Source organism: Paraburkholderia hiiakae, assembly GCF_904848665.1.
GTDB lineage: Bacteria > Pseudomonadota > Gammaproteobacteria > Burkholderiales > Burkholderiaceae > Paraburkholderia > Paraburkholderia hiiakae.
Window position 1 is genome coordinate 114,583 of record NZ_CAJHCQ010000018.1, and the last position, 57,342, is coordinate 171,924.

Annotated in this window: 49 protein-coding genes and 1 pseudogene (2 of these 50 cut by a window edge); 21 read left to right on the forward strand and 29 right to left on the reverse strand. The window is 63.9% G+C overall.

What is annotated here, in order from left to right; translation table 11 throughout:
* Positions 1-1,182: the 5' portion of an RNA polymerase factor sigma-54 gene (locus JMY28_RS28615; protein WP_201699271.1), read on the reverse strand. 360 nt of this gene lie to the left of the window's left edge; only the first 1,182 of its 1,542 coding nucleotides appear in the window; its start codon is at positions 1,180-1,182; its stop codon lies beyond the left edge, outside the window.
* 337 nt (positions 1,183-1,519) lie between these two features.
* Between JMY28_RS28615 and JMY28_RS28620 the strand changes: the two genes are divergently transcribed.
* Complete coding sequence (locus tag JMY28_RS28620) at positions 1,520-1,867, forward strand: BON domain-containing protein (protein WP_201699272.1); 348 nt, start codon at positions 1,520-1,522, stop codon at positions 1,865-1,867.
* Between the two features lie 104 nt (positions 1,868-1,971).
* On the opposite strand, the gene JMY28_RS28625 is transcribed toward JMY28_RS28620, so the two are convergent.
* Positions 1,972-3,021 (reverse strand): aldo/keto reductase, encoded by a 1,050-nt coding sequence (locus JMY28_RS28625; protein WP_201699273.1) that lies wholly within the window; start codon positions 3,019-3,021, stop codon positions 1,972-1,974.
* Positions 3,022-3,194: 173 nt separating this feature from the next.
* Here JMY28_RS28625 and JMY28_RS28630 point away from each other — a divergent pair, with 173 nt between their 5' ends.
* Positions 3,195-7,799, forward strand: coding sequence for a DEAD/DEAH box helicase (locus tag JMY28_RS28630; RefSeq protein WP_201699274.1), 4,605 nt, complete (start codon positions 3,195-3,197; stop codon positions 7,797-7,799).
* Positions 7,800-7,833: 34 nt separating this feature from the next.
* On the opposite strand, the gene JMY28_RS28635 is transcribed toward JMY28_RS28630, so the two are convergent.
* Complete coding sequence (locus JMY28_RS28635; protein WP_201699275.1) at positions 7,834-10,383, reverse strand: heavy metal translocating P-type ATPase; 2,550 nt, start codon at positions 10,381-10,383, stop codon at positions 7,834-7,836.
* A gap of 82 nt (positions 10,384-10,465) precedes the next feature.
* On the opposite strand from JMY28_RS28635, the gene JMY28_RS28640 reads away from it, so the two are divergent.
* The gene (locus tag JMY28_RS28640) at positions 10,466-10,951 is read left to right on the forward strand and encodes a Cd(II)/Pb(II)-responsive transcriptional regulator (protein WP_201699276.1); all 486 of its coding nucleotides are present in this window, start codon (positions 10,466-10,468) and stop codon (positions 10,949-10,951) included.
* 4 nt (positions 10,952-10,955) lie between these two features.
* On the opposite strand, the gene JMY28_RS28645 is transcribed toward JMY28_RS28640, so the two are convergent.
* Positions 10,956-12,416, reverse strand: coding sequence for a M20 family metallopeptidase (locus JMY28_RS28645; RefSeq protein WP_201699277.1), 1,461 nt, complete (start codon positions 12,414-12,416; stop codon positions 10,956-10,958).
* Between the two features lie 172 nt (positions 12,417-12,588).
* On the opposite strand from JMY28_RS28645, the gene JMY28_RS28650 reads away from it, so the two are divergent.
* Both JMY28_RS28650 and JMY28_RS28655 read left to right on the forward strand, forming a co-directional pair.
* A complete protein-coding gene (locus JMY28_RS28650) occupies positions 12,589-12,909 on the forward strand; it encodes a superinfection immunity protein (protein ID WP_201699278.1) in 321 nt (106 codons plus the stop codon).
* A 173-nt stretch (positions 12,910-13,082) separates the two neighbouring features.
* Complete coding sequence (locus tag JMY28_RS28655) at positions 13,083-13,715, forward strand: LysE family translocator (RefSeq protein WP_201699279.1); 633 nt, start codon at positions 13,083-13,085, stop codon at positions 13,713-13,715.
* A 99-nt stretch (positions 13,716-13,814) separates the two neighbouring features.
* Here JMY28_RS28655 and JMY28_RS28660 read toward each other — a convergent pair whose 3' ends face one another.
* From JMY28_RS28660 to JMY28_RS28695, 8 genes are all read right to left on the reverse strand, one after another.
* The gene (locus JMY28_RS28660) at positions 13,815-14,102 is read right to left on the reverse strand and encodes a YodC family protein (RefSeq protein ID WP_201699280.1); all 288 of its coding nucleotides are present in this window, start codon (positions 14,100-14,102) and stop codon (positions 13,815-13,817) included.
* Positions 14,103-14,722: 620 nt separating this feature from the next.
* Positions 14,723-15,289, reverse strand: a complete 567-nt coding sequence (locus JMY28_RS28665; protein WP_201699281.1) for a carboxymuconolactone decarboxylase family protein — start codon at positions 15,287-15,289, stop codon at positions 14,723-14,725.
* 130 nt (positions 15,290-15,419) lie between these two features.
* Entirely contained in the window at positions 15,420-16,766 is a 1,347-nt protein-coding gene (locus JMY28_RS28670; protein ID WP_201699282.1) for an aspartate aminotransferase family protein, read from the reverse strand.
* A gap of 27 nt (positions 16,767-16,793) precedes the next feature.
* A complete protein-coding gene (locus JMY28_RS28675) occupies positions 16,794-17,858 on the reverse strand; it encodes a C45 family autoproteolytic acyltransferase/hydolase (RefSeq protein ID WP_201699283.1) in 1,065 nt (354 codons plus the stop codon).
* 199 nt (positions 17,859-18,057) lie between these two features.
* On the reverse strand, positions 18,058-18,918 hold the full coding sequence (locus JMY28_RS28680; protein ID WP_201699284.1) for a MurR/RpiR family transcriptional regulator: 861 nt from the start codon (positions 18,916-18,918) through the stop codon (positions 18,058-18,060).
* Between the two features lie 114 nt (positions 18,919-19,032).
* Complete coding sequence (locus JMY28_RS28685) at positions 19,033-19,548, reverse strand: gamma-glutamylcyclotransferase family protein (RefSeq protein WP_201699285.1); 516 nt, start codon at positions 19,546-19,548, stop codon at positions 19,033-19,035.
* An 871-nt stretch (positions 19,549-20,419) separates the two neighbouring features.
* Positions 20,420-21,061, reverse strand: a complete 642-nt coding sequence (locus tag JMY28_RS28690) for a DUF429 domain-containing protein (RefSeq protein WP_201699286.1) — start codon at positions 21,059-21,061, stop codon at positions 20,420-20,422.
* Between the two features lie 71 nt (positions 21,062-21,132).
* Positions 21,133-21,897: an H-NS family nucleoid-associated regulatory protein gene (locus tag JMY28_RS28695; protein ID WP_201699287.1), complete on the reverse strand. Its 765-nt coding sequence runs from the start codon at positions 21,895-21,897 to the stop codon at positions 21,133-21,135.
* A 191-nt stretch (positions 21,898-22,088) separates the two neighbouring features.
* Here JMY28_RS28695 and JMY28_RS39090 point away from each other — a divergent pair, with 191 nt between their 5' ends.
* From JMY28_RS39090 to JMY28_RS28705, 3 genes are all read left to right on the forward strand, one after another.
* Positions 22,089-22,307 (forward strand): hypothetical protein, encoded by a 219-nt coding sequence (locus JMY28_RS39090; RefSeq protein ID WP_236597090.1) that lies wholly within the window; start codon positions 22,089-22,091, stop codon positions 22,305-22,307.
* 474 nt (positions 22,308-22,781) lie between these two features.
* Entirely contained in the window at positions 22,782-23,942 is a 1,161-nt protein-coding gene (gene dinB, locus JMY28_RS28700) for a DNA polymerase IV (protein ID WP_268960674.1), read from the forward strand.
* 121 nt (positions 23,943-24,063) lie between these two features.
* A complete protein-coding gene (locus tag JMY28_RS28705) occupies positions 24,064-25,083 on the forward strand; it encodes an AraC family transcriptional regulator (protein WP_201699289.1) in 1,020 nt (339 codons plus the stop codon).
* Positions 25,084-25,109: 26 nt separating this feature from the next.
* On the opposite strand, the gene JMY28_RS28710 is transcribed toward JMY28_RS28705, so the two are convergent.
* The 4 genes from JMY28_RS28710 to JMY28_RS28725 form a co-directional block, all read right to left on the reverse strand.
* On the reverse strand, positions 25,110-26,417 hold the full coding sequence (locus JMY28_RS28710) for an MFS transporter (RefSeq protein ID WP_201699290.1): 1,308 nt from the start codon (positions 26,415-26,417) through the stop codon (positions 25,110-25,112).
* A gap of 103 nt (positions 26,418-26,520) precedes the next feature.
* Positions 26,521-27,324, reverse strand: coding sequence for a methylmalonyl-CoA decarboxylase (gene scpB / locus JMY28_RS28715; RefSeq protein WP_201699291.1), 804 nt, complete (start codon positions 27,322-27,324; stop codon positions 26,521-26,523).
* A gap of 4 nt (positions 27,325-27,328) precedes the next feature.
* Complete coding sequence (locus JMY28_RS28720) at positions 27,329-28,582, reverse strand: CaiB/BaiF CoA transferase family protein (RefSeq protein WP_201699292.1); 1,254 nt, start codon at positions 28,580-28,582, stop codon at positions 27,329-27,331.
* A gap of 39 nt (positions 28,583-28,621) precedes the next feature.
* On the reverse strand, positions 28,622-29,941 hold the full coding sequence (locus JMY28_RS28725; RefSeq protein WP_201699293.1) for an MFS transporter: 1,320 nt from the start codon (positions 29,939-29,941) through the stop codon (positions 28,622-28,624).
* Between the two features lie 153 nt (positions 29,942-30,094).
* Between JMY28_RS28725 and JMY28_RS28730 the strand changes: the two genes are divergently transcribed.
* The 6 genes from JMY28_RS28730 to JMY28_RS28755 all read left to right on the forward strand — a co-directional run bounded on the left by JMY28_RS28730 (position 30,095) and on the right by JMY28_RS28755 (position 34,678).
* Complete coding sequence (locus tag JMY28_RS28730; RefSeq protein ID WP_201699294.1) at positions 30,095-31,057, forward strand: LysR substrate-binding domain-containing protein; 963 nt, start codon at positions 30,095-30,097, stop codon at positions 31,055-31,057.
* 215 nt (positions 31,058-31,272) lie between these two features.
* Entirely contained in the window at positions 31,273-32,394 is a 1,122-nt protein-coding gene (locus JMY28_RS28735; protein ID WP_201699329.1) for a branched-chain amino acid ABC transporter substrate-binding protein, read from the forward strand.
* A 20-nt stretch (positions 32,395-32,414) separates the two neighbouring features.
* A complete protein-coding gene (gene lhpH, locus JMY28_RS28740; protein WP_201699295.1) occupies positions 32,415-33,422 on the forward strand; it encodes a trans-3-hydroxy-L-proline dehydratase in 1,008 nt (335 codons plus the stop codon).
* 198 nt (positions 33,423-33,620) lie between these two features.
* Positions 33,621-33,923 (forward strand): hypothetical protein, encoded by a 303-nt coding sequence (locus tag JMY28_RS28745; RefSeq protein ID WP_201699296.1) that lies wholly within the window; start codon positions 33,621-33,623, stop codon positions 33,921-33,923.
* A 38-nt stretch (positions 33,924-33,961) separates the two neighbouring features.
* Entirely contained in the window at positions 33,962-34,213 is a 252-nt protein-coding gene (locus tag JMY28_RS28750) for a hypothetical protein (RefSeq protein WP_201699297.1), read from the forward strand.
* Positions 34,214-34,336: 123 nt separating this feature from the next.
* Positions 34,337-34,678: an H-NS family nucleoid-associated regulatory protein gene (locus JMY28_RS28755; protein ID WP_201699330.1), complete on the forward strand. Its 342-nt coding sequence runs from the start codon at positions 34,337-34,339 to the stop codon at positions 34,676-34,678.
* 6 nt (positions 34,679-34,684) lie between these two features.
* Here JMY28_RS28755 and JMY28_RS28760 read toward each other — a convergent pair whose 3' ends face one another.
* The 4 genes from JMY28_RS28760 to JMY28_RS39095 form a co-directional block, all read right to left on the reverse strand.
* Positions 34,685-35,335, reverse strand: coding sequence for an NUDIX hydrolase (locus JMY28_RS28760; protein WP_236597084.1), 651 nt, complete (start codon positions 35,333-35,335; stop codon positions 34,685-34,687).
* Between the two features lie 27 nt (positions 35,336-35,362).
* On the reverse strand, positions 35,363-36,088 hold the full coding sequence (locus tag JMY28_RS28765; RefSeq protein ID WP_201699298.1) for a haloacid dehalogenase type II: 726 nt from the start codon (positions 36,086-36,088) through the stop codon (positions 35,363-35,365).
* Between the two features lie 203 nt (positions 36,089-36,291).
* Positions 36,292-37,488 carry an MFS transporter gene (locus JMY28_RS28770; RefSeq protein ID WP_201699299.1) on the reverse strand — a complete coding sequence of 399 codons (1,197 nt, stop codon included), beginning with the start codon at positions 37,486-37,488 and terminating at the stop codon, positions 36,292-36,294.
* Positions 37,485-37,691, reverse strand: coding sequence for a hypothetical protein (locus JMY28_RS39095; protein ID WP_236597093.1), 207 nt, complete (start codon positions 37,689-37,691; stop codon positions 37,485-37,487). Before JMY28_RS39095 ends, JMY28_RS28770 begins: the two co-directional genes overlap by 4 nt.
* On the opposite strand from JMY28_RS39095, the pseudogene JMY28_RS28775 reads away from it, so the two are divergent.
* Positions 37,632-38,491 (forward strand): annotated as a pseudogene (locus JMY28_RS28775) (LysR family transcriptional regulator). The gene JMY28_RS39095 and the pseudogene JMY28_RS28775 overlap by 60 nt on opposite strands.
* Before the next feature lie 12 nt (positions 38,492-38,503).
* Here JMY28_RS28775 and JMY28_RS28780 read toward each other — a convergent pair.
* From JMY28_RS28780 to JMY28_RS28795, 4 genes are all read right to left on the reverse strand, one after another.
* Positions 38,504-39,724, reverse strand: coding sequence for an aminotransferase-like domain-containing protein (locus JMY28_RS28780; protein WP_201699332.1), 1,221 nt, complete (start codon positions 39,722-39,724; stop codon positions 38,504-38,506).
* Between the two features lie 182 nt (positions 39,725-39,906).
* On the reverse strand, positions 39,907-41,079 hold the full coding sequence (locus JMY28_RS28785; RefSeq protein WP_201699300.1) for an NAD(P)/FAD-dependent oxidoreductase: 1,173 nt from the start codon (positions 41,077-41,079) through the stop codon (positions 39,907-39,909).
* Positions 41,080-41,194: 115 nt separating this feature from the next.
* Positions 41,195-42,694 (reverse strand): L-piperidine-6-carboxylate dehydrogenase, encoded by a 1,500-nt coding sequence (amaB, locus tag JMY28_RS28790; RefSeq protein ID WP_201699301.1) that lies wholly within the window; start codon positions 42,692-42,694, stop codon positions 41,195-41,197.
* A gap of 251 nt (positions 42,695-42,945) precedes the next feature.
* Positions 42,946-44,097 carry a branched-chain amino acid ABC transporter substrate-binding protein gene (locus JMY28_RS28795; RefSeq protein ID WP_201699302.1) on the reverse strand — a complete coding sequence of 384 codons (1,152 nt, stop codon included), beginning with the start codon at positions 44,095-44,097 and terminating at the stop codon, positions 42,946-42,948.
* Positions 44,098-44,579: 482 nt separating this feature from the next.
* Between JMY28_RS28795 and JMY28_RS28800 the strand changes: the two genes are divergently transcribed.
* Complete coding sequence (locus JMY28_RS28800; protein ID WP_201699303.1) at positions 44,580-45,203, forward strand: helix-turn-helix domain-containing protein; 624 nt, start codon at positions 44,580-44,582, stop codon at positions 45,201-45,203.
* Positions 45,204-45,213: 10 nt separating this feature from the next.
* Here the strand turns inward: JMY28_RS28800 and JMY28_RS28805 are convergent, their stop codons facing one another.
* Positions 45,214-46,239, reverse strand: coding sequence for a DUF1338 domain-containing protein (locus JMY28_RS28805; RefSeq protein WP_201699304.1), 1,026 nt, complete (start codon positions 46,237-46,239; stop codon positions 45,214-45,216).
* Positions 46,240-46,394: 155 nt separating this feature from the next.
* On the opposite strand from JMY28_RS28805, the gene JMY28_RS28810 reads away from it, so the two are divergent.
* The 4 genes from JMY28_RS28810 (at position 46,395) to JMY28_RS28825 (ending at position 50,791) form a co-directional block, all read left to right on the forward strand.
* Positions 46,395-47,306, forward strand: coding sequence for a LysR family transcriptional regulator (locus tag JMY28_RS28810; RefSeq protein WP_201699305.1), 912 nt, complete (start codon positions 46,395-46,397; stop codon positions 47,304-47,306).
* A gap of 102 nt (positions 47,307-47,408) precedes the next feature.
* Positions 47,409-48,650 carry an NAD(P)/FAD-dependent oxidoreductase gene (locus JMY28_RS28815; protein ID WP_201699306.1) on the forward strand — a complete coding sequence of 414 codons (1,242 nt, stop codon included), beginning with the start codon at positions 47,409-47,411 and terminating at the stop codon, positions 48,648-48,650.
* A gap of 60 nt (positions 48,651-48,710) precedes the next feature.
* On the forward strand, positions 48,711-49,619 hold the full coding sequence (lhpI, locus tag JMY28_RS28820) for a bifunctional Delta(1)-pyrroline-2-carboxylate/Delta(1)-piperideine-2-carboxylate reductase (protein WP_201699307.1): 909 nt from the start codon (positions 48,711-48,713) through the stop codon (positions 49,617-49,619).
* An 80-nt stretch (positions 49,620-49,699) separates the two neighbouring features.
* A complete protein-coding gene (locus JMY28_RS28825; RefSeq protein WP_201699308.1) occupies positions 49,700-50,791 on the forward strand; it encodes an asparaginase in 1,092 nt (363 codons plus the stop codon).
* Between the two features lie 56 nt (positions 50,792-50,847).
* On the opposite strand, the gene JMY28_RS28830 is transcribed toward JMY28_RS28825, so the two are convergent.
* Both JMY28_RS28830 and gltA read right to left on the reverse strand, forming a co-directional pair.
* Complete coding sequence (locus JMY28_RS28830; protein WP_201699309.1) at positions 50,848-53,118, reverse strand: amylo-alpha-1,6-glucosidase; 2,271 nt, start codon at positions 53,116-53,118, stop codon at positions 50,848-50,850.
* Between the two features lie 237 nt (positions 53,119-53,355).
* Positions 53,356-54,657, reverse strand: a complete 1,302-nt coding sequence (gene gltA / locus JMY28_RS28835; protein ID WP_201699310.1) for a citrate synthase — start codon at positions 54,655-54,657, stop codon at positions 53,356-53,358.
* A gap of 361 nt (positions 54,658-55,018) precedes the next feature.
* Here gltA and JMY28_RS28840 point away from each other — a divergent pair, with 361 nt between their 5' ends.
* A complete protein-coding gene (locus JMY28_RS28840; RefSeq protein WP_201699311.1) occupies positions 55,019-55,420 on the forward strand; it encodes a hypothetical protein in 402 nt (133 codons plus the stop codon).
* An 87-nt stretch (positions 55,421-55,507) separates the two neighbouring features.
* Here JMY28_RS28840 and JMY28_RS28845 read toward each other — a convergent pair whose 3' ends face one another.
* Together JMY28_RS28845 and mreB are read right to left on the reverse strand one after the other, a co-directional pair.
* The gene (locus JMY28_RS28845) at positions 55,508-56,293 is read right to left on the reverse strand and encodes an alpha/beta fold hydrolase (protein WP_201699333.1); all 786 of its coding nucleotides are present in this window, start codon (positions 56,291-56,293) and stop codon (positions 55,508-55,510) included.
* A gap of 229 nt (positions 56,294-56,522) precedes the next feature.
* Positions 56,523-57,342, reverse strand: partial view of a rod shape-determining protein gene (gene mreB, locus JMY28_RS28850; protein ID WP_201699312.1) — the 3' portion only. It continues 236 nt past the right edge of the window; 820 of the gene's 1,056 nt are visible here — the last part of the coding sequence; its start codon lies beyond the right edge, outside the window — the gene reads right to left on this strand; it ends in the stop codon at positions 56,523-56,525.

A 57,342-nucleotide genomic window follows, 5' to 3' on the forward strand; every position in this document is an offset into this window, starting at 1 on the left:
GTACTGGAAGAACGCCTTCTGGCGCGCGACGATGCACTCGCCCACGCGCAGGATCGTCTCGCAGCGCTTATGCGCGTTGCGGATCAGCCAGCGCGCTTCCTGCAGCTGTTGCGCGAGTGGCGAGCGGCTCGTCTGGTCCGAGCGCGCGAACATCTCCGCATAGAGTTTGTGGATGCGCGCGCGCGGCTCGATGGCCGGGTTCACGCTCACCACCCACTTGCCGCGCACCTGGCGCACGATCACGTCGGGAACGACATAACCGCCGTCCGCGCGACCATAGTGGTTGCCCGGTTTCGGATCGAGGCGGCGCACCAGTGCGCTCGCGGCCTGCAGCGAAGCGGCGTCGCAGCCGAGCTGGCGCTGCAGCTCGCCGTGTTCGCGGCGCGCAAGGCGTTCGAGATGCTGCGTGACGATCCGCAGCGCAAGTTCGCGATGCGGCGTGTCGTCAGGCATTGCATCGAGCTGCAGCGCGAGGCATTCGGAGAGCGAACGCGCGCCGATGCCGGGTCGATCGAGCGTCTGCACCACGCGCAACGCCACGCGCAGACGGTCCTCGTCGAGCGTGTCGGCCCCCCCCTCTACATCGGCGAGTTCGGCGAGTTCCTGGCGTAGATAGCCGTCGTCGTCGAGCGCCTCGATCACGACCTGCGCTGCGATGCGGTCGAGGTCGTCGAGCGGCGAAAGGCGCAACGCCTCATGCAACTGCTCGCGCAGCGTAATCGGCACGCGCACCCAGTCGGAGGCCTCGGAATCGCCGTCCTCGCCACCGCGATAGCTCGACGTGCGCAAGGCGCCCGACGTAGGCATTTCGGCGGTGTAGCCCGAGCCTTCGTCGCTGTAGCCGCTCTCGGAGTACGACGTCTCGCCGTACGACGTCTCACCGTAAGGCGATGCGTCCTGCCCCATGCCCGCCTCGAGGCCGGATTCGCCCGCGCCTTCTGCCGCCATAGCGGGGCCTTCGGCGGCGGGAGACGCCGCGGAGCCGATGCCCGCTGCGCCATTGGCCGCTTCGGCGGCCTCGCCGGTCTCCGACGCTACGTATTCGAGGAACGGATTGGTGTCGAGGGCTTCGCGCAGTTCCTGCTGGAATTCGAGCGACGACAGTTGCAGCAGCCTCACCGCCTGCTGAAGACGCGGCGTGAGCGCCAGATGCTGGCGCGCGTGTAACGCGATGGAAGGCATGGCAATCCCGTTTTGTTGAATTGAGTGGTAGCACCTCTCATGCAACAGCCATGCCAGCTTTTACAACACCCTGTTTTGAAACGGGATCGACGCTTGTAAGAGCGGCTTTGCGCGTCTCTTTTCCGACTCCGCCGTGGAGATTTTTACAAAGATGCGGAAAAATTGTTGCGCGGGCCGGTGGGGAAAACCGCGGCGGCGCGAATCGGCCGCGATCCTGCATAGCGGGCGTCTCCGGCCGCTTCCGGGAGGCTTTCAACGGCGCGCTGCGCGAGGATGGACGCGGCGAGGCACGCACCTTGCGAGGGAAGCCGTGACCACAACCAGAAAGGGAGTAGCCATGAAGCGCATCCTGATGCTCAAGACCGCGGCCAGCGCCGCCTGCATGACGTTCGCACTGATGGCCGGTGCGCAGACCACGACGAACAGCACTGCGCCTTCGGGCAGTTCGGAATCCGTTGGCCAGCACGTTGACGACACAACCATCACGACCAAGGTCAAGGCCGAACTTCTCGGCGCAAAGAATGTGAAGTCCGAGCACATCCACGTTAAGACCCGTAAGGGCGTGGTTTCGCTCACCGGCACTGTGCCGAGCGCCGAAGACCGCGACAACGCCAAGGAGGTCGTGGAAGGCGTCTCGGGTGTGACCTCGGTGAAGAACCACCTGAAGGTCTCGGCGGCGGGCTAGTCGCCCTGATAAGCCCTGATAGACAGTAATATCGAGGTCGTTTCAAGCTAGATCGCGCCGGCGGCCTCCACCGCCGGCGCTTCTCATTCCGGCTTCTGCCTGCTTCACTCTTCCTGGCGCGATTGCCTGAGCTGCGCGCGCCGTTGCTCGCCCTGGCGCGCGAGCATCCATCCCGGATACTCCGCGGCCAATCCGCTCGCCTCGCCAAGCACCCCTAGCTCTTCGACACTGAGCTTCACTTTCGTCGCGGCGATGTTGTCGTCGAGCTGATCGACGCGTTTCGCGCCGATGATCACCGATGTCACCGCCCTCTGATGCAGCAGCCACGCGAGCGCGATCTGCGCGACTGAGACGCCCTTGGCCTGCGCAATCGGCCGCATCGCGTCCACGCAGTCCCATGCGCGCTCGCGGTTCACGGGCGGAAAATCGAAAGTCGTGCGCCGGCTACCCGCCTCTCCTTGCTGGTCGCGCCCGTACTTGCCGCTCAAGAGTCCGCCCGCGAGCGGACTCCAGACCATCAGCCCGAGGCCCTCGCTTTCGAGCATTGGCACGAGTTCGCGTTCGAGATCGCGCCCCGCAATCGTGTAGTAGGCCTGCAGCGACTCGAAGCGCGCGAGCCCTTCGCGCTGCGCAATCCCGAGCGCCTTCACGATTTGCCAGGCCGCCCAGTTCGAGACGCCGGCGTAGCGCACGTGCCCCTGCTGCACGAGCGCATCGAGCGCGCGCACCGTCTCCTCGATAGGCGTCACGGGATCGAAGGCATGAATCTGGTAGAGGTCGATGTGGTCGAGCTGCAGGCGCTTCAGACTCGCTTTCACGCCATTCATGATGTGGTAGCGCGTGGCGCCGCGCTCGTTCGGCGACGAGCCCATTTCGCCGAACACTTTGGTCGCGATCACCACCTGCTCGCGCGCAACCTTGAGGTTCTTGAGCGCCTGACCGGTGATCTCCTCGGAGACGCCCTGCGAGTAGACGTCGGCGGTATCGATGAAATTGACGCCTGCGTCTAGCGCGCGGCCAACGAGACGTTCGGCGTCGGACTGCTGAAGATCGCCGATCTGGTTCCAGATGCCGGCGCCCCCGCCGAAGGTCATCGTGCCGAGGCAGAGCTCTGAAACGAACAGGCCGGTGCGGCCCAGTGTGTTGTAACGCATGAAGTGACTCCGTCGTGGGTCGAGGGAAAGTCCAACGCGGCGAGGATACTGCGTTCGCGCTACGCTTGCCGAACGTCGGCCCGGACCCTCCCCGCCTCTCTCCCGCCAGGCAGGCACGCACGAAAGCTGCGAGACTGGCGGACGTGCAATGCTGCCATCCTGCCGCCATCCGCATGACAACATCTTCGCCCGCATCCGATCCGCACGCGCTTGAAGCTGCCGCCAATCAGCACGACGAAGGCGACGGCGACGTGCTTGCGCGCTTTCATCCGGCGGTGGCCGGCTGGTTTCGGCGCAGTTTCGACGCGCCGACCGCCGCGCAACGCGCCGCATGGCCGCTCATCGCGAACCGGCGCGCGACGCTGGTGGCGGCCCCAACGGGCTCGGGCAAAACGCTCACCGCCTTTCTCGCGGCACTCGACGAGCTCGTGCGTGAAGGCCTCGCCAACGGCGGCGCGCTGCCCGACACGACGCTCGTCGTCTACGTTTCGCCGCTCAAGGCGCTCTCCAACGACATCCGGCTCAATCTCGAACGGCCGCTCGAAGGTATCGCAACGGAACTCGCGCGCCTCGGCTTGCCGCCGGTCGAAATCCGCACCGCGGTGCGCACCGGCGACACGCCTCAGCCCGAGCGCGCGGCGCTCAGAAAACGCGCGCCACATATTCTCGTGACGACGCCCGAATCGCTTTATGTGCTGCTCGGCTCCGAGTCGGGCCGCCGCATGCTGGCGAGCGCGCGCAGTGTGATCGTCGACGAAATTCACGCGCTCGCGGGCAACAAGCGTGGCTGCCATCTCGCGCTGAGTCTCGAGCGGCTCGACGCGTTGTGCGGCTCGCGCCTGCTGCGCATCGGGCTTTCGGCCACGCAAAAGCCGATCGACACCGTCGCGCGCTTTCTGGTGGGGATGGGCGAGGCGGCGCAAGATCCGAACGCCAACCCGCCCGCCTGCGAGATCGTCGACGTGGGCCATACGCGCAAGCGCGACCTCGCGATAGAAATCCCCCCCGTGCCGCTCGAAGCCGTGATGGCGAACGACGTGTGGGAGCGCGTGTACGACCGCATGGCCGAACTCGTCGCCATGCACCGCACCACGCTCGTGTTCGTCAACACGCGCCGCATGGCCGAACGCGTGGCGCGCCATCTCACCGACCGTCTGGGCGCCGAAGCCGTAGCCGCGCACCACGGCAGCCTCGCGCGCGAGCATCGTTTTCTCGCTGAGCAGCGGCTAAAGAGCGGCGACCTGCGCGTGCTCGTCGCAACGGCGTCGCTCGAACTGGGCATCGATATCGGCGACGTCGATCTCGTGTGCCAGATCGGCTCGCCGCGCTCGATCGCGGCCTTCCTCCAGCGCGTGGGGCGCTCAGGGCACCAGGTTGGCGGCGTGCCGAAGGGGCGGCTCTTTCCCACTTCGCGCGACGACTTGATCGAATGTGCGGCGCTGCTGGACAGCGTGCGGCGCGGCGAACTCGATCGCCTCGCGCTGCCGCATGCGCCGCTCGACGTGCTCGCGCAGCAGATCGTCGCCGAAGTGGCCTGCGAAGCATGGGAAGAAGACGCGCTCTACGCGCTCGTACGGCGCGCGACGCCGTGGGCCGCGCTCGAACGCACGCAGTTCGACGCCGTGCTGCGCATGCTCGCCGAGGGCTACACGAGCCGTCACGGGCCGCGCGCCGCTTATCTGCATCGCGACGTGGTGAGCCACACGCTGCGCGCACGGCGCGGCGCGCGGCTCGTCGCGCTCACGTCGGGCGGCACGATTCCCGACAACGCCGACTACTCCGTGCTGCTGGAGCCGCAGGGCGTGCAGATTGGCACCGTCAACGAGGACTTCGCCGTCGAAAGCCTTGCGGGCGACGTGTTCCAGCTCGGCAACGCCTCGTACCGGATCCTGCGCATCGAAGCGGGCCGCGTGCGTGTGGAAGACGCCCAAGGTCAGCCGCCCAACATCCCGTTCTGGCTGGGCGAGGCGCCGGGCCGCAGCGACGAGCTTTCGTTCGCGATTTCGCGGCTGCGCAAGCAGGTGGAAGCGGCGCTGATCGATGCGAGTGCAAACGCCAGCGCGAATGCGGCAGACGATGCCGCGTCGCCCGCCATAGTCGATCGCGCCACGGCTGCGCTCGCCGCGTCGCTCGGAATCGACGACGCCGCGGCGCGCCAGATCGTCGAATATCTCGCGCGCGCCCGGGCGGCGCTCACGGTACTGCCCACGCAGGACACGCTCGTCATGGAGCGCTTTTTCGACGAGGCGGGCGGCACACAGCTCGTGATCCACACGCCGTTCGGCAGCCGCCTCAATCGCGCGTGGGGCCTCGCACTGCGCAAGCGTTTTTGCCGCCAGTTCAACTTCGAACTGCAGGCCGCCGCGACCGAGGACGCCATCATCCTTTCGCTCACCGGCGCGCACAGCTTCGCCCTGGACGAGGTGTGGCGCTACCTCCATTCGAATTCCGCGGAGCATCTGCTCGTGCAGGCGCTGCTCGACGCGCCACTCTTCGGCGTGCGCTGGCGCTGGAACGCGACGACGTCACTCGCGCTACCGCGCCAGACCAGCGGCCGCAAGACGCCGCCGCAGATCCAGCGCATGCGCAGCGAGGACCTGCTCGCAGCCGTGTTCCCCGACCAGGTGGCGTGCGTCGAGAACATCGCGGGCGAGCGCGAAGTGCCGCGTCATCCGCTAGTCGACCAGACGCTCGACGACTGCCTGCACGATGCTATGGATACCGAAGCATGGATCGCCCTGCTGCGCCGCATCGAGGCGAGCGAGGTGAAGCTCGTCGTGCGCGAGTTGCCCGCGCCCTCGCCGCTCGCTGCCGAGATCCTCACCGCGCGCCCCTATGCCTTCCTCGACGACGCCCCGATCGAGGAACGCCGCACGCAGGCCGTGCTGTCGCGCCGCTGGAGCGACCCCGAATCCACCGACGATCTTGGCGCGCTGGACCCCGAAGCCATTGCGAGCGTGCGCGAAGAAGCGTGGCCCCAAGTGCGCGACGCCGACGAAATGCACGACGCACTCACGAGCCTCGGCGCGCTGGCCGAAAGCGAAGCCCAGCAGGAGCCGCAGTGGCACGCATGGCTCGCCGATCTGGCAGCGGCGGGCCGCGCCACGCGGCTGCCGGTCGCGGAATGCGACGCGCTGTGGGTGGGCATCGAGCGGCTCGCGTGCGTGCAGGCCATTTACCCACAGGCAAAGTGCGAACCGCAACTCACGCCGCCGCCTGAATACGCGGATGCGTGGACCGAGGACGCGGCGCTCGTCGAAATCGTGCGCGCGCGCCTGTCGGGCTTCGGGCCGCTCACGGTCGCGCAGGTGGCGCGGCCGCTCGCGCTGGAGGCGAGCGTGGCGGCGCTCGCGCTCACGCGCCTCGAAGCCGAAGGCACCGCGATGCGCGGACGCTTCACGCAGCAAGCGATGAGCGGCGGCCACGAGGAATGGTGCGAGCGCCATCTGCTCGCGCGCATCCATCGCTACACGGTGCGCAAGCTCCGGCGCGAAATCGAGCCGGTCGAGCGTCACGACTTCATGCGCTTTCTGTTCGAATGGCAACGCGTTGCGCCCGGCACGCGCGGCTCGGGCCGCGACGCGCTAGCCGCCGTGCTCGACCAGCTCGAAGGCTGGGAAGCCTCGGCGCTCGCGTGGGAAGACGAAATCCTGCCGGCGCGCATCGACGACTACACGCCCATGCTGCTCGACGAGCTGTGCCGCTCGGGGCGTCTCGCCTGGGCCAGGCTGCCCGCGCGCGCGGCGTCCGCAACGACCGTGCGCAGCACGCCGGTCGTGCTGCTCGCGCGCCGCGAACTCACGCGCTGGATGGCGCTCGTCGAAACGCCCGACACTGCGGGACTGTCGGCGCGCGCGCAGCGTGTGTACGAGGCTCTGCTGCGGCACGGCGCGATGTTCTTCGACGAACTCGCCGCCGACGCGCATCTGCTCGGCGTCGAGCTGGAAAACGCGCTTGGCGAACTGGTGGCGGCTGGCCTCGTGAATGCGGACAGCTTTGCGGGACTGCGCGCGCTCGTGAAACCGGCGGCGCAGCGCAGCGCGCATCACGGCAGACGCCGGCCGCGCGGCTTCGGGCCGCTCGCGGGCGGCATGGCCGACGCGGGGCGCTGGGCGACGCTGCGGCGCGTACAGTTGGCCAATGCAGCCGATGCGCCGGCTGATCCGCGTGTGGATACGGACGATGCGCAGGCGCTCGCCACGGCGGAGTCGACTACGTTGGATGCGCGTGTTGTGGCAGGTACGCGAGCGCAGGCGCTTGTACGCGCAAGGCACACGAGCGCCAGCACGTCGCGCCGCCCACCCGCCGACCCGCAACTGCTGGAGCACGTCTCCAATGTGCTACTGCGCCGTTACGGCGTGGTCAGCTGGCATCTGCTCGGACGCGAGGCGGCGTGGCTACCGCCCTGGCGCGATCTGCTGCGCGTGTTGCATCGCATGGAAGCGCGCGGCGAGGTGCGCGGCGGCCGCTTTGTCACCGGGATTTCGGGCGAGCAGTTCGCGCTGCCCGAAGCCGTGGCGCTGCTGCGCGACGTGCGGCGGCGCGGATCGACACAAGGAGAAGGCGGCGCGCTCGTCTGCGTGAGCGCCGCCGATCCGCTCAATCTCCTCGGCACGCTGCTGCCCGGCGAGAAAGTGCCGGCGCTCGCCGGCAACCGCATCGTGTTCCGCGACGGCGTGCCGGCCGCGACCCTGATTGCCGGCCGCTTTGGCTTTCTCGGCGAGTTCGACGAGAGCACGCGCGCCGAACTACGCGCGCGCCTCGCCAAGCCGTGGTGAGGCGCGCCTGGTATGCGCCGGGCGGGCTTGGCTGTTAGTTGCGTTGCGCCGTCAACGCAGAAGGCTTCGTCATGTTGCGCGTGGCGTCGAAATGCCGACGCACGCGCAGGCCGTTCGCGACGACGAGCAGGCTCGCGCCCACGTCGGCGAACACGGCCATCCAGAGCGTGGCCTCGCCGGCCATCGCGAGCACGAGAAACACAGCCTTGATGCCGAGCGCAAGCGCGATGTTCTGCGTGAGCACGGCCGCGGTTTTGCGCGACAGGCCAATGAACGCCGCGATCTTGCGCGGATCGTCGTCCATGATCGCGACATCGGCGGTCTCGAGCGCAGTCGCGGTGCCAGCCGCGCCCATCGCGAAGCCGATGTCGGCGCGCGCGAGCGCGGGCGCGTCGTTCACGCCGTCGCCGACCATCGCCGCCATGCCGTACTGCTGTGAGAGCGCGGCGATCGCATCCTGCTTGTCCTGCGGCATCAGATTGCCGCGTGCGTCGTCAATGCCGAGTTGATCGGCAATCGCGCGTGCGGTCGACACGTTGTCGCCGGTCAGCATGACGGGCGTCACGCCGAGCGCGCGCAAGGCCTGCACGGCCGGGGCGCTTTCTGCGCGCAGTGCGTCGGCCACGGCGAACACGGCAACCGCCTCCTGCGGCGCGCACAGCACGATCGCCGTCTTGCCCGCGTGCTCCAGCGTCGCCAGTTGCGCTTCGAGTTCGGGCGAGCACAAACCAAGCTCCTCCACCAGACGATGATTGCCGAGGCTCCAGAGCGCGCCGTCGATGCGGCCTTGCACGCCGCGACCGTTTAGCACCGCGAACTGATCGACCGCGAGCAGGCGCGCATCCGGCGCACGCGCCCGCCAGCCTTCGACTACCGCACGCGCGACGGGGTGCGTGCTCGCATCGTCCAGGCTCGCCGCGATGCGCAGTGCTTCTTCGGTAGAAAGCCGAGCTTCGCCGGACGCCTCTGCGGTGACCAGCGCCCGAACCGGCGCCGCGAGCGCATCGGTCAGGACAGGCTCGCCACGCGTGAGGGTGCCGGTCTTGTCGAGCGCGACCGCCTTCAGCAGCCGGCCGCGTTCGAGCCACACGCCGCCCTTCACGAGCATGCCGTGGCGCGCGGCGGCGGCGAGGCCGCTCACGATCGTTACCGGCGTCGAGACAACGAGCGCGCACGGGCAGGCAATCACGAGCAGGACGAGCGCCTTGTAGAGCCACGCGCTCCACGCGCCGCCGAACACGAGCGGCCCGGCAAGCGCGATGACCACGGCGAGCACGACCACGGCCGGCGTGTAGTAGCGCGCGAACTGGTCGACGAAACGCTGCGTGGGCGCGCGTTGTGCCTGCGCTTCCTGCACCGCCGCGGCGATGCGCGCGAGCGTGCTGTCCTGCGCGGCCGCGCTGACGACCGCCTCGACCACACCATCGACGACGATGCTGCCCGCGTAGAGCGCCGCGCCCGTCTCCTTGTCGACCGGCAGGCTTTCGCCCGTGATCGGCGCCTGATCGAGCGCGGCACGGCCGGCGACCATGCGTGCGTCGAGCGGCACGCGCTGGCCGGTCCGCACGCGAATGCGGCTGCCGACAGCCACTTCGCCCACCGCGTACTCGCGCCATTCGCCCCGCTCAGGTACGCCATCGCCGGCTTGCCAGACCTCGGCGGTTTCGGGCGCGAGCGCGGTGAGCGCGCGGATCGCCTGACGGGCGCGTTCGAGCGAAAGCGCTTCGATTTCCTCCGCGAGGGCGAACAGGAAGACCACCATCGCCGCTTCGGGCCACTTGCCGATCGCAACGGCGCCGATCAACGCGAGCGACATCAGGAAGTAGATGTTGATCGTGAAATTGCGCAGCGCGATCCAGCCCTTGCGCAGCGTGGGCAAACCCGCGCACAGGATGGAGATGACCGCGCAAGCGAGTACGAGCAGGCTGGTTTCCTTGCCGGTGCTCCAGGCGAGCACCTCAGCGCCCGCGGCTGCCACGCCGCTCACCGCCAGCAGCAGCTTCTGGCGCAGCGCCAGGCCGATAGACGCAGGCGGTGCGGCTTGCGCGGACGCGTTATCGTCGAGTTCGCGCGGCGCCATGTCGAGTGCACGCAGCGCGGCTACGACAGGCTGCGTATCGTCGAGCTGATGATGCACGGTCAGTTCTCGCGCGAGCAGGTCGAAGTCGAGGCGCACGACGCCCGGCATGGGCTCGAGCCGGTTGCGGATGAGGCGCTCCTCGGTCGGGCAATCCATGTTTTCGATACGCCAGCGCGCGCGGCGCGTGCCTTCGGGCGCCGGGGCTGCGCGGCGCGCGCTTCGCGGCGGCACGCCGTCGTGACAGCAGGCTTGCCCATGCGTGTGCCCCTTCGGCCCGGCGCCGGATTGGGACTCGGCTGCGTGCGCGCTACCGCAGGACTGACCGTGGTCGTGTTGATGCGCCTGGCTGTGGTCGTGCTCATGCTCGTGGTCGTGCTTGTGCTCGTGGCCGCCGCACGCGCCAACCGCGCCGCCAGACCCGTGAGCGCCGCACACGGCCCCTTCCTCATCACGCGCGCGCAGGCGCTGCGCAATGCCGAGCCGCGACAGGTAGCTCTGGTTCATAGCCGGTTTCTCGCAAAAGTGACACAATCATTGAACAGCCTGTAGCCACTACAGGGTCAAGTCATTTGGGAGAGCCGCGACCATGCGAATCGGTGAACTGGCGCGTTTTGCGCACTGCGATGTCGAGACAGTGCGCTTTTACGAGCGCGAGGGCCTGCTGGACGAGCCCGCGCGCGAAACCAACGGATACCGCAGCTACACGGCCGTGCACGCCGCGCAACTCAACTTCATCCGCCATTGCCGGTCACTGGGCATCGGGCTCACGGACATCCGCATGCTGCGTCGCTTCCAGGCCGACCCGAGCCAGCCCTGCGACGAAGTCAACGAGTTGATCGACAGCCAGATCGAGCGCATTCATCAGCAAATCGAATCGATGCGCGTACTCGAGCAGCAATTGCGCACGCTGCGCGAGAGCTGCCATGCCCACCAGAGCAGCAGCGCCGAGTGCGGGATCATGAAGAGTCTCGAACAGCCCATGGACGACGAGAACTGCTCATGCCATGGCGACGGGCACGTTACGGAAGACGCACCGCCTGCCAACGGCGCGCCCGCCGTTCACCGCCACTGAAAACTCAAGGTGCTGCGGCGATCACTTCAGCCACCGTGGCCGTGAGTTTCTTCGCATAGGGCACATGCAGGAACTCGTTCGGCCCGTGCGCGTTGGACTTCGGGCCGAGTACGCCGCACACCATGAATTGCGACTTGGGAAACCCTGCCTGCAGCACGTTCATGAGCGGAATCGTGCCGCCCTGGCCGAGATACGCGCAATCCGCGCCGAAATGAGTGCGCGATGCGGCGTTGAGCGCTTCGGTAAGCCACGGGGCGAGTTCCGGCGCACTCCAGCCGTTGGCCGCGCCCGCGTCCGGCTTGAAGGTGACCTTGGCGTTATACGGCGGATCGAGTTCGAGCAACGCCTTCAGTTCGGCCACGGCCTTCGAAGCCTCGACTAGCGGAGGCAAACGCAGCGAGAGCTTGAACGCCGTGCGCGGCCGCAGCACGTTGCCGGCGTCGGCGAGTGCGGGCAGGCCTGCCGCGCCCGTGACCGAAAGCGACGGCCGCCACGTGGAATCGAGCAGCGCCTGCTGCGGGTCCGTGGTGGTAGGCAGCACGCGCCGGCCGTCCTGGCCGCATGCCCAAGGCATGCTCTTCCAGACGTTTTCGCCAAGGATCTTCGCCGTGGCCTCGGCTTCGCTCAAGCGCTGCGAGGGAATCGCGCAATGGAATCCCTTGGGCAGCAGCGTGCCGCTCGCGGCATCTTCCAGACGCTCGAAGAGTTGCCGCATCACGCGGAAGCTCGAAGGCGCAATTCCACCGTAAGAGCCCGAGTGAATACCCTCCTCGAGCACTTCGACTTCCAGGTCGCCCGCCACGAGCCCGCGCAGTGACGTGGTGAGCCATAGCTGATCGTAGTTGCCCGCGCCCGAATCGAGACAAACAACGAGACCGACGTTGCCGAGCCGCTCGCGCAGCGCATCGACATAAGGCAGCAAGTCATAGCTGCCCGACTCCTCGCACGTTTCGATGAGGCCCACGCAGCGCGGCCGCTCGATGCCTTGCGCGTCGAGCGCGGCGAGCGCCGTGACGCTCGCGTAGATCGCGTAGCCGTCGTCAGCACCGCCGCGGCCATAGAGGCGGCCGTCTTCTAGCTTCGGCGTCCAGGGGCCGAGGTCGTTGCGCCAGCCGGCGAATTCCGGCTGTTTGTCGAGGTGGCCGTAGAGCACGACCGTCTCGCTGCTGCCCGAACGCGTGGCGGGCGCCTCGAAGAAAATCACCGGCGTGCGGCCCGGCAGGCGCACGATCTCCAGCTTCAGGCCACGCACCGGCTGCTGCTCCGCCCATTTCGCGGCCTCCTGCACGACGCGCTCGAGATAGCCGTGCTGTGCCCACTGCGGGTCGAACGCCGGACTCTTGGCGGGCACCGCGATGTAGTCGGTCAACGCGGGCACGATCTCGTCATGCCATTTACGTTCTACGAAGACACGCAATGCGTCGTGGTCGAGTTGGCGGGTTGCCTCGGACGGGTCGGAGATCATGGTGTCGGTTCCCTGCGATGAAAAACCCGATGATAGACCCGAACCCCCGCCCGCCGACACCCCCTCGTACCCAGCGTTGGCCATTCGGTCAAGGCATGGCGTGCGCTCAGGTCCAATCCGCGCGACAATGATGAATCAGGCATATTCCGCCCTTTTTTCTGGAGAATGAAATATGGTGAGCCGTTCCGTCTTCGAGATCGTCGTTCTCGCAGCGGTGGTCGCGCTCTACTTTCTCCCCGCGCTGATCGCCGACAGGCGCCAGCGTCACGACCTGCTGGTCATCGCGGTCTTCAACGCCGTGCTCGGCTGGACGTTGCTCGGCTGGCTGCTGGCGCTCTTCTGGGCGCTTCAACCGAATCCGCCGAAGGATCTCGGCGGGCAGACCAAGGTTCGCAGCCGCCGGCTGGGCATGCTGCTCTTCTCGCGCCGGCTCGACGATCGGGTCCACGCACGCAAATCGGGCACCGCTGACCAAAAGCGCTCCCCGCATTGAGGTTTATCCGTTTGGCCAACGTTGCAGGCCATGGCGAGCACACGCCGCCCTCGCATGGAATAATCACCAGGAATCAAGCTGCTTTGGCCGCGCCGTTTTGAGCGCGCACAGGCCAGTACCCGCTGCTCACGTCACCCTGACACCCAGCCCTACACCCAACACGGAGCCCCGTCATGCCACACGCCGCCCCGCTGCTCGCCTTTGCCGCCGTCGCGCTCGGCATGGCGCTCACGCCCGGACCCAACATGATCTATCTGATCTCGCGCTCGATCTGCCAGGGCCGCAAGGCAGGCCTGATCTCACTGGGCGGGGTCGCGCTCGGTTTCGTGTTCTACATGGTGTGCGCCGCATTCGGCATTACCGCGTTGCTGATGGCCGTGCCATTCGCCTACGACGCGCTGCGCCTGGGCGGCGCGCTCTATCTGTTCTGGCTCGCATGGCAGGCGCTCAAACCGGGCGGCCGCTCGCCGTTCCAGGTGCGCGAACTGCCCGCCGACCGCCCACGCAAGCTCTTTCTGATGGGGTTCGTCACGAATCTGCTGAACCCGAAAATTGCCATTCTGTATTTGTCGCTGCTGCCGCAATTCATCGACCCGCATCACGGCAGCGTGCTCGCACAGTCCATCGTGCTCGGCAGCGTGCAGATCGCGCTTTCGATCAGCGTGAACGCAGTTGTTGCGATGACGGCGGGTACGATTGCAACGTTTCTCGGCGACCGGCCGGGCTGGCTCAAGCTTCAGCGCTGGCTCATGGGCACGGTGCTGGCCGGGCTCGCCGTGCGTATCGCCGCCGAGGGCCAGCGATAAAGCAAACGGCCGGGCACATTTGGCCCGGCCGCATTTTCATACGTGTTTGGCACGTCTGCGGCGCGCTTGCGCGCCCACAGGTCTGTCTGGGTCTGCGCTTCAGATCCCGCCGATGGCCCTTCCGCCAGCCGGACTGCGCATTTTCACAAATGCCGCGGGAATCGAGCGGGGTTCGATTTGCACCATGTCCTGGGCGAACATGTCCTGGCGCAGTTCGCCGTGCTCGTCGAACCACTGGCAGATCAGCCAGTGACCGCTGGCAAAGCCAACCGGGCCGGCGTACATGACGGTCATGCGCGGACCGCCAGATTTCAGGGTGACAACGTCGCCAATTCCGGCCATGGCAGCGAGCGGCTTTTCGGCTACGTCGATGGTCGTATCAAGCATGATGTTCCCCGTTAAAAAGTCGCACAGAGAAAAAAACCGGTGGATTAGCACCCCGGCTCCCCACCGCCCTTTCGATAATGAGAATGAGGCGGTCATTAATAAGTTTTGCAAGACTAGCAACTCGAATTAACGCGTGCAAGCGATTTTCATAACACCTGCTGGAAACCCTGTTATTCGACGCATGGCGAAACCACCGTTTAATCCTGCCCTGCACAATTTACGGGGAAAGTCGTGCACGCCTGGCAAAAGCTACCGGACAAGGTTCCCCCACCAAACAGTCATATTATTTCACGCTCGCCAATGGAAAATGACGCGCTGCAGCTGCAATAAATATGGCAAGGCAGCAACCGTATTAACCATTAGGGCCGTAAAACGGCAGCCCTGGTGGCGCGAGTGGAAACGTTTTCTGTATCAATAAACCGCTCGTTCGATTAATTCCTCTACGCCAGACGCGAACTTCGCGGCCGCGAGCGAATCCTCACGCTTTAGCTGTGGGATTTCAAAGATTATGCGGTTGAAATACGGTTGTCACTTAAATGGAATTGCAGTGCAGTGCAAAAAAAACCCATCCGGCAAAACCGGATGGGGCGGTGCGTGTCCAGGGCACGGTCAGGCCGCGCTTATTCCGCGAACGGCAGCGTCGTCTGGCCCTCAGCGCGCATGCCGAAGACGTTGAGTGTCATCGCGACGAGCGCGTAGTAGCCAAGCAGCCCCACCAGGTTGATCGTGGTTTCGTGACCAAAGCGCTCGACGGCACGCGCGTAAGTCGCATCGGAAACGCGCTTCGCGTCGTACAGCTCAGTCGTGAATGCGTAGATCAGCGCGTCATCGGGCTCGTCGAACTGCGGCGTGGCGCCCGTGCGGATTTGCTCGGCCAGCGCCTCGGGCACGCCCGCCTTCAGCGCGATGGGATAGTGGATGTACCACTCGGCCTGCGCCTGCCAGCGCGCGGCCGTGACGAGAATCGCCAGTTCCGAGTGGTGTAGTGACAGGCCAGTCTGGTAGCGGCAGAACGCGCCCAGGCGCTGCGCATGCTGCGCCAGTTCCGGGCTGTGGATCCAGCCGAGGAAGGGCCCGTTGAGGTTGCCCCGAGGACCGGAAAGGATCTCGTCGAGCACGGCCTTCTGCTCTGGCAACGCCTGTGCAGCGTCGAACGCGGGAAGCCGTGAGAGTGGGGTTTGCGTCATCGTTGGACTCCGTTGGAGGTCATGGCCGTTCGCGCGCGACCGTTTGCAGCCGCCGCGGCTGCGGTCGCCGCGATCGCGGTCGGTGTGAGCGGCGGACAGTTAGTTGCACATCGATCACTGACGGCGAAGCTTACGCCGGGCGCGCCACACCCGTCGCGTCGAGCGCACCGTCGAGCGCGGCGGTAAGCCGCTCTACGATGGCGTCGATGTTCTGCTCGGTGCAAATGAACGGCGGCGCAAGCAGCACATGATCGCCGTTGCGGCCGTCCACGGTGCCGCCCATCGGGTAGACCATCAGGCCGCGCGCGAACGCTTCGCGCTTGATCGCCGCGTGCAGCTTGAGCGCCGGGTCGAAGCTCGCTTTCGTGGTGCGGTCCTTCACCAGCTCGACACCCACGAACAAGCCGCGGCCGCGCACGTCGCCCACGTACGGATGGTCCGCATAACGCTCGCGCAGACGCGCGCGCAGTTGCTCGCCGCGGGCGAGCACGTTGTCGAGCAGCTTTTCCTCGGCGATCACGCGCTGCACTTCGAGCGCCGCCGCGCACGCCGTGGCGTGGCCGAGATAGGTGTGGCCGTGCTGGAAGTAGCCGCTGCCGCCCACGATCGTCTCGTAGATCCGCTGGCTCACGAGCGTCGCGCCGATCGGCTGGTAGCCCGCGCCCAGGCCCTTCGCGATCGTCAGCAGGTCCGGCGAAACGCCGTCTTCTTCGCAGGCAAACAGATATCCGGTGCGACCCATGCCCGACATGATCTCGTCGAGGATCAGCAGCACGCCGAAGCGGTCGCACACCGCGCGGATCTTGCGGAAGTACTCGCGCACGGGCGGCACTGCGCCGGCCGTTGCGCCGACCACAGTCTCCGCGACGAAGGCCGCGACCGTGTCCGGACCGAGTTCGAGAATCTTCTGTTCGAGTTCGTCGGCGAGGCGCTGCGCGTAGGCCTCGTCGGTTTCGCCCTCGTGGCGTTCGCGGTATGCGTAGCACGGGCTCACATGATGCGATTCGATCAGGATCGGCAGGAACGGCTCGCGGCGCCAAGCATTGCCGCCTATCGCGAGCGCGCCGAGTGTGTTGCCGTGGTAGCTCTGGCGGCGCGCGATGAAGTGGCGGCGCGCAAGCTCCCCCTTCTCCACGAAGTACTGGCGCGCGAGCTTGAGCGCGGCCTCGATCGCCTCCGAACCGCCCGACACGAAGTACACATGGTCTAGCCCCTTGGGCGCGGCGGCGATGAGGTGATCGGCCAGCTGCTCCGATGCCTCGGTCGTGAAAAACGAGGTGTGCGCGTACGGCAGTTGCTGCGCCTGGCGCTTGATCGCCTCGATCACGCGCGGGTTGCTGTGGCCGAGGCACGAGACGGCGGCACCGCCGCTCGCGTCGATGTAGCGCTTGCCAGTGGAATCGATGATCTCGATGCCTTCGCCCGCCACCGCGACGGGTAAGGTTTGCTTCGGCATCCGATGAAACACCTTGGTCATATGTGTCCTCGATGAGTCCGTGAATGATTAACGGGTCGCGCCGCCGGCATGGCGCGCGTTCGAATCGATAAAGAGGTCGAGCACGCGCTCGCCGCCCTGCCAGACGTCGAACGCCACGCCGTGCGGTTCGACGCGCATGCAGGCAGTGGCGAGCGTGTTTTCGTCGTCCGGGTCGTGCGGGTCGTCGCGGAAAATCGGCAGGCCAGCGCCCGCGCGATCCTGCAGTACCTGCACGAAGGCCGCGCCGTCGGGCTGCGCGCCAAGCGCGGGCAACAGTTCGGCGAGGCGGAGCTGGCGATCGCGCGACGATTCGGTGACGATCTGCGACTCACGCTCGCAGCCCGTGTGAATGAGGTGATTCGCGTGGCCCGAGGGCGTGCTCACTTCGCGCGCCGAAGCGCGCTGCGCGGTCGCTTCGACGCTATACACACGCACCTCGCCCGCTTCGTCCGTGCCGCCGATCGTGTGGTGAAAGCCGCTCGCTCGCGGCGTGTCACGCAGCAGCGCGAGCGCGTCTCCCAGCGTCACGCAATCGAGCACAGCGCGCGCGAGAATCATGCGCGGCACGCCCACGTGCGGCTCGCGAATGCGCACGTTGTTGATCGCTTGCGCAAGTCCCGCGCGCGTGGCCGCGAAGGTATGCCCCGGCAGCGAGCCCGGGTAGTAAAAGCTCACGAAACCGGGCTTTCCTTCGGGTTCGACCTCGACCACACTGCATCGGCCATGCAGCCAGGGGTCGCCGTCTTCGTTGTGCGCAATGAGGCCCGCGGCAGGCGTGCGCGCCGCAAGCGTCGTGCAGCCGTCCGGCGCGCTATGGATCAGCTCGCCGCGGCAATTCCAGAGGAACAGGTCGTCTGCGGACCAGTCCAGCGCCTGCGCCATGGCGTCGATTTCCGCGACATAGGCCGGGAAATGCTGTGCGGCTGCGGCGCGCAACTGCTGCGCGAACACACTGCCGCGCCAGCGGCTCACCGCCTGCCAGGCGCCGCTTTGCGCCATGTAGTCGGCAAAGATTGGCTTCACGTGTGCGCCGAGTTGCCGCCCGACCGCCTCGGGCGAGCCGGCCACGCGGAAAGTCTTCAGTTCCTGCATCGGTTTTCTCACTTCGCTACCGCGATGGGGCTTCGTATAGTGCTTTTTATACGCCTCAGCAACATATGTTGTCAATGTAAATATATACCGCAACAAATGAGATAAAGACGGATAAAACAAAGCCGGATGCCGCTTTGCAACAGCATCTTCCAGCGGGAGAACAAGCGTGAAATGTCTCGGAAATGCCGAGGCGGCGCGCTCAGGGCACGTAAGCGCCGCGTGCGTTCAGCGAACGCTCGGCCTGTTCGAGTTGCGCGATCGCGCCCGAGCCTTCGAGCGCCAGCAGATGAGCGACGAGCGACTCGGCCAGCGCCGTCGCCGCCACGAGCGAAGGGAAAAACGACGGGCTTTCGTGCGTGAAGATCAGCGCCTTGTCGGCGTTCAGCGCGATGGGCGAGACGGCACTGTCGGTAATCGCGATCAGGCGGCCGCCCTTGGCAAGCGCGGCCTCCGCCACACGCACCGCCTCGACCGAGTACGGTGCGAAGCTGACAACAATCGTTGCACTGTCGCGCTCGATGCCGAGCAACTGCATCTCCAGCGTGCCCGCCTCACCGCCCAGCAGGGAAACGGAAGGCCGGAACAGGCGGTAACCGTAGACGAGCCCGAACGCCACCGCATAGCACGAGCGGAAGCCCGCCACGTGCACATGTTTCGCGCGGCGCAATACACGCGCCGCCTCGACCATCGAGCGTGTGTTGTGCGCCGCGCTCGCCTCCAGATTGTGCTGTTGCGCCACGAGCAAGTCGCGCGCAAGGCCGTCCTTCGCGTTGCCCGCCACGAGAGAGCGAGCCCGCGAGGAAAGCGGCTCCGGCCGTGTGCGCACCCGCGCGACGAACAGGTCCCGCAGCTCATTCCAGCCCGGAAAGCCCAGTTGCTGGGACAGTCGCACGAGCGAGGCGGGCTGCACGTTGGCGCGCTCGGCCACCTTCCGCATGGACGAGACGGCCACTTCGTCGGGATGGTCGAGCAGAAAGGCAGCGCCGGTCTGGAACTGCGGGCTCAAGTCGGAGAAACGCGCGCGGATCAGCGCGGCGAGTTGGTCGAAACTGTCTGGCATGCGTCGCTCGGGCAGTGGGTGACAACAAATGTTACCACTCGTGTTGCCAGATGTTGCAAGTCGGGACAGATTGGTGGGTGGCAAAGGAATTTTGTCGAGTCGGCCGCGGCCTGATCAAGTAGCCGAGTAAGCCCGAAGCTCCGTCTCAGTTCGAGCCGGATCAGGGTCGTCGATTGAGACAACCGCTTCGATCGCTCGCACATAGTCTCCAGGCAAGTTCGCCTCTCTTGCACCCACCAATACATGCTGCTTGTACCAGTGGTATGGCAGAAGACCCGGTTGCTTTTTCGTGGCGACGTAGGTCAGCGCATATACGCCGCCAATCGCGGTATCAACCCGGACACTCAAAGGCTCGTAGCCCTTACCCGCTCCCTCGAATGTGTCGAGCGTCTCCCGTTCGCTATGCACCACCGAAAAAATGACGCCGTAGACTCTGTCACCAACGTTTCCGGTGTGCTCACAATCGCATTTACCGGAGCCGTCCTTTTTGCTCAATTTATCGAACGCGAGTTTGTAGCCTGTCACGAACCCCGTGGTGACCACCCTCGCTGACGGCAGCCTCGCGGCGAGGCGACGTACCGACATGTTGGAGCCGTAAGCGAAATAGGAAAATTCGTTGCTCGAGTTCATTGCTGTTATTGCCCTTGTGACAACTGCAGCTCAACAGGAAGACACGCGCGCCCCATCGCGAGTCACAAAAATATTCGGAAGCGCTACCAAGCGTACTCTCTCCATCAATTGATGGATGTGAAGTTCACCTGGCTCCAATATAGTTGACTGACATAACCCCTCATCTCGTCTCGGGAGTCGGCAAGCCCCTTCTCCGGTTCCGAACAAGTTTCCTTTGTTTCTAGTCCATCGGCAAAGCCATGTCACTCCGTTTCCTCTTCATCGCTCTCGTGGCGACCTGGGCTGCAGGTTGCTCGCGCGCACCGTGGACCGGTCCAGAGACTCCGACGATCACATGGTCCATCGTCGACCATACGACAGGAAAGTCGAAGAACTATGACTCAGTAGATTCGTGGGCTACGATTGATGGCGCTGACTCATTCGACGTAAACATGCTTGTCACCGATTCCGGAGGCGCCGGGATCGTCAGTGTCACGGCCTACATTCTGAATGTGCAGTGCGGGTACATCCTTCCAGTGGGACATAACGCGAGGCAGGTCACCTACACCACCGTCCCACAGGGCGGCACGGTCTACGCGTCAATAGCTGGAACGTCCAATAACGTCGAGGGGCAAACCCAGACAGGGCTCATCATGTCATTCAATAGCTCGGAAGGAGGCGCCACACAGCTTTGCCCCACAACTTACCCAAACGTCGCAGCAGCGGGGCAAGTGTTGTCAGGGCAGGTTCAGGTAGTAGGGACTGCTGCCGACTACCGCCAGCCTTCCTTGTGGACCACCAGCACGGTGTCCATCAATTTCAATCCGGTCCGTTCAGCTCCGAAATGAGTTGGCACTAGGGTGCGAGGATGCACACGCCGCATTCATCGGAGTCACGTGGTTAAGGGGAGCGGAATCGGGACATGGATGTAGCCACCTTCCACGTCACCGTACGCATAAGTCTGTCCTTCGATCAGGTATCTCGCGGTCAGCGCACACAGAGCGGCATCGAAGTCGTCGATCGATTCCAATCCTGAGGTGTCGATCTTCGCGCTTTCTAGTACCTTGGGGCGTTGCCAGCGCTTCTCCTTCGCAGACGTTCCATCCCTGTCCCGGAGCGCACAGGTCACGGCATGGGGAAACGTTTCAAAGCTCACGCGCCCGCCATGGAAATAGCGGGATGTCAGCAACGGCCAGGCGGAAGAAAAGACCTGGTAAATCTCCTCTCCGTTGAACATCCACCGGTAGAAGCCACTCGGGTTCTCATCTGCCCGCTTTCGAGTTGGCGTGGCAAAGGAAAAGATGCGTTGACGCGCGAGTTCCCTTTCCGCAAGTCGCCCTACGCCTTCAACGCCCCATCGGCAAGGAGCGTCTATCCCAACGGCCTGAACGCCGTACTCAAGGCACGCTTGCAGCATCTGCTGCGGCGTTTTCGTATCCGGAGGCCGGAAAGCTCGACTGCCTTCCAGAATGACTAGATGGCAGCCCTTCTTGTCCGCGCCCACATCAATGCCAGCAACCGTGCATGTGTTCAAGCGGTCCCCGCCACGACCAGGAAGCGCTAAACCGGGCTGGAAGCACGCTTGCGCAGCCCGGCGTGTGTCACTTAAGCTGCGGCGGCCGTGCCCGCAACTTCTGTAGCCACCTGAGGCGCGGCAACTTCGACAGGCGCCGCCGACTTCACCGCGGGCTTCGGCGCACGGACTTTTCGCACGACAGGTGACTTCGGTGCCGCGCCGTTCTTCGGAGCAGCTTTGCGTGCCGGCGCCGCCGCCTTCGCAGATACCTTCCTGGCACCCGCCTTCCTGGTTGCCGTGTTCTTTTTTGCAGGGGCCTTGTTCGCTGCCGGCGCCTTGGCCGGCTTCGCCGCAGGCTCAGCCTTTTCAATCAAAAACTTCGACCGGTCCTTCGCGCCTGCGAGCCATGCCGGTGCGGTACCACGACCGGACCACGTCGCGCCGGTTTTCGGGTCACGATATTTCGGCGGCTGCGGTCCACGCACGTAGTTACCTGCCTTAGGCGTTTTCACAGCAGCAACCGATTTCGGTGCCCCGCCTGCAATCAGGAACTTGCTTCGGTCCTTTGCTTTTGCAATCCACGCGGGAGCACGACCATGGCCGGTCCAGGTCGCGCCAGTTTTGGGATCGAGATACTTCGCAGCCGACGAGCCCTCTTTCGCCGCAACGGTCGTTCCCGGTTTGCGTCCGCGCCGCTTGCCGACGAACGATTCAATATCGGCGAGAGTCACGGCATGCTTGTCCATCAAGCCGCGAATCTTGTCGAGTACCGCCGTTGACTTCGTTGTCGCCAACGATTCTGCTTGAGCCTGTAGCTTTGCGATTCGTGCCTGAATTGATTGGAGCGTAGCCATTCGTGTTTTTTCCTTTGATAAGATAGTTTTTCCCACTATGCCACATCGGACGACGAATACAACGTTTGGTGTCGAATTACTTTGCGCTCGGCTGTGAGAAACATTACTGTCTATTTCTGACCAGCTCGCAACGCAGCGTCCGAATCAGGCTGGTGAGTAAATTGGGTACAGCATCCGCGTTTGGACAATATATGGAAAGAGAGATATACAAGGGATACGTTTTGTGGGGCCACGCTATCGCGCAGCAGGCGGAGATCCTTACGCCTGAACGCTATGCCGGGAGCGGCACCGTGACCCGCGACAACAAACTCATCGACGCTTCAGGCGTTCTGGATTTGTTTAATTCTGAGGACGCTGCGCAGGAGGCAGGACTTGCTTGGGCACGCGCGTGGGTAGACAGCAACGGATAGCGCCGCAGCAAACGACCTTGGGAATTTCGCTGTCCATAGCGCAAATCCGGTTGGACGGGAGACTAATCGCGAACTGCTTTCTCGCTATCTAGTCTTTTGAACTGAAGCCGCGCCGATAGCTGCGCAACAATAAAAGACACACTCGTGCTTAGCGCTCTTCTCCCCTCCACTTCAATCCATCCCGTTCTTACGCGTTATGCGAAATTTGTTGCGCGCGCGAATTGATCATAGAAATCCCCCCGTTGGCACGACACAACTACGATCTTTTCCCAGTGAAAGAAGTTCGCGGCACGGCCAGGAGCATGCGGTAGAATACTGTGCAAACATACAGTACTTTGAGCGATGTCAGTACATGGCTTGACGAGCTTCCAACCGTGAACCTCGACTGGAAAAAACAGATGAACATTCGTGCAGGCACTGCGTTCCGGCGCAAACGCTCAAGGGCCGCCCGGGCAATTCCACAGTAGTTTTAACGTGACAAACCACCGGCCACGCCGCATTGCGCATCTCGACATGGACGCTTTTTACGCGTCTGTCGAACTGCTGCGCTACCCCGAATTGCGCGGCAAACCCGTCGTGATCGGCGGCGGACGCAATGCGGCACCAGAAGTCCTACCCGACGGCACGCGCCGCTTTGCCCGACTCCGCGACTATGTGGGCCGCGGTGTGGTCACGACTTCGACCTACGAAGCACGCGCCCTCGGCGTTTTCTCCGCGATGGGCATGATGAAGGCCGCACAGCTTGCACCCGATGCCATTCTCCTGCCCACGGACTTTGATTCGTACCGGCGCTATTCGCGCCAATTCAAGGACGCGGTGCGCTCGTTCACGGACCAGATCGAAGACCGGGGCATCGACGAGATCTACATCGACCTCACGGACATTGACGGCGAATCGAGCGAACTCGGAAACCGAATCAAGACGGCAGTGCACGAGGCGACCAGCCTCACTTGCTCTATCGCCATCGCACCGAACAAACTGCTCGCAAAAATCGGCTCGGAGCTGGACAAACCGAACGGTCTCACGATACTCACGATGGACGACCTCGAGTCGCGCATCTGGCCGCTCCCGGCAAAGAAAGTGAATGGAATCGGCCCGCGTGCAAGCGACCGCCTGGCGAGCATCGGGATCGGAACGGTCGGTGAGCTGGCCTCGGCGGACCTCGGGCTATTGCAGGAGCACTTCGGGGGTACGTACGCCGCCTGGCTGGCCAGAATCGCGCGAGGCCTCGACGATCGCGCCGTCGTGGTTTCCTCCGAGCCAAAGTCCATGAGCCGGGAAACGACGTTCGAGCGTGATATGCATGTGGTTCGCGATCGCGCGATCCTGACGCCGGCGCTGACCCGTCTTTGCGAACGGGTCACCGAGGATCTTCAGCGCAAAGGCTACCGTGGCCGAACCGTAGGCCTGAAAATCAAGTTCGCCGACTTCAAGATCGTCACTCGCGACCTCTCGCTCCCGGAACCGGTGGCGGATGCGGTGGCTATCCGGCGAGCCGTCGGCGAATGCCTGAAGCGCGTGTCGCTGGATCGGAGGATCCGCCTCATAGGCGTACGCATTGGCTCTCTCGAACTCGCCACGGTTACAGCATCTGCCACGGTGCCGACGCAAGGCGAGTTGCCTTTCGACCGCTGACGTTCAATCGATCCGAAACAGGCCTTTTTCGAAAAATTCACTACGGGCAGATTTTAGGTTAGATTCTCGAAGCGTCTATTCCAGAAGACTTTCAGGCACATTTCAGCAAAGACTTCTTCGCATGAGCTCCCGCGCACCCACGGTCGACGTCTTCCGTCCGCTTGAACACGGCATTGCCCACAATCATTTCAGCGTGCGGGGCGAATCGCCAGAACGTCGCTTGCTCGCCTGGCGGGATCGGGTGGGTCATATTATTGACGTGCTGCCCTCGCGATCCGACCTGGAGAAGCCGTTTCAGGCCTCAATTGACCGCTATCAGGTCGGCGACCTTGTATTTACGGATTGCCGGTCGGACCTGCTTGTGCTCGAGCGCTCGCAGGCGCGGATTTCGACAGACCGGGTACGCGACTTCGTCTTTCATGTGTTTCTGGAGGGCGCGGTTGAGAACGTCGCCGCGCGCGCCTCGCAGCGCGACAGCGTGCCCTCGCCCGCCCGCATCCTTGCACTCGATATGAACCAACCCATTCGAATGCAACGCCAGGCATGCAGGGTGATCACGTTTTTCCTGCCGGGCGAGTTAGTGCAAGCAGTCTTTCCTGATCCGGAGGCTATCCACGGCCGTATGCTTCACGCGTCGATGCCACTTGTGCCAGTGATCATCGAACACGTTGCGACGCTCAGTGGGAGAATCGCAAGCATGAGTGCCGTGGAGGCGGACGGCGCCATACGCGCTGCGGCGGAGCTACTTGTCGCAGCGTTTGGACGACAAGCGGGCCTGAGCGGCGACACTCGCGCGGCAGCCCGGGCGGCGATGTTCGCTCAGGTACGGCGCTATATTCAGGCGCACCTGACTGAAAGCGACCTCTCCCCCGAACGTGTGCTCAATGCGCTTGAACTCCCTCGCCCAACCCTATATCGCCTGTTTCAGCACGAAGGCGGCCTTGGTGCTTATATCCGAAACCTGAGACTACGCCGCGCGGCCGACGAACTGATTCGGTATTCGCACGTCACGGTGATCGAGATTGCCTACGGACTCGGCTTCAAAAGCGCGTCTGACTTCACGCGCGCCTTCCGGCGTGCGTACGACATGGCGCCACAGGATTTTCGGGCTCTAGCTAGCAGGAGGCTTCTGTCGCGGTGACGGCTGTCAACGCCTGTTCGGCGAGTTCATGGTTCGATGTGCCGTTCCTTGAAAAGCATCAGCGCGCAAAAGCTCACGCCACACGCGGGCGCGACATACCAGGCCGCAGACAGCGGATCGCCGGTCCATTTGATCAAACCGGTCACGATGAACTGAGCGGTGCTGCCGAACAATGCGACGGTCAACGCGTGCGAAACGGCCATGCCGCTCGCGCGCACCCGAGCGGGCAGCGCTTCGAGCACAAGCAGGGTGACCGCTACGGCGCTGAATGCCACCATGATGCTGAAGAGCGCGACGCCGAACAGGATTGGCGCCACACTCGTCGCACGGGAGAACATCAGAAAGACTGGATAGATCAGCAGCGCCGAGCATCCTGAGGCCACGAGGGCCAACGGCTTGCGGCGACGCAGACGGTCCATGAGACGGCCGGCCATCGGTGGAATGACGACCAGTAGCAGAGCAGATAACGCGGAAGCCATAAATCCGGTCGCGGCGGGCATGTGCATCACACGCGTCGCATAGCTCGGCATGAAGTAGACAATCGCGTAGACCGGTATGGTTTGCCCCATTATCATCAGCATCGCCAGCAGGATCGTCGTCCCATGTTCGCGACACAGTTCGGTGAGCGGTGTGCCAGCATGTCTGGCGGTGTTGATGGAAACCGGATCATCGCGAAGCCGGAGGCGAACATAGAGGCCGACTGGCGCAATCAAGAGACCGATCAGGAACGGGATTCGCCAGCCCCACGAAGCAAGCGCTGCCGGCGGCATCGTGCTGGTGATTAGCAGCCCCAGGGATGCGCCCAGCAACGCGGCCGCACCCTGGCTAGCGAACTGCCAGCTGACCAGATAGCCACGGCGCGACACGGGCCCAGCCTCCAGCACGAAGGCAGCGGCAACGCCGATGTCGCCGCCAACGGCAAAGCCCTGCAACGATCGACCGGCAATGATAATGAGCGGCGCAATCACGCCTATGCTGGCAAACGACGGGCACAAGGCGAGCGCGGCGGTTCCCAGCGCCATCATCCAGCTGGTTCTCGCCATCGCTGCGCGGCGTCCCACACGGTCGGCGTAAGTGCCAATGACCATCGCGCCAACAGGCCGCATGAAAAAGCCGACGCCGAATGTACCGACCGCCCACAGCAACGACGTCATTGGATCGTTCGCCGGGAAGAACCGGTCTCCGATCATCACCGCGAAGAACCCGAATACGGTGAAATCGAACATTTCGAGGCCGGTCACAAGCGACGCTGCGACGACGGCCTTGAGAAGGTTACGGGGATGTTCCTGATTGCCGGCAGGCAGGTCGCACGTCGAGAAGTGAGGCGTGAACATTCTTTTTGCGGGATGGTCAGTAGTGGCGCATGAATTTCACGTTAAAAATGCATTCTCGTTACGTGACGCATCGCACGATACCACGCGTGAGCCCACACTGGATTCATCGACCGCGAAACTCTGGTGAGCGTCGCTGCGCGAATGCCGCCAACCCTTCCCTCATATCGTCGCCAGCGCACGCTATCCTGCGAAGCTCCGCGATTCTTTCCATCGCGTCGACAGGCACCGGCACGACGTCTTCGAGAATGCGCAATTGCTCTTTGACCGCGGAGATGGCCAACGGCGCTTTGGTCGCAATACCCTTGGCCATCTGCAGCGCAACGGCCTCGACGTCGGCTGGCTGAACCAGGCGATTGAGCACGCCGTGACGCTCGGCCTCCTGGGCCTCGAGCGGTCGTGCGCAAAAAAACATCTCCTTCAGGATATGGATCGGCAAGCTGTTGATGAATCGGAGCAGACCGCTCGTGCTGTATGGAAGACCGATATTCGCGGGCGTCATGGCAAAACGGACCGTTGTGTCGGCCACGACGAGGTCGCAGCTCATCACGAGGTCGACCGCCCCACCCCATACGGAGCCCGACACCATTGCGATTACGACGCCGGGATAGGCGCGCACCTGCCGTAGAACGCGCTCCAGTGGCTTACCCCAGGCGATCGGATCGTGATCGGCCTCGAGTTCACCGAGGTCGTGGCCTGCGCTCCAGACCTTCTCGCCCACACCGCTCGTCAAAATCACAACCGGCACGCCATTCGATGCATGGATCGTCAGTTGATCCTCCAATGCGCCCAGCAATTCCGCATTCAAGGCATGGTGCCTGGAAGCGTTGCGAAAGACCACCTTTGCAATGCGATCTTCAATGATTTCCGTGGTGACCTTCACACATTCTTCCGGTGCAATTGCACTCATTTCGTTACTCCACATGTTGTGCCAGTCCACGCTCGGCCCCCGGCACGCGGGGAATCTGATAAAGCACTCCCGCGCAGAGTAGCTCATAGAGCTCCGATTCGGTAAAGCCGGTCTCGCGCAAGACCTCGACTGAGTGCTCACCCAGCGCAGGTGGCGCATGGCGTGTCGCCTCACGAGCAGCCGGCTTTCCCTCCTTCGATGCACTGAACACAGGGGTCGGGACCTGGCGCACTCGCCCGAGAATTCGATGAGGCACCTCCTCGACGAGGCCGCAATGCTCAACCTGTGAATCGGCAAACACTTCCTCGAGCGTGTTGATAGGTCCGGCAGGTAGTCCCGCATCGACGAACAACGCCGTCCACTCGCGTTTGCCTCGGGTCTTCAGCCGGCTTTCGATTATCTCTTTCAACTCGCCACGATTGGCCACGCGGGATTCATTGGTCGCAAAACGCGGATCGCCCGGCAGTTGCGGAAGGTCGAGGAGTTGACACAGCCGACGCCACATCTCCGTCGTGATCGGCGCAATATTGAGCGGGCCGTCCGCGGTCTCGAACACGCCGTACGGCGCAATGACCGAGTGTGCATTGCCTGTACGGACAGGCACGTTCCCGAGGCTCAGATAGCGCTGCGCGTGTACGCTCAGAAGGCCGATCAGACTCGCGAGCAACGAGGTACTGACATGCTGGCCCTGCCCGGTCCGCTCGCGCTCGAAAAGCGCGGAAATCACCGCTATAGTGAGCCAAAGGCCGGAACTCAGGTCGCCAATGGCCGTGCCCGTGCGCGTCGGCTCGCCTTCCGGGAATCCTGTGAGACTCATGAGACCCGAGTAGCCTTGAGCAATCTGGTCAAAGCCTGGCCAATCCTTGAGCGGGCCAGAGTCGCCGAATCCGCTGATGCTCGCCATCACGAGGCCCGGATTGCTCTCACGCAAAATGTCGTACCCCAAGCCCATTTTCTCCATGGTGCCAGGCTTGAAGTTCTCGAGCACCACGTCGGCGCTTTCGATGAGCCGCTTTACCGCGTCCAGTCCACGCGGATCGCGCATATCGATGCATAGCGCTCGCTTGTTTCGATTACACGACAAGTAGTACGTACTAACGCCGCGATCGAATGGCCCCCACGTGCGGCTCATGTCGCCGTCAGGACCGGCCTCAACCTTGATGACGTCAGCACCAAGGTCAGCCAGCACCATTGCGCAAAACGGGCCCGAGAGCGCGCGCGTCAGGTCGACGACCCTGATTTTCTCCAACGATTTCATACGGTGTCTCCAGTTGCAACTTTCGTGTTTCAGCCAGGGTTACTCCGGCAGGCGCGTGTGGCGTGTCTCGGTAGCAAAGGGCAAGATGAGCATTCCCAAACCAAAGGCTGCCGCAGTCCAGGCGACCGGCGTACCCAGCGAACCTTGCCAATTGATCGCGGCAGCGAGGACAAAATTGACCCCGGCGCCAATGAATCGGCCAACGGATGCATTGAACGCAAATGCTGTAGCGCGTATGCGCGTCGGGTACTGTTCCGGCAGCCACAGCGAGAAAATCGCGAAGTTTCCGCCGAAAAAACCCAGCAAAGCGAGCGACGCCATGAATAGACGAAGCCCGTCGGGCAGATAGAAAGCCCATCCGAACGCCAGCACGATAGCGCCTGCCATTCCTGCGAAATACAGACCGAGGGCAGTTCTGCGTCCGAATTTCTCCGCAATATATGGCGCAACCAGGCAGCCGATAATCGTGCCAATAGACAGAATGGCCGCGCCCACTGACGCAAGGTGAATCGCGTCGACTTTACTCAGTCCCGCACGAGTCGCAAGGCTCACGACGGCACTCGCCTCATAGACAGAACCGGCCCACAGCCCGACGATCGCCACACCGACGAGCGCGGCGCTGGTGATGGTGCGCCGCCGAAACTCAGGAGCGAATATCAGCCGCAGTGGCGACACGGCGTGTTGAGCGGTCGCCGAGCGGCGTGCAGATGCCCGGTCCCACTTCCCCGGTTCCTTCACCTTGAATACGGTGAAGATAGCGAGGGCTGCCGGCGCCAGGCCGCAAAGGAACATTGCGCGCCAGCCGTATTGAGCACCGACGGTGTAGTTGAGCCAGGCGGCAATGAAGAACCCCAGGTAGTAGCCAGTTTGCAGGTAGCCCGCGCCCATCTTTCGACGGTCCTCGGGCCAACTCTCTGCGATGTAAGTGCCTGCGAGCGCCCATTCACCGCCAACGCCGATGCCTGCGAGCAGACGGAACACCCCAAGTTCCCACACGTTGTGCGCGAAGGCCGCGGCGCCGGTGAAGATTGAATAAATCAGAATACTGGCCGCCAGGGTTCGAACACGCCCGTAACGGTCGGCGAGTGGTCCCCAGATGAACGACATGCCCCAGCCGATCAGGAACAAGGCGAACAAAATCGAGCCGTACATCCCGAGATTGCCAGGCGTTGGCTCGATCCCAGAGAGTGGAAGCAATTCAGTGAGTGCGGGAACAAGTACCAGCGCGTAGATGACGGAGTCCACGCCATCGAGAACCCAACCGAGGTAAACCGCCCAGAAACCGCCTATCTGCTCCCGCGAAAGCGGCGTGCGCCGCGACCTCGCTTCATTCGAGGCTGTCACAAGGGTTTTCTGCATGCTCGTCTCCGTTTGTATCCACCGTCCGGGCATAGAAGTTTGTCGTTCGGCGGTGGTTATGGAAGACGAGTATAAGAAGTGGCGCGATCGATGAAAAATATGATATTCCTCTCGCGCAAGAACAAAATCTTATGGCGAGACAGGAGAGCCGGCGTGGATCTGAAACAATTGCGGTACTTCGTGAAGGCCGTGGAATACGGCAATGTGACACGCGCCAGCGAGGCGCTTCATGTTGCCCAGCCCGCCGTCAGCCAGCAGATACGCAATCTGGAAAGCGAACTCGGCACCCTGTTGCTCGAGCGAAGCACCCAGGGCGTTGCGCCAACGGCATCCGGAAGAACGCTGCATCGCCATGCATTGGAACTGCTGCGGCAGGCCGACCGCACTGGCGAGCTCTTGCGGCAAGACGCCGAATCTCCTGAGGGCAAAGTTTCGGTCGGGCTGCCTTCGAGCACATCCCGGGTGCTCGCCATCCCGCTCGCGCAGGCTGTGCGAGAGCGCTATCCGGGGATCGTGATCGAACTCATCGAGGCGCCCACCGCCGATTTGCACAACCTGATCGCAGGTGGACGCGTAGACCTGGCAATCGTCGCGGATGCCGTCGAGACCCATGGCGTTCAAGCCGAACACTTGCTCTCAGAGGCCTTGTACCTGATTGCGTGGCCAGAGTTCGAGCTTCCCCGAGAACCGATTGCATTGAGCGCGCTCGCGACAATGCCGATGGTGCTGCCAAGTGCGCCAAACACCATTCGCAGCCGCGTTGAGTGGGCCATGCGCGAAAAGGGGTTGGCATGCACAATCCTTTTCGAGGCCAGTTCAACGGCATTATTGTTCGCCGCAGTGATGGCGAAGCTCGGCGTGACCGTTCTCCCCTGGACTGCCGCTCACGTGGAGTTGGACGAAGGCAAATTGAAGTTGGCACAGCTGAATCACAGCCTCTTCCGCCGCGACCTCTCTCTTTGCTGGAGAGACACGCCGCTCGTGAGCAACGCCGTCCTCAAGGTCAAAGATACGATGCGCGAGCTGGTGGCAACACTGAGCGCGCGTCCTGAATGGGCGGCTGGCAACGCGCAGCGCCCGCGGCGCGCGAGGCGGCCGCTCGTCTCGCGATCGTAGGCTCGAGAATCGAGCGCACATCGAGCGTGGCCGACGGGCTGAAGTCTTGCATCGACCATTTTCTTCAAAAGCGTAAGCTGTGCAGCGTGGGACCCGGCGGCACGCCGGGTCGCTCGCGACGCCTTGCGCTAAACGTCGTTTGTGATGGCGCCGCGCCATCACAGCGTCCGGTCAAGCTCGCTTTCGCCTGCAAGTCCAACAAATCTGGAGACATCATGCGCCGCATTGCTGCAACCCTGGCCGCCCTGACGGCCGCCGGCTCCTGCCTCACCGCCCATGCTCAAACTGTCGTCACCATCGGACACTCAGCGCCGCTTACGGGCCCGCAGGCGCCGAACGGCAAGGACAACGAGAATGGCGCGCGCCTCGCCATCGACGAACTGAACAAGAGCGGCGTGACGATCGATGGCAAGAAGGTGACGTTCAAACTGGATTCGGAAGACGACCAGGCGGACCCGAAGGTTGGGGTCCAGATCGCCCAAAAGCTTGTCGACAGCGGCGTGGTTGCCGTCATGGGCCCGTACAACTCCGGCGTGGCCATTCCGGCATCGCGTGTCTATAACGCTGCCGGCACGCCGATTCTACCGGTCGCCTCGAACCCCGCGCTGACGAAACAGGGCTTCAAGACCATCTTCCGGATCGGCGCAAGCGACGAGCAACTAGGCGGGACGATGGGCCAGTTCGCTGCAAAGACATTGAAGGCGAAGACCGCAGCTGTCATCGACGACCGCACCGCGTACGGGCAAGGTGTGGCGGAGCAGTTCGTGAAAGAGGCGAAAGCCAACGGCATCCAGATTGTTGACCAGGAGTTCACCAACTCGGCGGCGACTGACTTCCTCGGCATCCTCACCACCATCAAGGCGAAGAATCCGGACGTCATCTTCTTCGGCGGCTACGCGGCTCAGGGCGCGCCGATGGCCAAGCAGATGCGCGCGCGCGGACTGCGTGCGAAGTTGCTGGGTGGCGATGGCATCTGCTCGGCCGACATGGGCAAGGTTGCGGGTGAAGCCGCGTCTATCGTGTATTGCGCGCAAGGTGGTGTCGCGCTGGACAAGACCGCGGCCGGCCGCGACTTCCTGAAGAAGTACAAGGACGCCTACCACACGGATACGCAGGTCTATGCCGTCAACTACTACGACGGCGTAAAACTGCTCGCCGATGCGATGGTCAAAGCGGGAACCACCACAGACAAAGCAAAGCTTGTCGCCCAGCTGGCGAAAACCAACTATAAGGGCGTCGCAGGCACTTACTCCTTCGATTCAAACGGCGACCTCTTAGGCGCGCCGACGACCGTCTACATCATCAAGGACGGCCTGCCGGTGCCGTACGGTCAATAAGTCAACAGCGTAAAAACATCATGAAAACGACTCGTACCATTTCGACCGTCGAGGTCCATACCGGCGGCGAAGCCTTCCGTATCGTCACGAGCGGATTGCCGCGCCTCCCCGGCGACACAATTGTGAAGCGTCGCGCGTGGCTAAAAGAAAACGCCGACGAAATCCGCACTGCGTTGATGTTCGAACCGCGTGGTCACGCCGACATGTACGGCGGCTATCTGACCGAACCGGTTAGCCCAACCGCCGACTTTGGCATCATCTTCCTTCACAACGAGGGCTATAGCGACCACTGCGGACACGGCGTTATCGCCCTGTCTACCGCAGCGGTCGAACTTGGCTGGGTTCAACGCCAGGTCCCGGAAACGCGTGTTGGCATCGACGCGCCCTGTGGCTTCATTGAAGCATTCGTTCAGTGGGACGGCGAACATGCCGGCAACGTGCGATTCGTGAATGTCCCGTCGTTCATCTGGAAGCGCGACGTGACGGTTGAGACGCCGTCCTTTGGTAAGGTGAAAGGCGATATTGCTTTCGGCGGCGCATTCTATTTCTATGCCGACGGTCAGCCGCACGGACTCGCTGTGCGCGAGTCGTCGGTCGAGGCGCTCATTCGGTTCGGCGCCGAGGTGAAGGAAGCCGCGAACAAGGCGTATCCCGTCGAGCATCCCGAGATCCCGGAAATCAATCACATTTACGGAACCATCATTGCCAACGCACCGCGACACGAAGCTTCGACGCAAGCCAATTGCTGCGTCTTCGCGGACCGCGAAGTGGACCGCTCACCGACCGGCTCCGGCACCGGTGGACGCGTCGCTCAGTTGTACCTGCGTGGCGAACTCGGCAAAGACGAGACCCTTGTGAATGAGTCCATCATCGGCACGGTTTTCAAAGGACGCGTGCGCAGCGAAACGACAGTCGGCGACTTCAAGGCCGTGATACCGGAAGTCGAAGGCAACGCATTTGTTTGCGGCTTCGCGACCTGGATCGTGGACGAACGCGATCCGCTGACTTACGGATTCCTCGTCCGGTAAACGTATCGTCCTCGTCGTACCCCTTAGCGCGGAACGCTGTGAATGAGCGTCCGCGCTTTTACCCGCTTCTGGTTCGACTCACCCCGATAACGCCCCGTTACGAAACTCGCACCGCCGTTGCACCTGTGTCCGGGGCCGCCGCCTACACTCCGAACCGTGCTCACCAGAAACGCACGACCCGTGCGCAGGAGTAGTGAAATGAAAAGAACGATTCTCGGCATGGTACTTGGCGCGACCGCACTGGCAGCGTCGAGCGCAGCGTTCGCACACGTGGATGTGGCCCTGGGGGTCGACCTGCCTGTCGCCGCCTACGTCCCGGCTCAGCCGGAGTACGCCGCTGCGCCGCCTGCTGCGTATGCACCTGCCCCGGTCGCGGTCTCCTGGCGCGGCGACGACTGGCGCGCTCGTGAGTGGCGCCCACACGAATGGCGAGAACACGAACGACGAGAACACCAGCGGCGTGAGCGCGAATGGCACGACAATGGCCGTTGGGGCTATTGAGCCGGTTTCTAAGCTAAAATCTCCCACAAGTGATTATCATGAACATCAATAATCGAATCAGGACGCTTGCCGCGGCGGCCACTTTAGGACTCGCGGCCGCCGGAACCGCACATGCCGCCGGCTGCCTCAAGGGCGCGGTCGTGGGTGGCGTAGCCGGACACTATGCGGGCCACCACGCCGTCGTTGGCGCCGTTGGCGGCTGTATCGTGGGACATCACGTTGCGAAAAAGAATGCGGAGGAACGGGCCGCACAACAGGAAGCCGCCCACTCCCAGAAACTGAATACCTGATTCCCGGCTGGGCCTTTCGCTACAGCCGCCACGGACGCCCTTTCAAGCTGTGATATCGTGGCGGCACGCGACTTGCGCTATATTCTGCTCAAGAGTTGCATTCAGAGCGAAGCACAACTAGAAATGGACGAACGAAAACGCGAAAGCATCGTGGCCTATCTGCGCCGTCGGATGGCCGAATTTGGAATTGAACCGGACGATATTGCTGCCTCAATTGCTGCCGATGCCGCACAATTGCGAGCCGCCCGTTACCGGGATGCGGCCGGCCACACGTGGGACGGCAAAGGCGACGCACCGCGGTGGGTCGTGCAGGCGACAAGCGCGGGGCAGTCGCTCGAGCATTTCGCAGTCGCCGAAACGCCCGAACATCAGACAGCCAAGCCCCCAAGTGTGGACTGGCGGCAGGACCCGTTTGCAGGCAGCCGTTTGGCAACTGTAAGAACAGAGCAAGCCGGCGCTGCCTGACGAACTTCAATCGAACTCGACGTCACTGTTATTGCGCAGCTCATCCAGTCGTCGAATTTGTTCCGGCAGAATTCGGCCTGTCGACAAGGCCGGTAGGTCATCGATATCGAAGAACTGAGCGGCGTCGGTTTCGGCTCCGGATATCTCCCCCGCTTGAACGATCTCCCCAAGGAAAACCAGCTTCCAGATGTGAAATACGGAAGGCGGATGTCCGTGCTTGAGCATATCCCACACTGCCAGCAGCCGAACGACGTTCACCGTGTAGCCGCTTTCTTCGCGAACCTCTTTTGCCGCGTTTTCAGCCGGTGAGACACCTACGTCGGCCCAGCCGCCGGGCAAGGACCACAAATTATCCACGGCTTCCCGCACGAGAAGGATCTGGCCAGCCTGATTGAAGACGGCGCATCTCACATCGAGTTTAGGATTGGCGTATCCCGTCTCAGGAGCAAAGAGCGCGGCGACATCGCCGGCTTGCATGGATGCCATTGCCGCGAGTTGCTGATGCGCGATGCCCGCGATTTCAGCATACCTTTCCTTGTCGAAGGCGCTCGTCGCGTAGTGCAAACCCGATTGCGCAAGCGCCAATAGCCGGCGAGCCTGCGCGAGACGTGCTTTCAGCAATTCCTGGTCGGAAGGCGCGGGCATCATTGCGGTCATAGCGAATTGGGACGAAAAATCGCTGGCTTACTTTTTCGCGAGCGCTTCCTGATGCGCCTTCACAAAGTCGGCCATGCTATTGAAGCGGAAATCGACGTTCGGCTGCGAGCCGGGATTCATTGTCGCGCCAAAGCCTGGCTGCGCATGACGGCGGTAGATCCAGCACGACGCCAACCCGCACTCATTGGCAGGCTTGTGGTCGTGAAAGAGACTTTCGGCAGTGTGAAGGATTTTCGCCTTCTCGATGCCACGGTCAGCGAGTTTCTCTAGCATGTACTCGAAGTTTCGCAACGAGGGTTTATACGAGCCGACGTCTTCCGCCGTGAAAATAGCGTCGAACTCAACCTGCAGCCTTGCGTTGCTGTGGGTGAACGTCTCATTGTCGACATTGGAGAGAATCACCAGCTTATAGTGCTTCTTCAGGTACTGCAGCGCGGCTACGGTGTCCTCGAATGCCGGCCAGTTCCGCACCGACCGCCCGTATTCCACGCACTCCTCGTGCGTGAACGAGAGTCCCCATTCTTCGGCCAGCCGCTTGTAGACGATGGGCAGCAGTTCCTGGTATCGCCTGGCCGGCGTGTATTGCTGCTGGGAAAACTCATGGCGCGCGTGGGCTTCCAGAACCTGGTCCCTTGTGAGCGGCGTCCTCGCCCGCTCGAGCAGCAGCTTGAGGCCCTCGAAGATGCCGCTTTCCCAGTCGATCAGGGTGCCGTAGCAGTCGAACGTCAATGTGTCGAAGTCGGTCAATTCCACGGTTACTCCTCTCGGACGTGCAAGGCGGAAATCACAGTGTATAGGCCGCTTCGACACCGTGAATCAAACAATGGCGATCGATTCCGTCATGTTCTGGCGCATGTAATCGAGGAACCGCTTCCGGAACAACATCGAGTGTCCGTGTGCGAGCTTTTCGGCCAGATTGGCATTTTTGTGCGCAACGGCGCAGTTAATCTCGCTTGTCAACCAGGCGATTGCCCGGGCGCTCCGCGCGCATCGCTGCGTCCGGCGGCGCGCTCCGGCCGCCAGAACGCGAACACGAGTAGCCCGGCCAGCGCCTGAGCGGCCACGACGAACGCCACGCACCCCGCCCAGCCCCAGCGATGCCATGCTGGAATCGGCAACACGGAGCCGAGGCTGCCGCCGAAGTAATAGCAGGAGAGATAGATACCGATCGCCGTAGTCCGGGCCCCGGCGGCAGCATGGGAAATGAACGCGTTGGCGCAAGCCTGCTCGACGAAAACCGCCGTCGAACCGAGCGCGAGCCCGACGAGAATCGCGCCAACGCTGTCCGGGAGCGTCAGCAGGCTGCCCGCAATGGCGAGGCCAACCGCCGCGAGCGCGAGGTCTCGTGGGCCCCGGTGCCTGGCCATACGGCCCGAGATGGGCGTGACGACCACTGCCACGAGGAACACGGCGTAAATCGCGCCGATGCCCGCCGTCGAAAAGTCGAACGGCGCGCGCGTGAGCCGCAGGCCGACGAAGGTGAATGTCGCGACCTGAGAAGCAAGCACACATGCGCCCACGGCAAATGAGGCGAGCACCGGGCCGCGCATCGCGAGCTTCCATTGCGTCTTCGTCGCGCAACTGCCCTCCGCGCGCACGGTCCCCGACGCGGGCAGGCTCGCATAGATCGCGAGACCCGTCGCGAAGCTAAGCACCGCCACGATGTCGAGCGCGTGACGCCAGCCGAGCAGCGACGTGAACAGGTTCGTCACGAAACGCCCCGCGAAGCCGCCCAGCGTGGTGCCGGCCACGAAGATCGCGCTCACTTCGGTGGCGCGCTCGCGGTGATAGCGTTCGCCGATGTACGAAATCGACATGGCGAATATGAACGGCATCAGCACACCGGCGGCGAAGCGGGCTGCGAGGAACGACGCAAAACCCGGCGCATGCGCGGACCAGACAACGGGCAGCGCCGATGCGAGCGCGGCGGCGACAATCACGTCGCGCCTGTTGAAGCGCGCCGCCAGGGTGCCGACGAACGGCGCGATAATGGCGACGGCCAGCGTGGTCGCGCTCACGCCCTGCCCGGCGCGCTCCGCGCTCACACCGAACGCGACGGCGAGTTCGCGCAGAATGCCTTGCGTGGCATAGAGATTGATGAAGGCCGCGAAGCCGCACAGGAAAAACGCGGCTCGAATGGATTTGTCTTTCACGCTTGACGCCCTGTCTGGTCCAACCCACAGTCTGAGCGTCGGCCAACGCGTGCGCCAATACCGTTTTCGTCGCCATTAATACCGCCAGAACAAAAATGCTCGACCTGCGCCGCCTCCGCTATTTCGTCACCGTTGCCGAAGAACTGCACTTCGGGCGCGCCGCCGTGCGCCTGAATATCGCGCAGCCGCCGCTGACGCGCCATATCGCGGCGCTAGAAGCCGAACTCGGCATTCGCCTTTTCGAGCGTCGACACGCGCGGTCAAACTCACGCCCGAAGGCGCGTTGTTCCTCGAGCGAGCGCGCAGCGTGCTCCACGCCGCTGAGGAGGCACAGACCACCGCGCGCAAGCTCGCACAGGGCGTGACGGGCCGCATCGCGATTGGCTACACCAGTTCGATTCCGATGTCCGATGCGTTCGCGGAAATCGTGCGCAATGCAGGCCGCGCGCTGCCCGAGGTGGAGTTGACGTTTCGCGAGGCCGCAACTGCGAGTCAGCATCGGCAGATCGTTGAGGGCGCACTCGATATCGGCTTCGGCTGGTCGGCAGCGAACGCGCAAGAAGACGGCTTGTGTTCGCTCGTGATCGCGCGCGAGCCGCTCGTCGCCGCCGTACCGAGCGGCAGCGTGCATGCGCGCAAGAAGTCGATCGACTTCGCCGAGCTTCGCGACGAGACGTTTCTGATTTTTCCACCGGGATATGGGTCGGCGCTGACTGCGGCGCTCGATTCATTGTGCGCGCAGGCAGGTGTGGAGCCGCGCATCGGGCCCACCGCTTCGCAGACTGCGGCGCTCGTATCGCTCGTCGCCGCCGAGCGCGGCGTCGCCATCGTGCCGGCCTTCACGATGGCGCTGCAACGCTCAGGCGTGGCCTATGTGCCGTTGAGCGGCGCGCCGGCGCTCGACCAGACTGTGTCGTGGATCGAGCCGTTCACATCGACATGTGTTGCGCGCTTTGTCGATCTGGCGCAGTCGGTTGCGCAACGGGAAGCGCGCGGCGCTTGAATTGTGCGCAATTCAAACAGGTGCCGACGTCTCGCTCGCCTTTCGCGTAGCGTGCGTGGCCTGCTTCAACCGCACCACGCCTTCGCGGATCTCATCCACGTTCGGCGCGGCGAACGAAAGGCGCAGCGACGCGGTATCCGGATCGTCAGCGAAGAAAGCCTTGCCCGGAACAAAAATCACCTTGCTCGCAATCGCGTTCGGCAATAGCGCGTCGATCGCCACGCCGGGAATGCGCGCCCACACGAACATGCCGCCTTCGGGTTGATGAAACGCGATTTCTTCGCCGAATTGCGCGCGCAAGCCATCGCAAAGCGCTTCGCATTTGCGCTGATACGCTTGCGTAATGTGCGGAAGGTGCCGTTCGAGCGAACCCGCCTCCAGATAGTGCGCGGCGATCGCCTGGGTCCACGGCGTACTGCATAGATCGACGGTCTGCTTGGCGATCACGCAGCGCCGCGTGATTTCGGCGGGCGCGATGGTCCAGCCTACGCGCAAGCCAGGCGCAACGACTTTCGAAAGGCTCGAAAAGTGCACGACCCAATCGCGCGCGCCCGGGACTTCGCTTGCCAGCGCCAGCATCGACGGCACCGCGTTGCCCGCGAAGCGCAGATCGCCGTACGGATCGTCCTCGACGATCACAAAGCGGTATCGAACGGCGAGACGCAAGAGCGCAAGGCGTCGCTCGCGCGTGAGCGTGGCGCCGGTGGGATTCGCGAAGGTCGGCACCGTGTATAGCAGTTTGGGCCGGGCAATCGCGCCCGATGCGAGCCGCGCGGCAAGGCTGTCGACGTCGATACCCTCGCCGTCTACCGGCACCGTCACGACATGCGCCTGCTGGAGCCTGAGCGCCTGCAGCGTGGCCGGATAGGCGGGCTGTTCGGTCAAGGCCGTGTCGCCCGGAGCGAGCAGCACGCGCAACAACAGGTCGAGGCCTTGCTGCGAGCCGGTCGTCACAAGCATTTCCTCAGGCGCGCAGGTCACGCCGCGGCGCGCCATCAACGCAAGCAGTTGCGTCTTCAACTCGGGCAAGCCGTCGGTCGGGCCATATTGAAGGCAGCGCGTGGAAGCCTGCCACGCCTGTGCCGCTGCCGCCTGCAGTCCATCGGCATCGAACAGGTCGCTGGCCGGATAACCGCCAGCGAAGGAAATCATGCCTGGTTCTCCCAGGTACTTGAAAAGCTCACGAATGGGCGAACCAGCGGGATGCCGAAAGGGCGCGGTGAAATCGTACATGGCGTAGATGGAGTCGATGGCGGTTAAGCGCGGCAACGGTCAAGCTTCGATTGTGGTCAGCCCTCACGGGCGTATCAAACGAAATCTAATCACGACGTCATGCGGTTTGCTCATCAAGCCTTCGCGCAATAAAAAAGCCCGTGAAATCACGGGCTTCGTTTGTGCAGCCTGACGGGCCACCATCACACGACATTCTTTTCGACGATCGGCCGGTTTTCCAGCACACGCGACCAGTCGAGCGAAGAAAGATCGAGCGTGGTGTATCTTCCATTCAGAATCAGCTCGCTCACGCCGCGCCCGGTTGCCGGTCCCTGCTGCAGACCGTGCCCGCTAAACCCATTGGCGAACACGCAATTGTCGATGGCCGGGTGATAACCAATGATGGCGTTCTGGTCGAGCACGTTGTACTCGTAGTAGCCCGACCAGCAGTTCTCCACGCGCAGCGCCTCGAACCCCGGCACGCGATGCGCAAGCGTCGGCCAGATCACGTCGTCGAAGATGGCGTGATCGACTTCGTCGAGCGGCAGATCATTGGGATCGTTCTCCGCGCCCGGCGACGTTCCGGTGATATACGTGTTGCCCTCGGGGCGGAAATACACGCCCGACGGATCGATCAGCAACGGGCAGGCAGTGAGCCGCGCCGGCGACGACACATTGAAAATGCTGCGGCGGCGCGCGTAAACCGGAATGTCGATGTCCATCATTTCCGCGAGCTTGCGCGCCCACGCGCCGGCCGCATTCACGAGCGTGTCGCACGCGTGGCGTTCGCCGTCGCTCGCGATCACGTGCGTGACCTTACGGCCACTGCGCACGACGCCTGTCACGTCGGCCGCGACATAGCGCGCGCCGAGCGACTGCGCCTTCTTGCGCAGCGCCTGCACGAGGCCGTAGCCGTCGAACCAGCCCTCGCCGCTGCGGCCATACGCGCCGCTTTCGAGATCCTCGACGTTGAGCCATGGAAACTTCGCTTGCAACGCGTCGCGCGCCATGAGTTCGATGTCCGCGCCGAGGCTCGTTTGCAGCGCGTGATTCTCGCGCAGCGTCGCGTCGCCCGCTTCCGTGGCGAGGAACAGATAGCCGCCTTCGTGCAAATCGATCGACGGACGGCTGCCGTTCACTTCGAGCCGCTCGCCAATGCCGCGCAGAAACTCAATGCCGAAGAGCGACATCTGGATCGACAACGGCGTGGAAAACTGCTGGCGGATCGACGCGGCCGAAAGCGCCGACGACGAGCGCGCATAACTCGGGTCGCGCTCGAACACGGTCACGCTAACCGTTGGGTCGGCTGCGCGCAGAAAGTAAGCAATAGAACTACCGATTACCCCGCCGCCAACGATAACGACTTGAGAACTCACGACTTGCTCCAGATTGCGGATAATTGCGGCGCGCATGGATTGGGTTTGCGCGAATCGATCCAGCGACCGGGTGCACGATGCGCCCGGCCGCGTCCGTTATGTACGCGAGATGCGCTTATTCGACGTTGAAATCGATGCCCTGTGCGAGCGGCAGCGCCGACGAATAGTTGACCGTATTGGTCGCGCGGCGCATATAAGCCTTCCACGCGTCGGAACCCGACTCGCGGCCGCCGCCCGTTTCCTTTTCACCGCCGAACGCGCCGCCGATCTCCGCGCCGCTCGGCCCGATGTTCACGTTCGCAATGCCGCAATCACTGCCGCTGGCCGACGTGAAGCGCTCGCTCTCGCGCAGGTCTGTCGTGAACACGCACGACGAGAGGCCATGGTGGGCGGCGTTGTTCGCCTCGATGGCGTCGCCGAAGTCGCTGTACTTGAGCACGTAAAGAATCGGCGCGAAGGTTTCCTTCAGGACAACTTCGGTTTGCGACGGCATCTCGACGATCGCCGGGCGCACGTAGAAGCCCTTTTCGTTGCCCGCCACCGTGTGGCGCTCGCCGCCGAACACCTTGCCGCCTTCGCGTTTGGCTTGCTCGAGCGCCGACTGCATACGCGCGAACGACTGCTCGTCGATGAGCGGCCCCATCAGCGTGCCCTGTTCGAGCGGATTGCCGATCGCAACCTTGCCGTACAGCGTCTTCAGGCGCTCGACCGCCTTGTCGTACACGCTCTCATGCACGAAGAGACGGCGCAGCGACGTGCAGCGCTGACCCGCCGTGCCGACTGCCGAGAACAGAATGCCACGCAGCGCGAGTTCCAGATCGGCGGTAGCGGAAACGATGCCTGCATTGTTGCCGCCCAGTTCGAGCAGCGAGCGGCCGAAGCGGCGCGCGACCTCAACCCCGACGGTGCGGCCCATTTCGGTGCTGCCCGTCGCGCTCACGATGTTCGAACGCGGATCGGCGACGAGCTTCGCCCCCACTTCGCGGCCGCCCACGACCAGACTCGTGAGGCCTTCGGGCGCATCGCCGAATTCCTTCAACACGTCCTGCATGATCTTGTTGACGGCAACCGCCGTGAGCGGCGTTTTTTCCGAAGGCTTCCACACAACGGCGTTACCGCACACGAGCGCGAGCGCGGCGTTCCACGACCACACAGCAACCGGGAAATTGAACGCGGAAATAACGGTACACACACCCATCGGGTGCCACGTCTCCGCCATGCGGTGGCCCGGACGTTCCGAAGCAATGGTCAGACCGTAAAGCTGACGCGAGAGGCCGACCGCAAAGTCGCAGATGTCGATCATTTCCTGCACTTCGCCCAAGCCCTCCTGGAAGATCTTGCCGGTTTCCAGTGACACGAGGCTGCCGAGCGCGCGCTTCTGTTCGCGCAACTTGTTGCCGAGCAGGCGCACGAGTTCGCCGCGGCGCGGCGCGGGCACGTTGCGCCATGTCTTGAACGCCTCCTGCGCCTTCGCGAGCACGGCGTCGACGTCCGCCGCCGACTGGCTCGCGACGCGGCCGATCAGTTCGCCGTTGATCGGCGAATGCACGGCGATGTCGCCCGCTTCCGCAAGTTGGGAAATACCGAGATCCGAGAGGATGGTGGAGGCTTTCATAGGTAGAATCCCTTAAAAATTTCCGATACGAAACATTGCTACTTTAGGAAACTATACACGTGCAACTTTCTGGCGACAACACGAAAAATCCACGGGATTTTCGCCACGCCGCGTGTATCGCATCCGCAGGGCTTTCCGCGACGGAAACGGCATGCGGCCGCCGTGCGGGCGCACCATCTATTTCCTATTGGAAACAATGCATTGGGCGCCGACAGAGGCGGCGCCCTTCAAGGTTGCAACGGTATTTGAGGTCAGTCCGCGGTTCGCGTCGTGACCGGCACCCACGCCACGTTCTTGACCTGATACAGCGTCGAACTCGGGCTCTTCAGGTCGCCCTGCGTATTGAAGGCGATCTTGCCCGTAATACCGTCGTAGTTCGTGGCCTTCAGCGCGGCGTTGAACTGCGCCGGGGTGGCCGAACCCGCCTTCTCCATCGCCGAGATGGCAACCCACGCCGCGTCATAAGCGAACGGCGCGTAGGCGAGCATGTCGATGCCGTACTTTTGCTTGAACTTCGCCTCGAAGCCCCGGCCCTTGGGCAGCGTGCCGAGCGGCTGGCCGTATTCCCATACCGAAGCGCCATCGGCGGAATCGCCGGCGAGCTTGATGAAGTTCGCGTCCATGACGCCGCCGCCCGCGAGGAATTGCGCCTTCAGGCCAAGCTGGCGCATGCGCTTGACGATCATGGCAGCCTGCGCGTCAAGTCCGCCGAAAAACACGAGATCCGGACTCGTGCGCTTGATGCTCGTGAGTTGGGCGCTGAAATCCACGGCCTTGTCGTTCGTGAACTCGCGCGCGACGATCGTGCCGCCGCTCGCCTTCACGGCCTTCTCGAACTCGTCGGCTTCGCCCTGGCCGAAGGCCGTACGGTCGTCGATGATCGCAATGCGTTTGGCCTTCGTCACCGTCGCCGCATAGTTGCCCGCGTTGCCGGCGTTTTGGGAGTCGGTTGCGATCACGCGGTAGATGGTCGGGAAACCGGCCTGCGTGATGGCCGGATTGGTCGCCGCCGGCGTGATCATCGGAATGCCCGCCTTCGCGTAGATCTTCGAGGCCGGCAGCGTCGTGCCCGAATTGAAGTGGCCGATCACAACGGCCACGTTGTCGTCCACGAGTTGCTGCGCGACCTGCACGCCGATGCGCGGATCGCTCTGGTCATCCTGTGAGTCGATCACGAACTTGACCGGTTTGCCGCCGATGGTGGGATGCGCGGCGTTGGCTTCGTCCACGGCGAGGCGCACGCCGTTCTCGATGTCCTTGCCATACGCTGCGCCGCCGCCCGTGAGCGGACTGGCCACGCCGATCTTCACGACCATTTCCTGCGCGCTCACCGCGCCGGCAACCAACATCAACGACGCTGCGATCGCGCAGCCACGACGAGAAGCGAGGAAACGGGGATGCATGCGATATTCCTTCGGTATCTGGAGCCGGCACTTGATGCGTCCGAATGGTCGCGTGGACCGTTGGCGCACAGGATTCGTCTCGCGCCGCGCAATGCAGAGCGGCGGGACGTGAACGGATTGTCGACAGCGGTTCCGCATGCATCAAACGAAATCTAATCACCACCTAATGCGCTTTTCTCATCAAGCCTGCACATGCGGGGAATACAGCAACGCGTGGCTCGGCCTTGCAGGCATTGGGAGATACCCGATAGCGCCGACAAACCTGCTTGTGCGTGGACGTCATGCAAGAGCGGATCGTGCGGGCGCCCTGCCTTGCGCGGTCTGGGTTTGCGTAAAAAATCATCAACTCCCATTTGGCCCATTTACTTAGTGATGCTATGGATACCCGGCACGACGCCGCGAACGCCACACGATATGCAAATGTTATGATCGGAAACATAGAGTACGATACGAACAATCTGCGAACATCCCCGAGTTCCCGAATGGAAACCCCGTCCATCAAGCCCGCCGAGCATGCTTCGGCGGAGCTGGGCAAGCGCGTCAAGGCGGCCCGGCTCAAGCACGATTACACGCTCGAGGCCGCCAGCCGCGTGTGCGGCGTGTCGCGCTCCACGCTCTCGAAGGTGGAAAACGGCGTCATGTCGCCGACGTTCGACGTGCTGCAGAAGATCGTTCACGGCCTGAAGATCGACCTCGGCGAACTGTTCGGCCCAGCGCCCAGGCCGCGCGCGAGCGGACGCCGCGCGCTCACCCGCAAGGGCGGCGGGCAGCGGCATGCGGCGGGCTGCTATCAGATGGAGTTGCTGGCAACGGAACTCGCGCACAAGGCGATGCACCCCTTTCGTATTCGCGTGACGGCGCACTCGCTGGACGAGTTCACGGAATGGGGGCGGCATGAAGGCGAAGAATTTCTCTTCATATTGAGCGGCTCGGTTTGCCTCTACTCCGAGCTTTACGCACCGACGCATCTCGAAGCCGGCGACAGTCTCTATTTCGACAGCCGCACGGGTCATGCGGCCGTCTCCACGAGCGAAGAGGACGCGGAAGTCCTCTGGCTTATCAACGAGCCGCACCCGGACACGCAAGACGGCGCGCCGGGCGTTTGAGACATCAACGTTACGCAGCGTTCGCGGTCATTTTGAAAATGCCGGTGGCATTGCCCGCGTCGAAGCGCAAATCGGTCTGCCAGCGCCGCGTGACCTGATCGAACGTGCGCTTGCGCGTGATGAACTCGTAGAACGAACCCGGCACCTCGCGCGTCACGCGCTGGCCGTCGGCCGCGCGGAACTCACGCGCTACGGTGTCGGCGCGATACGCCGTCTGAAACACGCGGCCTGAGCGCGAGGTCTCGACGTTGGGTTTCATCGGGCGCCCCTTGGCCTTCTCGTCGTCAGAAAGCTGGAAGACGTCTTCCACGCGGTCGGTCGCGTGATTGAAGGCGTTGCCTTCCGTTGCGATCCACGCCATTTCCGCGGATTCCTGCAGCAACGTCTCGTAGTCGGAAATAGATGGCACATCGTGCTGTCGCGCGAACGCCCCGACGATCATGGGCAGCAGTTGCAGCGCGACATCGAGCGGCAGCGAGCCGTCGCGTTCGAGTTCGGACAGCTGGGCAATGGCCAGCGGCGTGAGCGGGTCTTTCGACGCGCCCACCACGTTCGTCACGGCTTGCTGGAACGCCGCCGAAAAGCGCTCGGGGTGCAGCTCGCTCACGAAGAACTGCGCGATCTCGTCGGGCGCGTCTTCGTGGGCATAAGCGCGTCCCGTCATGCCGAGCTTGTCGAGCGGATAGCGGCCGTTCAAGCGAAAGCCGAGCGGGCGCAAAATGCGCGTGAACGCCGCTTCGCCGGGCGGCAGCGCGCCGTTCTGCGCCCAGCGCACCGTGCGCAGCGCGCCATGATCGAAGTACACCGCGCCGCCCTGCGCCACCGTGTCGTTCGTGTACGTGCGCCCGTTGGGCGAACGCTCCAGCAGGTCTTCGAACAGCGCCATGTTCATCGCCTGGGCGAGTTCGGCGCGCGTGACGGTGCCGCTTTCCCAGTCTTCGAGCATCGAAGGAAAGTTGAGCGTTGCAAAAAGGGTTTCAGTTTTCTCGCGGCCAAGCAGCGCGGACAACAAGCGTTCTACGTTCGAATTGCGCATCACCAATCTCACAGGAAACGACCGCTGGGCAGCGGTCATCAAACGGGCCTCTGGCCATCGGCTTCAGCCAGCTATACGTGAAACGCATTATTCGAATGGTTGCGCACCGCGTAAAGCGAGATTAAATTGTCACTTGATGAGTTTCCGGAATCACTATGCGCAAGTTCAAGATCCCGAACATGGGCGCGCTCACGGCGTTCGAAGCCGCGGCGCGCCACGAGAGCTTCACGCACGCCGCCAAGGAGCTGTTCCTTACCGAAAGCGCGGTGTCGCGCCAGATCGCCACGCTCGAATCGAATCTCGGCGTGCGCCTCTTCGTGCGCGCCAAGCAGCGGGTCGTGCTCACGCGCGCCGGCCGGCTCTATAGCAGCCAGGTGCGCCGTGCGCTCGAAAATCTGGATCGAGACACGCTCTCCATCATTGCGCACGGTAGCGGCGGCGGTTATCTGGAACTCGCCGTGCTGCCGACCTTCGCCTCCGAATGGCTCATTCCGCGCCTCAAGGACTTCTACGACCGCACGCCCGACGTGCGCGTGAACATGGGTGTGCGCACCGAGACGTTCTCGTTCGAGGAATCGCATTTCGAAGCCGCCATCCACTACGGCAAGCCCACCTGGCCCGGCACGTCGTCCGATTTTCTGTTCGGCGAGGAAGTGGTGCCGGTCTGTTCGCCGTCGCTGCTCGCCCGGCCCATCAAGAAGCCGCATGAACTGCTTGCCTACCCGCTGCTGCACTCCACCACGCGCCCCGACGCATGGACGCGCTGGTTCTCCGACCTCGGCGTGGAAGACAACGCCACCATGCACGGCGTGCGCTACGAACTGCACACGATGCTCATCGCAGCCGCCGCGGCCGGGCTCGGCGTGGCGCTGGTGCCGAAGTTCTTCGTGGAAGGCCAGTGCGAGCGGTTTGGCGTTGTCATTCCGTTCGAGGCGCCTGCTATCGCCGATGGCGGCTACTACTTCGTCTACCCCACCGAACTTAGCCACGGCAAGCCGCTGGAACTGTTCCGCGCATGGCTGATCGAGCAGGCGAGCGCCTATAGCGCCTCGCAAGGCCGCGAGTGATCCGCGGATCGAGTGCACGAGACATACGATCAGAAAAAAGTTTCCTATAGGAAATAGTTAGGTTAGCATCGGACGAAACCACTTCTTCGTCACGAGACAGGCATGGAAGACGTCGTCGTCATTGGTGCGGGCATCATCGGGGCCTGCGCGGCGCTCAACCTGGCGCAGCGCGGCATGCGCGTGCGTATCGTCGACAGCGCGCCGCCCGGCTCGGGCTGCTCGTTCGGCAACGCGGGGCTGATCGCGGTCGACCATGTCGCGCCGCTCGCGAGCCCCGAGACGATGGCCGGCTTGTCGCGCATGCTGCTGCGCCGCGACAGCCCGCTGCGTCTGCACAAACGCAGCCTGCCGCGCATGGCGCCGTGGATGCTGGAGTTCGCCGCTCAGGCGCAGCGCCCGCGCTTTCGGCGCAATACGCGCTCGCTCGCGAGTCTCGTCACAGGCGCGGCGCAAGCCTGGCGTCGTCTGCTGGATCGACATATCGCCGCCGAACTCTTTCGCGACATCGGCTCGCTTTACGTGTTCGAACAACCCGTTGCGCACGCAACGGAATGCGTGCAACTTGATCTGCTCGACCGGCACGGCGTGCGCTACGAGAATCTTTCGGCTGAGCAGGTGCGGCGCGACTATCTGCCATCGCTCACGCCCCATATCAGCCATGCGCGCTACTTTCCCGGTATGGCTTCGGTCACGAATCCGCAGCAGGTCGTCGTGCGCATTTTCGAGGCCGCGCTCGCGGCAGGCGCGAGCTTCACGTGCGCCGCCGTCGACGCGTTGCGCGCCCTGCCCGATGGCCGCATCGGCGTCACGCTGAATGGCGAGACGCACCCAGCCGCGAAGGTGCTGATCGCGGCCGGCTCACGCACCGCCGGTCTGGCGCGGCAACTCGGCGCGCGCATTCCGCTGACCAACGAGCGCGGCTATCACGTACAGCTCGCCGCGCCCTCGCAAGACACGCTGCGCGTGCCCGTGAGCTTCGTCGAGCGCGGCTTCACCTGCAATCCGATGGCGCAAGGCATCCGGCTTGCAGGCACCGTCGAGCTCGGCGCGCGCGGCGCCCCCGACTGGCGCCGCGCCGATCTGCTCGCCACGCAATTCCAGACGCTGTTTCCCGGCGAGCGAGCCCCGCAGGTCACGAGCCGCTGGTACGGCGAGCGCCCAACGCTGCCCGACTATCTGCCGATGATCGGCGAGATGCCCGGCGCACGGAATGCCTTCGTCGCGACCGGTCATCAGCATCTCGGCCTCACACTCGGGCCGCTCACCGGCGAACTCGTCGCACAATTGATGGCGCGCGACGCGCCCGCCGTCGATCTCGCACCGTTTCGCATCGACCGCTTTTGAGGCCGGGGCCGGAATTCACGCGGCCCCTTCCACGCATCATTCATCAGGAGAGAACATTCGATGGAGCCCATCGCGATTTACGACGCAACCGCCACGGCACGCCTGCTCGATTTCGGCGTGCTGCTCGACGCCCTCGCCACGGCCGCGCAAGACCACGACGCGGGCCGCATTCACGCGCCCGTGCGCACGGGCGTGCCGCTCAAGGGCAACGGCGTCATGCTCTCGATGCCCGCCAGCGCCGACGACATCGCCATCCACAAACTCGTGAGCGTGTGCCCCGCCAACACGGCGCTCGGCATGCCGACCATCTTTGGCGCGGTGACGGTGTGCAACGGCGCGACGGGCCAGCCCGAGTTCATTCTCGACGGCCCGACCGTGACAGGGCGGCGCACCGCGGCGCTCTCCATGCTGGGCGTGCGCCTCTTTCACCCGGGCGCGCCGCGTGCGTTCCTGGTGATCGGCACGGGCCAGCAAGCGCGTTTTCATGCCGAGGCGATCGGCCAGCTGTATCCGGCGGCGACGCTCTACGTGAAGGGCCGCACCGAGGCGTCCGAAGAGGCATTCCGCGCTCACCTCGCGCAGTCCGGCGTACGGGCGACGCCCGCGCACGGCGCGGTGCCCGATGAAGTCGATGTGGTCATCGCCGCGACCACGAGCAAGACGCCCGTGTACGACGCAGCGGCGCGCAAGGACAGGCTCGTGATCGGCGTTGGCGCCTTCACGCCGGACGCAGCCGAAATCGCGCAGGAAACGGTGCGCGCAAGCCGCGTGTTCGTGGACGATCTGGCAGCCGCGCGCGAAGAAGCCGGCGACCTGCTGCAGGCCGGCATCGACTGGGCGAACGTGCGCACGGTTGGCTCCGCTGTGGCGGACGGCGCGAAGCATGATGGCGCGCCCGTGCTATTCAAAACGGTCGGCAGCGGCGCGTGGGATCTCGCAGCGTGCCGCGTGGCGCGCGAAATGCGTTAGTCCGCCATCCGCATGCGCGCATTAGAATCGCACATCGATCGCGCAGCACGATCCCATCCGAGACCGAAGGCAGACGAACCATGACGACGAGCGCTCCCCAACCCGCCGTGAAAGTCCTGCGCGGCGGTGTCATCGAAACCACGCATGTCGCCCACATTGCCGTGGTCGACGCCCAGGGCCGCCTGCTCTATGCGTTCGGCGACCCGCATCGCATGACGCTCGTGCGCTCGGCGGCCAAGCCCGCGCAGGCGCTCGCCGTGGTCGAGACGGGGGCGCTTGCGCGCTTCGGCTTCGACGACGCCGATCTCGCGCTCATGTGCGCCTCACACAGCAGCGAGGATCGCCATATCGAGCGTACGCGCGCGATGCTCGCCAAGGTGTCCGCTTCGGAATCGGACCTGCGTTGCGGCGGCCACGCGCCGTTGTCCGACGCCGTGTACAAGGCATGGATCAAGCGCGACTTCACGCCGGGCGCGGTGTGCAGCAACTGCTCGGGCAAGCACGCAGGCATGCTTGCGGGCGCGCGCTCCATCGGTGCGGCGCTGGCCGATTACCATCTGCCTTCGCATCCCTTGCAGCAACATGTGAAACGCGTCGTAGCCGAGGTTTGCGATCTTCCCGAGACGGGTGTCGAGTGGGGCATCGACGGCTGCAATCTGCCCACGCCCGCCTTCCCGCTCGACCGGCTCGCCCGCCTTTTTGTAAAGCTCGCCGATGCGCAGGATCAGGCGAGTCGCCCAGGCTCGGTCGTGACCGACTCACGCTCACAGGCGCTCGCCCACATCTATCGCGCGATGACGTCGTATCCGGAACTCGTGGCGGGCGAAGGCCGCTTTTGCACGGCGCTCATGAGCGCGTTCGACGGCGCGCTCGTCGGCAAGCTGGGCGCGGCGGGCAGTTATGCGATTGGCGTGCGCTCAAGCGCGGCGACCGCCGCGCATACGGGGGGCCCGGCATTGGGTATCGCGGTGAAGATCGAGGACGGGGATCTAACCGCGCTCCATGCCACCGTCGTGGAAGTGCTGAGGCAACTACGCATTGGCACGACGGAACAAATTGCACAACTAAGTAAATTCGACGCCCCGCGCATCGTCAACACAATGGGCGTCGAGACGGGTTACGTCGCGCCGCAATTCACGCTGGAGCGCTTCGATCACCTGCCCGGCAAGTAAGGAAGAGATCAGCCAGGCGCGGGCTTCGAAAGCCCGCGCCAAACTCACAACAGCGCTCACAGCAGCGCCACCACCTTCACGTCGCTACGATCGGCCGACGCTACCACCTTGCCGTCCACACGGCGGAACATGAGCGTTACCGTATTCTTGCCCACGCGCAGATCGCCCACTTCGAGCCAGTCGATGCCTTCGGGCAGCATGGGCTGCTCGACACGCACCTCGTTGCGCGCTGCGTCGATCGTCACGCCAAGACACGCTTCGAGCATCATGAACGGCGAACCCGCCGCCCACGCTTGCGGCAGGCAGGCCACCGGATACGCCGTGGGCGGCTCGCCGCGCCGGCGCGGGAACCCGCAGAATAGCTCGGGCAAACGCATGTCGAACGTCACCGCAGCCTCGAACAGCGCCTGCAGGAGTCGCACCGCCGCCGCCTTGCGGCCATAGCGCGCAAGGCCGCGCGCGCAGAGCGCATTGTCGTGCGGCCAGACCGAGCCGTTGTGGTACGCCATGGGGTTGAAACGCGCCTGCCCCGCCGCGAGCGTACGCACGCCCCAGCCCGTATGGAATAGCGCCGATTCGAGCACTTCCGCCACCGCGCGGCCGCGCTCCTCCTCGGGCAATCCAAACGCAAGCAGATGCCCCGCATTGGAAGCCAGCACGCGGCACAGCTCGCCGTGACCATCGAGCGCAATGCCGTAGAACTCCGACTCCGGCATCCAGAACTTCTCTTCCACGCAGCGGCGGATTTTCGCCGCGCGCGCGGCGTAGCGCGCCGCGTCTTCCACCTGGCCGCGATGCGTGGCGAAGCGCGACATCGTCTCGAACGCCGCGCTCGCGTACGCCTGCACTTCGACAAGCGCGATCGGGCCATCGGGGAAACGGCCGTCCGCATGAAACACCGAGTCGTGGCTGTCTTTCCAGCCCTGGTTCGCCAGGCCGCCTTCCGATTCGCGCCGGTAGTCGAGCAGACCGAGTTTGTTGCGGTCGCACACACCTGCGACCCAGGCCGCCGCGCGCTCGAGCGCGGGCCACAACTCGTCGATCAGCGAGACGTCGCCGGTGCGTTCGACGTACGCGCCCGCCAGCACGACGAAGAGCGGCGTGGTGTCCACCCCGCCGTAGTAGAGCGCGAACGGCACTTCGCCCGTGGCGGCCATTTCGCTCTTGCGCATTTCGTGCATGATCTTGCCGACCGCCGCGTCGCGGAACGCCGAGTCCTCACGTGCCTGATGCTCCGCGAGAAAACGCAGCACGCCGCGCGCGAGCGCGGGCGTGAGCCACAGCGTTTGCAGCGACGTGATGACCGCGTCGCGGCCGAACGGCGTGGAGAACCACGGAATGCCCGCATACGGATACGGGCCGGTCGGCAGGTCGGTGGTGAGGAGACCCAGATCGGCAATCGAGCGGTTGATCCACGCATTGAAGAGCGGATTGCTCGAGCGCAGGCTCGCTGTCGCGCGGCGGCGTTCGCGCATCACGATGTGCGAGTCGACCAGCGCGGCGCGCACGGCGGCGCGGCCCACGCGCAGCTCCTTCGAATTCACGAGGCAATGCGCGGGCTGAAAGATGCCCGCGCTCTGCGTGCCGGGCGCGGCGCCGGGCAGCGCCTCCACTTCGATCGCGACCGTGAGGTAGATCGAGACGCACGCCTGCGCCGGCAGGTCCACGGTAAAGTCGGCGCGATCGGCGAAGAGCTTGTTCGGCGTGGGCGAGAACTCGATGCGCACGCGCCGCGCGACCATGTCGAGGCCGATGTACTCGAGGCGAACCTCGCCGTCCTCGACGCGCGGCGGCACGAGCGTGCCGCGCTTCTCGCGCTTCAGGCCGCGCACCTCGAACATGTCGCGGAAGTCGCTCGCGAATGAGATGGAGAGCGGCACCACGGCGTCTTCGGTCCCGTAGTTCGTGAGCTCGATGGCCTCGGTCATTAACGTGCCCGAGAGCACGCGCTCGCGCTGCACGTGAATCACGCCTTCGGGCGTGGTCGTGCCGCCAAGCGGCGGCAGCGGACGATTGGTGAGGTGCGCCGTGAACACGGCGTTGTCGCTGCTCACGCTGCCCGAGAGCAGCGAGGGCACGCGCCCGCCGAAGGTGAGGCGCAGCGACGAGAGCACGCGCGTGTCGTTGACGAAGAGGCCGTCGTCGATGCCGGTGATGTCGCCGAGCGGATCGTTGACGATGAAGGTGCCGCCCGACTTCAGCACATGCTGGTCGGCGCTCGCGATCTCGGGCGTTTCGGGCGCGATGAACGCGCTGTCGATTTCATGAACGGGATGGTCCACGCCGCTTGAGCGCGTGACGCCACCGAGTGTTTCAGGATCCTGCATTGCGTGCCTCCGGTCCCATCAAAGTGAATTACGGTACGGTTCGCTGCTGCTCGATTGTAGTGGCTTCGGCGTATGCGTTGGCGGCGATTGCGCCACGCTTGCCCGACAAATCGCCGGCAATTCCCAGCGCCTGCAAGGAACGTGCGCGGAAAAAATTGCGGGCGCCGGCACGACGTAACGTGCGGGCGCCCGTGGAGGCAAAGCATGGAGCACGCCGCAAGCGGCGCGCTGCGAGGATTAGCGTTGCGAAATCGGCTTGGCCTCACGCGGCGCTTCGCCGATGAAAAGCTGACGCGGACGGCCGATCTTCTGCTCGGGGTCTGCAATCATCTCGTTCCACTGCGCGATCCAGCCCACCGTGCGCGCCATCGCGAAGATGCAGGTGAACATCGAGGTCGGGATGCCCAGTGCGCGCTGCACGATACCCGAGTAGAAGTCGACGTTCGGGTACAGCTTGCGCGACACGAAGTATTCGTCTTCCAGCGCGATCTTTTCGAGCTGCATGGCGAGCTTGAAGAGCGGGTCGTCGTGCAGGCCCAGTTCGTTGAGCACTTCGTAGCACGTCTCGCGCATGAGCTTCGCGCGCGGGTCGTAGTTCTTGTACACGCGGTGGCCGAAGCCCATCAGCTTCACGCCCGAGTTCTTGTCCTTCACCTGCTCGATGAACTTCGGGATGTTGTCGACCGAGCCGATTTCTTCGAGCATATTCAGCGCGGCTTCGTTCGCACCACCGTGCGCCGGACCCCACAGGCAAGCGATACCGGCCGCGATACACGCGAACGGATTCGCGCCCGACGAACCCGCGAGACGCACCGTCGAGGTCGAAGCGTTCTGCTCGTGGTCGGCGTGCAGGATGAGGATACGATCGAGCGCGCGCACGAGCACGTCGTTGACCTTGTACTCTTCGCTCGGCGCGGAGAACATCATGCGCATGAAGTTCGCGCTGTACGAGAGGTCGTTCTGCGGATACACGAACGGCTGGCCGATCGTGTACTTGTACGCCATGGCGACGAGCGTCGGCAGCTTCGCGATCATGCGGATCGCCGACACCTCGCGATGCTGCGCGTTGTTGATGTCGAGCGAGTCGTGATAGAACGCGGACAGCGCGCCGACCGCCGCCACCAGAATCGCCATCGGATGTGCGTCACGGCGGAACCCCCGGAAAAAGAAGTGCATCTGCTCGTGAACCATCGTGTGGTTCGTCACCGAGGCCACGAATTCGTCCTTCTGCTGCTGCGTGGGCAATTCGCCCTTGAGCAGGAGGTAGCAGCTTTCGAGGAAATCGGCGTTTTGCGCGAGGTTGTCGATCGGGTAGCCGCGATAGAGCAATTCGCCCTTGTCGCCGTCGATATAGGTGATCGCCGAGTTGCACGCCGCCGTGGACATGAAGCCCGGGTCATACGTGAACATGCCGGTCTGGCCGTACAGCTTGCGGATGTCGATCACGTCCGGGCCCGTGGTGCCCTTGTAGACCGGCAACTGAACGCCTTCAGCGTGGCCGGGGATCGTGAGCGTGGCGTGTGTCTTCGAGTCGATCATTGTGTGTCCTTGAATTGCTCTTTCACTTCGCAACAGGACGCAGCCGCCGGCACCCATTCGTCCGGGCCGGCATTGCTGCGACCGCTTGCCGCATTCTACGGCGCGGTGCAGCATCGATTGATAGTGCAGCCAGCAACAATCCCTCTTCAAGCCCGCAACACTGCCAAGCTTGCGGCTTCCTTAACGTCGATTCCTGCAACAATATTTTGCTCTTGCAGCGCAACATGTCGCACCCCATCTTTGCGATACTGCTTGACATGCAAGGGTTTTCCATTACTTGCATTTTGTAATCTAGCCCGCGGCCACTCGCGGGCTTTTTCACCGCCACACGCGCTTAAAGCAAAACGTAAGGAAGCAACAGATGAACATCTCGGTCGATACCCTGTTCGCAGAAGACGAACAAGCAGAGGGCGCCGTCGTCACGGCACTCAACCACCAGGACATCGTGGTCGCACTCTCGGCTGCGCTCGCCAACGAACGCGTTGCCGTGCTGCACATGCTGTATCCGCGCACCGACGCACGCACGCACCGCAGTCTGGATCACCTCGTGGACGCGCTCAACGGCCACGGCCTGCACCAGGTCGCCCGCCTCGTTTCGCGGGAAGCGCACTATCTCGTGTTCAAGGATCCCGCGAAGGCATGGAAGGCCTTCCACGAAATCCGCAACGATTCGCTCGCGATCGGCGTGCACCTCTACTATGCGGGCCTCGTGGGTGAGGCCGCCGAGCACAAGCTCGACGCACACGCGCACGGCCGCGACTAAACGCAAGTCATTCGGACTGCGATATTTCTCGCAGCCAAAAGAAATGGCGGCCGCATTGCGTGGCCGCCATTCTTGCATCAGCGTGCCTCAGCGAGCGTGGCCGCTCACGAATCGATCGATCAATTCGTTGAACGCCGCGGGCCGCGCCAGATTCATCCCATGCGATGCGCCCGCCACAGTCGCGCGGCGCGCATCGGGCAGCCAGGCTTCGAGCGCCGTCACGGCCCGGTGAAACACTTCGGGACTCAGCTCGCCGTCGATCAGCAGCACGGGGCATTGCACCTCGGCGGCTTGCTCGCGCGTGTACGCGGGCAGCGAATCCTGAAACTGCGGCCCAAGCGTGTGGGCGTTGTCGGTGGCCATGCGGCGGAACGCATGCGTGCTCTTCGCCCAGAAGCCGGGCCGGCTCACCGAATCGACAAACAACTCCAGCCCCGCGTCCACCTGCCCCGACTCGATCAGCGCCACCGCGCGGGCGCGCAGCGCGTTGACGGTCTCGGGCAGCGTGGCGAGCCTCTGGCCCGGCTGCTGCACCGGGCCGCCCGGGTCGGCGAGCGTGAGCGTGCGCACGTGCTGCGGATGACGCAGCGCGAACTGGAACGACACCAGGCCGCCGCGCGAATGCCCGATCACGTGTGCAGGGCCCGCGCCCAAGGCTTCGACGAACGCTGCAAGTTCGTCCGCATGCTGCCGCCAGCTAAAGGGCTGACCGCGTGCAGCATCCGCGGCGGGCCAGTAGTGCGTGAGACTCACCGAAACACAGCGATACTGCCGCGCGAGGCCGGCTAGCTGCGGCTGCCAGTAGCGGTAGTCGCAAAGCGAGCCGTGCACGAAGAGAAGGAGTTCGCCCTCGCCCCGTTCGACATAGGGCACAGGCAGGCCGCCGGGCAGTTCGATAAACGCACCGGGGGCGGGAAAAGCGGCTGGATTCACGGCTGGACGATGTGAAGACTACGGGACAGCGGCGCACGGCTAGGGGCTGCGGGCAGTCCATTGCGGAGCGCGCCGGCAAAGTGGCGTATTGTCCCACGCCCGCGCCGCGCGCACCCGGCACGGCGGTGCCCTCACGGAGCGCCGCTTCTCCGCGAATCGGCTTGCGCCGTTATTCGACCAATTCGAACGCGTGCTCGCTCATGAGCGAGGCCGCCGCGCCCGCCCCGCGCACCGCACAGGTGAGCGGCTCGTCGGCCACGCGCACGGTCACGCCGAGTTCGGCGGCAAGGCATCGATCGAGCCTCACGAGCAGCGAGCCGCCGCCCGTGAGCACGATGCCGCTATCGGCGATATCGGTGACGAGTTCGGCCGGCGCCGTCTCGATCACCTGCCGCACCGCGTTGATCACGAGGCGCAACGGCGCCGCCAGCGCGTCCGCCACGTCATGGCTCGTGATCTCGACCGTGCGCGGCAGGCCGTCCTCCATGCTGCGTCCGGTCGCGCGCATGCGTTCGATGGGTTCGCCGTGGAGCGCACAGCCGATCGTCTTTTTCACGTGTTCGGCGGTCTGATCGCCCAGCACGACGCCATAGAGCGTGCGCACATGATCGACGATCGCGCGGTCGAACTGGTCGCCGCCCACGCGCACGGAACCGCTGCACGCCAGGCCGCCCAGCGCGACGATGCCCACTTCCGTCGTGCCGCCGCCGATATCCACGACCATCGAGCCCGTCGCCGCATGCACCGGCAGTCCCGCACCCAGCGCCGAAGCCAGCGACTCGCCGATCAGGTTCACGCTCGCGGCTCCCGCCGCGAAAGCCGCCTCGCGGATCGCGCGGCGCTCGACGCGCGTCGCGCCCGCCGGCACGCACACCGTGAATGCGGCACGGCGCCCGAGCAGACGGCGTGGCTGCGCCATCGCCACGAAGCGGCGCATCATGTGTTCGGCAGCGGAAAAATTGGCGATCACGCCGTGCGCAAGCGGCCGC

Bases quoted from the DNA above. Each gene is read 5' to 3' on its own strand.
- JMY28_RS28620 (WP_201699272.1), top strand. From the start codon at position 1,520: ATGAAGCGCATCCTGATGCTCAAGACCGCGGCCAGCGCCGCCTGCATG.
- JMY28_RS28625 (WP_201699273.1), bottom strand. From the start codon at position 3,021: ATGCGTTACAACACACTGGGCCGCACCGGCCTGTTCGTTTCAGAGCTC.
- JMY28_RS28630 (WP_201699274.1), top strand. From the start codon at position 3,195: ATGACAACATCTTCGCCCGCATCCGATCCGCACGCGCTTGAAGCTGCC.
- JMY28_RS28635 (WP_201699275.1), bottom strand. From the start codon at position 10,383: ATGAACCAGAGCTACCTGTCGCGGCTCGGCATTGCGCAGCGCCTGCGC.
- JMY28_RS28640 (WP_201699276.1), top strand. From the start codon at position 10,466: ATGCGAATCGGTGAACTGGCGCGTTTTGCGCACTGCGATGTCGAGACA.
- JMY28_RS28645 (WP_201699277.1), bottom strand. From the start codon at position 12,416: ATGATCTCCGACCCGTCCGAGGCAACCCGCCAACTCGACCACGACGCA.
- JMY28_RS28650 (WP_201699278.1), top strand. From the start codon at position 12,589: ATGGTGAGCCGTTCCGTCTTCGAGATCGTCGTTCTCGCAGCGGTGGTC.
- JMY28_RS28655 (WP_201699279.1), top strand. From the start codon at position 13,083: ATGCCACACGCCGCCCCGCTGCTCGCCTTTGCCGCCGTCGCGCTCGGC.
- JMY28_RS28660 (WP_201699280.1), bottom strand. From the start codon at position 14,102: ATGCTTGATACGACCATCGACGTAGCCGAAAAGCCGCTCGCTGCCATG.
- JMY28_RS28665 (WP_201699281.1), bottom strand. From the start codon at position 15,289: ATGACGCAAACCCCACTCTCACGGCTTCCCGCGTTCGACGCTGCACAG.
- JMY28_RS28670 (WP_201699282.1), bottom strand. From the start codon at position 16,766: ATGACCAAGGTGTTTCATCGGATGCCGAAGCAAACCTTACCCGTCGCG.
- JMY28_RS28675 (WP_201699283.1), bottom strand. From the start codon at position 17,858: ATGCAGGAACTGAAGACTTTCCGCGTGGCCGGCTCGCCCGAGGCGGTC.
- JMY28_RS28680 (WP_201699284.1), bottom strand. From the start codon at position 18,918: ATGCCAGACAGTTTCGACCAACTCGCCGCGCTGATCCGCGCGCGTTTC.
- JMY28_RS28685 (WP_201699285.1), bottom strand. From the start codon at position 19,548: ATGAACTCGAGCAACGAATTTTCCTATTTCGCTTACGGCTCCAACATG.
- JMY28_RS28695 (WP_201699287.1), bottom strand. From the start codon at position 21,897: ATGGCTACGCTCCAATCAATTCAGGCACGAATCGCAAAGCTACAGGCT.
- JMY28_RS39090 (WP_236597090.1), top strand. From the start codon at position 22,089: ATGGAAAGAGAGATATACAAGGGATACGTTTTGTGGGGCCACGCTATC.
- JMY28_RS28705 (WP_201699289.1), top strand. From the start codon at position 24,064: ATGAGCTCCCGCGCACCCACGGTCGACGTCTTCCGTCCGCTTGAACAC.
- JMY28_RS28710 (WP_201699290.1), bottom strand. From the start codon at position 26,417: ATGTTCACGCCTCACTTCTCGACGTGCGACCTGCCTGCCGGCAATCAG.
- scpB (WP_201699291.1), bottom strand. From the start codon at position 27,324: ATGAGTGCAATTGCACCGGAAGAATGTGTGAAGGTCACCACGGAAATC.
- JMY28_RS28720 (WP_201699292.1), bottom strand. From the start codon at position 28,582: ATGAAATCGTTGGAGAAAATCAGGGTCGTCGACCTGACGCGCGCGCTC.
- JMY28_RS28725 (WP_201699293.1), bottom strand. From the start codon at position 29,941: ATGCAGAAAACCCTTGTGACAGCCTCGAATGAAGCGAGGTCGCGGCGC.
- JMY28_RS28735 (WP_201699329.1), top strand. From the start codon at position 31,273: ATGCGCCGCATTGCTGCAACCCTGGCCGCCCTGACGGCCGCCGGCTCC.
- lhpH (WP_201699295.1), top strand. From the start codon at position 32,415: ATGAAAACGACTCGTACCATTTCGACCGTCGAGGTCCATACCGGCGGC.
- JMY28_RS28745 (WP_201699296.1), top strand. From the start codon at position 33,621: ATGAAAAGAACGATTCTCGGCATGGTACTTGGCGCGACCGCACTGGCA.
- JMY28_RS28750 (WP_201699297.1), top strand. From the start codon at position 33,962: ATGAACATCAATAATCGAATCAGGACGCTTGCCGCGGCGGCCACTTTA.
- JMY28_RS28755 (WP_201699330.1), top strand. From the start codon at position 34,337: ATGGACGAACGAAAACGCGAAAGCATCGTGGCCTATCTGCGCCGTCGG.
- JMY28_RS28760 (WP_236597084.1), bottom strand. From the start codon at position 35,335: ATGACCGCAATGATGCCCGCGCCTTCCGACCAGGAATTGCTGAAAGCA.
- JMY28_RS39095 (WP_236597093.1), bottom strand. From the start codon at position 37,691: ATGGCGCGTCAGCGGCGGCTGCGCGATATTCAGGCGCACGGCGGCGCG.
- JMY28_RS28780 (WP_201699332.1), bottom strand. From the start codon at position 39,724: ATGTACGATTTCACCGCGCCCTTTCGGCATCCCGCTGGTTCGCCCATT.
- amaB (WP_201699301.1), bottom strand. From the start codon at position 42,694: ATGAAAGCCTCCACCATCCTCTCGGATCTCGGTATTTCCCAACTTGCG.
- JMY28_RS28795 (WP_201699302.1), bottom strand. From the start codon at position 44,097: ATGCATCCCCGTTTCCTCGCTTCTCGTCGTGGCTGCGCGATCGCAGCG.
- JMY28_RS28800 (WP_201699303.1), top strand. From the start codon at position 44,580: ATGGAAACCCCGTCCATCAAGCCCGCCGAGCATGCTTCGGCGGAGCTG.
- JMY28_RS28805 (WP_201699304.1), bottom strand. From the start codon at position 46,239: ATGCGCAATTCGAACGTAGAACGCTTGTTGTCCGCGCTGCTTGGCCGC.
- JMY28_RS28810 (WP_201699305.1), top strand. From the start codon at position 46,395: ATGCGCAAGTTCAAGATCCCGAACATGGGCGCGCTCACGGCGTTCGAA.
- JMY28_RS28815 (WP_201699306.1), top strand. From the start codon at position 47,409: ATGGAAGACGTCGTCGTCATTGGTGCGGGCATCATCGGGGCCTGCGCG.
- lhpI (WP_201699307.1), top strand. From the start codon at position 48,711: ATGGAGCCCATCGCGATTTACGACGCAACCGCCACGGCACGCCTGCTC.
- JMY28_RS28825 (WP_201699308.1), top strand. From the start codon at position 49,700: ATGACGACGAGCGCTCCCCAACCCGCCGTGAAAGTCCTGCGCGGCGGT.
- JMY28_RS28830 (WP_201699309.1), bottom strand. From the start codon at position 53,118: ATGCAGGATCCTGAAACACTCGGTGGCGTCACGCGCTCAAGCGGCGTG.
- gltA (WP_201699310.1), bottom strand. From the start codon at position 54,657: ATGATCGACTCGAAGACACACGCCACGCTCACGATCCCCGGCCACGCT.
- JMY28_RS28840 (WP_201699311.1), top strand. From the start codon at position 55,019: ATGAACATCTCGGTCGATACCCTGTTCGCAGAAGACGAACAAGCAGAG.